Origin of the sequence: Qipengyuania algicida (assembly GCF_009828025.1) — a bacterium.
In the GTDB taxonomy this organism is placed as follows: Bacteria; Pseudomonadota; Alphaproteobacteria; order Sphingomonadales; family Sphingomonadaceae; genus Qipengyuania; species Qipengyuania algicida.
Genome location: NZ_WTYA01000008.1, coordinates 1 through 57,671, shown reverse-complemented (window position 1 = coordinate 57,671; position 57,671 = coordinate 1). Strand labels below are relative to the sequence as shown.

General features: G+C 60.6%; 50 protein-coding genes (1 of these 50 running past the window's edge). 23 read left to right on the top strand and 27 right to left on the bottom strand.

Translation table 11 applies throughout. The features are described from left to right. Both GRI58_RS10965 and GRI58_RS10960 read right to left on the bottom strand, forming a co-directional pair. Nucleotides 1-673, bottom strand: partial view of an acyl-CoA dehydrogenase family protein gene (locus GRI58_RS10965; protein WP_160753651.1) — the 5' portion only. Its footprint begins 503 nt before the window's first position; 673 of the gene's 1,176 nt are visible here — the first part of the coding sequence; the start codon lies at nt 671-673; its stop codon lies off the left edge, out of view. Between the two features lie 239 nt (nt 674-912). Next, nucleotides 913-1,248 carry a hypothetical protein gene (locus tag GRI58_RS10960; protein WP_160753650.1) on the bottom strand — a complete coding sequence of 112 codons (336 nt, stop codon included), beginning with the start codon at nt 1,246-1,248 and terminating at the stop codon, nt 913-915. 148 nt (nt 1,249-1,396) lie between these two features. Between GRI58_RS10960 and recQ the strand changes: the two genes are divergently transcribed. After that, nucleotides 1,397-3,175, top strand: coding sequence for a DNA helicase RecQ (gene recQ, locus GRI58_RS10955; protein ID WP_160753649.1), 1,779 nt, complete (start codon nt 1,397-1,399; stop codon nt 3,173-3,175). Here the strand turns inward: recQ and GRI58_RS10950 are convergent. Continuing rightward, nucleotides 3,162-4,151, bottom strand: coding sequence for a TerC family protein (locus GRI58_RS10950; protein WP_160753648.1), 990 nt, complete (start codon nt 4,149-4,151; stop codon nt 3,162-3,164). The two genes, recQ and GRI58_RS10950, sit on opposite strands and share 14 nt — an antisense overlap. Nucleotides 4,152-4,444: 293 nt before the next feature. Here GRI58_RS10950 and GRI58_RS10945 point away from each other — a divergent pair, with 293 nt between their 5' ends. Both GRI58_RS10945 and GRI58_RS10940 read left to right on the top strand, forming a co-directional pair. Beyond that, nucleotides 4,445-5,359, top strand: coding sequence for an SPFH domain-containing protein (locus tag GRI58_RS10945; RefSeq protein WP_237452260.1), 915 nt, complete (start codon nt 4,445-4,447; stop codon nt 5,357-5,359). A gap of 24 nt (nt 5,360-5,383) precedes the next feature. Further along, on the top strand, nt 5,384-5,578 hold the full coding sequence (locus GRI58_RS10940) for a type II toxin-antitoxin system antitoxin (RefSeq protein WP_160753647.1): 195 nt from the start codon (nt 5,384-5,386) through the stop codon (nt 5,576-5,578). Nucleotides 5,579-5,581: 3 nt separating this feature from the next. On the opposite strand, the gene GRI58_RS10935 is transcribed toward GRI58_RS10940, so the two are convergent. The 3 genes from GRI58_RS10935 to GRI58_RS10925 form a co-directional block, all read right to left on the bottom strand. Continuing rightward, nucleotides 5,582-6,187 (bottom strand): tetratricopeptide repeat protein, encoded by a 606-nt coding sequence (locus tag GRI58_RS10935; RefSeq protein WP_160753646.1) that lies wholly within the window; start codon nt 6,185-6,187, stop codon nt 5,582-5,584. Nucleotides 6,188-6,341: 154 nt separating this feature from the next. Beyond that, nucleotides 6,342-7,358 carry a GTP cyclohydrolase II gene (ribA, locus tag GRI58_RS10930; RefSeq protein ID WP_237452259.1) on the bottom strand — a complete coding sequence of 339 codons (1,017 nt, stop codon included), beginning with the start codon at nt 7,356-7,358 and terminating at the stop codon, nt 6,342-6,344. Between the two features lie 50 nt (nt 7,359-7,408). Next, the gene (locus GRI58_RS10925; protein WP_160753645.1) at nt 7,409-8,215 is read right to left on the bottom strand and encodes an exodeoxyribonuclease III; all 807 of its coding nucleotides are present in this window, start codon (nt 8,213-8,215) and stop codon (nt 7,409-7,411) included. Between the two features lie 132 nt (nt 8,216-8,347). Between GRI58_RS10925 and GRI58_RS10920 the strand changes: the two genes are divergently transcribed. After that, on the top strand, nt 8,348-9,772 hold the full coding sequence (locus tag GRI58_RS10920) for an alkaline phosphatase (protein WP_160753644.1): 1,425 nt from the start codon (nt 8,348-8,350) through the stop codon (nt 9,770-9,772). 221 nt (nt 9,773-9,993) lie between these two features. Here the strand turns inward: GRI58_RS10920 and GRI58_RS10915 are convergent, their stop codons facing one another. From GRI58_RS10915 to pabB, 5 genes are all read right to left on the bottom strand, one after another. Continuing rightward, nucleotides 9,994-10,653: a LolA family protein gene (locus GRI58_RS10915; RefSeq protein ID WP_160753643.1), complete on the bottom strand. Its 660-nt coding sequence runs from the start codon at nt 10,651-10,653 to the stop codon at nt 9,994-9,996. Between the two features lie 67 nt (nt 10,654-10,720). Then, complete coding sequence (gene rpmG / locus GRI58_RS10910) at nt 10,721-10,888, bottom strand: 50S ribosomal protein L33 (RefSeq protein ID WP_067682697.1); 168 nt, start codon at nt 10,886-10,888, stop codon at nt 10,721-10,723. A gap of 145 nt (nt 10,889-11,033) precedes the next feature. Then, nucleotides 11,034-11,441, bottom strand: a complete 408-nt coding sequence (gene arfB / locus GRI58_RS10905) for an alternative ribosome rescue aminoacyl-tRNA hydrolase ArfB (protein WP_202386939.1) — start codon at nt 11,439-11,441, stop codon at nt 11,034-11,036. Then, on the bottom strand, nt 11,434-12,108 hold the full coding sequence (locus GRI58_RS10900; RefSeq protein ID WP_160753641.1) for an RluA family pseudouridine synthase: 675 nt from the start codon (nt 12,106-12,108) through the stop codon (nt 11,434-11,436). The genes arfB and GRI58_RS10900 overlap by 8 nt, the downstream gene beginning before the upstream one ends. After that, nucleotides 12,105-13,916, bottom strand: a complete 1,812-nt coding sequence (pabB, locus tag GRI58_RS10895; RefSeq protein WP_160753640.1) for an aminodeoxychorismate synthase component I — start codon at nt 13,914-13,916, stop codon at nt 12,105-12,107. The genes GRI58_RS10900 and pabB overlap by 4 nt, the downstream gene beginning before the upstream one ends. A 112-nt stretch (nt 13,917-14,028) precedes the next feature. Between pabB and GRI58_RS10890 the strand changes: the two genes are divergently transcribed. Further along, a complete protein-coding gene (locus GRI58_RS10890; protein WP_160753639.1) occupies nt 14,029-15,606 on the top strand; it encodes a helicase HerA-like domain-containing protein in 1,578 nt (525 codons plus the stop codon). A gap of 37 nt (nt 15,607-15,643) precedes the next feature. On the opposite strand, the gene GRI58_RS10885 is transcribed toward GRI58_RS10890, so the two are convergent. The 7 genes from GRI58_RS10885 to GRI58_RS10855 all read right to left on the bottom strand — a co-directional run bounded on the left by GRI58_RS10885 (nt 15,644) and on the right by GRI58_RS10855 (nt 24,097). Next, a complete protein-coding gene (locus GRI58_RS10885) occupies nt 15,644-18,328 on the bottom strand; it encodes a M1 family metallopeptidase (RefSeq protein ID WP_160753638.1) in 2,685 nt (894 codons plus the stop codon). A gap of 64 nt (nt 18,329-18,392) precedes the next feature. Further along, complete coding sequence (locus GRI58_RS10880) at nt 18,393-19,820, bottom strand: sensor histidine kinase (RefSeq protein ID WP_160753637.1); 1,428 nt, start codon at nt 19,818-19,820, stop codon at nt 18,393-18,395. A 5-nt stretch (nt 19,821-19,825) separates the two neighbouring features. Beyond that, nucleotides 19,826-20,563, bottom strand: a complete 738-nt coding sequence (locus GRI58_RS10875; protein WP_160753636.1) for a response regulator — start codon at nt 20,561-20,563, stop codon at nt 19,826-19,828. Between the two features lie 49 nt (nt 20,564-20,612). Then, nucleotides 20,613-21,218, bottom strand: a complete 606-nt coding sequence (locus GRI58_RS10870) for an EF-hand domain-containing protein (protein WP_160753635.1) — start codon at nt 21,216-21,218, stop codon at nt 20,613-20,615. A gap of 201 nt (nt 21,219-21,419) precedes the next feature. Then, entirely contained in the window at nt 21,420-21,815 is a 396-nt protein-coding gene (locus GRI58_RS10865) for a cupin domain-containing protein (protein ID WP_160753634.1), read from the bottom strand. A 1-nt stretch (nt 21,816) separates the two neighbouring features. After that, complete coding sequence (locus GRI58_RS10860) at nt 21,817-22,212, bottom strand: VOC family protein (RefSeq protein WP_160753633.1); 396 nt, start codon at nt 22,210-22,212, stop codon at nt 21,817-21,819. 64 nt (nt 22,213-22,276) lie between these two features. Then, nucleotides 22,277-24,097, bottom strand: coding sequence for an aminopeptidase P family protein (locus GRI58_RS10855; protein ID WP_160753632.1), 1,821 nt, complete (start codon nt 24,095-24,097; stop codon nt 22,277-22,279). A gap of 37 nt (nt 24,098-24,134) precedes the next feature. On the opposite strand from GRI58_RS10855, the gene GRI58_RS10850 reads away from it, so the two are divergent. From GRI58_RS10850 to GRI58_RS10820, 7 genes are all read left to right on the top strand, one after another. Then, nucleotides 24,135-26,210: a S9 family peptidase gene (locus GRI58_RS10850; protein WP_160753631.1), complete on the top strand. Its 2,076-nt coding sequence runs from the start codon at nt 24,135-24,137 to the stop codon at nt 26,208-26,210. After that, nucleotides 26,207-26,608, top strand: coding sequence for an acyl-CoA thioesterase (locus tag GRI58_RS10845; RefSeq protein ID WP_160753630.1), 402 nt, complete (start codon nt 26,207-26,209; stop codon nt 26,606-26,608). The genes GRI58_RS10850 and GRI58_RS10845 overlap by 4 nt, the downstream gene beginning before the upstream one ends. A 145-nt stretch (nt 26,609-26,753) precedes the next feature. After that, nucleotides 26,754-27,629 carry a phosphorylase family protein gene (locus GRI58_RS10840; RefSeq protein ID WP_160753629.1) on the top strand — a complete coding sequence of 292 codons (876 nt, stop codon included), beginning with the start codon at nt 26,754-26,756 and terminating at the stop codon, nt 27,627-27,629. Then, a complete protein-coding gene (glpD, locus tag GRI58_RS10835) occupies nt 27,595-29,118 on the top strand; it encodes a glycerol-3-phosphate dehydrogenase (protein WP_160753628.1) in 1,524 nt (507 codons plus the stop codon). The genes GRI58_RS10840 and glpD overlap by 35 nt, the downstream gene beginning before the upstream one ends. Before the next feature lie 64 nt (nt 29,119-29,182). Further along, nucleotides 29,183-32,326, top strand: coding sequence for a bifunctional proline dehydrogenase/L-glutamate gamma-semialdehyde dehydrogenase PutA (gene putA / locus GRI58_RS10830; protein WP_160753627.1), 3,144 nt, complete (start codon nt 29,183-29,185; stop codon nt 32,324-32,326). Nucleotides 32,327-32,414: 88 nt separating this feature from the next. Then, nucleotides 32,415-32,969, top strand: coding sequence for a dCTP deaminase (gene dcd, locus GRI58_RS10825; protein WP_160753626.1), 555 nt, complete (start codon nt 32,415-32,417; stop codon nt 32,967-32,969). A gap of 63 nt (nt 32,970-33,032) precedes the next feature. Continuing rightward, the gene (locus GRI58_RS10820; protein WP_160753625.1) at nt 33,033-33,539 is read left to right on the top strand and encodes a DoxX family protein; all 507 of its coding nucleotides are present in this window, start codon (nt 33,033-33,035) and stop codon (nt 33,537-33,539) included. Between the two features lie 9 nt (nt 33,540-33,548). On the opposite strand, the gene GRI58_RS10815 is transcribed toward GRI58_RS10820, so the two are convergent. Further along, the gene (locus GRI58_RS10815; RefSeq protein ID WP_160753624.1) at nt 33,549-35,651 is read right to left on the bottom strand and encodes a malate synthase G; all 2,103 of its coding nucleotides are present in this window, start codon (nt 35,649-35,651) and stop codon (nt 33,549-33,551) included. A gap of 194 nt (nt 35,652-35,845) precedes the next feature. Between GRI58_RS10815 and GRI58_RS10810 the strand changes: the two genes are divergently transcribed. The 4 genes from GRI58_RS10810 to GRI58_RS10795 all read left to right on the top strand — a co-directional run bounded on the left by GRI58_RS10810 (nt 35,846) and on the right by GRI58_RS10795 (nt 42,146). After that, the gene (locus GRI58_RS10810) at nt 35,846-36,406 is read left to right on the top strand and encodes an NADPH-dependent FMN reductase (protein WP_160753623.1); all 561 of its coding nucleotides are present in this window, start codon (nt 35,846-35,848) and stop codon (nt 36,404-36,406) included. Nucleotides 36,407-36,693: 287 nt separating this feature from the next. Next, nucleotides 36,694-37,950 (top strand): site-specific integrase, encoded by a 1,257-nt coding sequence (locus GRI58_RS10805; RefSeq protein WP_237452257.1) that lies wholly within the window; start codon nt 36,694-36,696, stop codon nt 37,948-37,950. A 77-nt stretch (nt 37,951-38,027) separates the two neighbouring features. Then, nucleotides 38,028-39,962 (top strand): competence protein CoiA family protein, encoded by a 1,935-nt coding sequence (locus GRI58_RS10800; RefSeq protein ID WP_160753621.1) that lies wholly within the window; start codon nt 38,028-38,030, stop codon nt 39,960-39,962. Between the two features lie 213 nt (nt 39,963-40,175). After that, nucleotides 40,176-42,146: a tetratricopeptide repeat protein gene (locus tag GRI58_RS10795; RefSeq protein WP_160753620.1), complete on the top strand. Its 1,971-nt coding sequence runs from the start codon at nt 40,176-40,178 to the stop codon at nt 42,144-42,146. A gap of 177 nt (nt 42,147-42,323) precedes the next feature. Here GRI58_RS10795 and GRI58_RS10790 read toward each other — a convergent pair whose 3' ends face one another. Continuing rightward, nucleotides 42,324-42,767 (bottom strand): RrF2 family transcriptional regulator, encoded by a 444-nt coding sequence (locus GRI58_RS10790; protein ID WP_160753619.1) that lies wholly within the window; start codon nt 42,765-42,767, stop codon nt 42,324-42,326. An 89-nt stretch (nt 42,768-42,856) separates the two neighbouring features. Between GRI58_RS10790 and GRI58_RS10785 the strand changes: the two genes are divergently transcribed. From GRI58_RS10785 to GRI58_RS10770, 4 genes are all read left to right on the top strand, one after another. Continuing rightward, a complete protein-coding gene (locus GRI58_RS10785; RefSeq protein ID WP_160753618.1) occupies nt 42,857-43,282 on the top strand; it encodes a group III truncated hemoglobin in 426 nt (141 codons plus the stop codon). Further along, the gene (locus GRI58_RS10780) at nt 43,279-43,575 is read left to right on the top strand and encodes a TehB family protein (protein ID WP_160753617.1); all 297 of its coding nucleotides are present in this window, start codon (nt 43,279-43,281) and stop codon (nt 43,573-43,575) included. Before GRI58_RS10785 ends, GRI58_RS10780 begins: the two co-directional genes overlap by 4 nt. A gap of 72 nt (nt 43,576-43,647) precedes the next feature. Further along, the gene (hmpA, locus tag GRI58_RS10775) at nt 43,648-44,859 is read left to right on the top strand and encodes an NO-inducible flavohemoprotein (protein WP_160753616.1); all 1,212 of its coding nucleotides are present in this window, start codon (nt 43,648-43,650) and stop codon (nt 44,857-44,859) included. Between the two features lie 108 nt (nt 44,860-44,967). Next, a complete protein-coding gene (locus tag GRI58_RS10770; protein WP_160753615.1) occupies nt 44,968-45,687 on the top strand; it encodes an HPP family protein in 720 nt (239 codons plus the stop codon). A 288-nt stretch (nt 45,688-45,975) separates the two neighbouring features. Here the strand turns inward: GRI58_RS10770 and GRI58_RS10765 are convergent, their stop codons facing one another. The 7 genes from GRI58_RS10765 to GRI58_RS10735 all read right to left on the bottom strand — a co-directional run bounded on the left by GRI58_RS10765 (nt 45,976) and on the right by GRI58_RS10735 (nt 54,268). Continuing rightward, nucleotides 45,976-47,145: a patatin-like phospholipase family protein gene (locus tag GRI58_RS10765; RefSeq protein ID WP_237452256.1), complete on the bottom strand. Its 1,170-nt coding sequence runs from the start codon at nt 47,143-47,145 to the stop codon at nt 45,976-45,978. A gap of 11 nt (nt 47,146-47,156) precedes the next feature. Continuing rightward, complete coding sequence (locus GRI58_RS10760; protein ID WP_160753613.1) at nt 47,157-48,566, bottom strand: efflux transporter outer membrane subunit; 1,410 nt, start codon at nt 48,564-48,566, stop codon at nt 47,157-47,159. 4 nt (nt 48,567-48,570) lie between these two features. Beyond that, on the bottom strand, nt 48,571-49,665 hold the full coding sequence (locus GRI58_RS10755) for an ABC transporter permease (RefSeq protein ID WP_160753612.1): 1,095 nt from the start codon (nt 49,663-49,665) through the stop codon (nt 48,571-48,573). Then, complete coding sequence (locus GRI58_RS10750) at nt 49,665-50,801, bottom strand: ABC transporter permease (RefSeq protein ID WP_160753611.1); 1,137 nt, start codon at nt 50,799-50,801, stop codon at nt 49,665-49,667. The genes GRI58_RS10755 and GRI58_RS10750 overlap by 1 nt, the downstream gene beginning before the upstream one ends. Next, nucleotides 50,798-52,540: an ATP-binding cassette domain-containing protein gene (locus tag GRI58_RS10745; protein ID WP_160753610.1), complete on the bottom strand. Its 1,743-nt coding sequence runs from the start codon at nt 52,538-52,540 to the stop codon at nt 50,798-50,800. Before GRI58_RS10745 ends, GRI58_RS10750 begins: the two co-directional genes overlap by 4 nt. After that, on the bottom strand, nt 52,540-53,502 hold the full coding sequence (locus GRI58_RS10740; protein ID WP_237452255.1) for an HlyD family secretion protein: 963 nt from the start codon (nt 53,500-53,502) through the stop codon (nt 52,540-52,542). Before GRI58_RS10740 ends, GRI58_RS10745 begins: the two co-directional genes overlap by 1 nt. A 169-nt stretch (nt 53,503-53,671) precedes the next feature. After that, on the bottom strand, nt 53,672-54,268 hold the full coding sequence (locus tag GRI58_RS10735) for a TetR/AcrR family transcriptional regulator (protein WP_160753608.1): 597 nt from the start codon (nt 54,266-54,268) through the stop codon (nt 53,672-53,674). Between the two features lie 231 nt (nt 54,269-54,499). Here GRI58_RS10735 and GRI58_RS10730 point away from each other — a divergent pair, with 231 nt between their 5' ends. The 3 genes from GRI58_RS10730 to GRI58_RS10720 all read left to right on the top strand — a co-directional run bounded on the left by GRI58_RS10730 (nt 54,500) and on the right by GRI58_RS10720 (nt 57,601). Then, nucleotides 54,500-55,276: an LOG family protein gene (locus tag GRI58_RS10730; RefSeq protein WP_337190959.1), complete on the top strand. Its 777-nt coding sequence runs from the start codon at nt 54,500-54,502 to the stop codon at nt 55,274-55,276. 33 nt (nt 55,277-55,309) lie between these two features. Then, nucleotides 55,310-56,704, top strand: coding sequence for an MBL fold metallo-hydrolase (locus tag GRI58_RS10725; RefSeq protein ID WP_160753607.1), 1,395 nt, complete (start codon nt 55,310-55,312; stop codon nt 56,702-56,704). Between the two features lie 147 nt (nt 56,705-56,851). After that, entirely contained in the window at nt 56,852-57,601 is a 750-nt protein-coding gene (locus tag GRI58_RS10720; RefSeq protein ID WP_160753606.1) for a LysR family transcriptional regulator, read from the top strand. The last annotated feature ends 70 nt before the right edge of the window (nt 57,602-57,671 follow it).

Here is a 57,671-nt window from a genome sequence, read left to right as displayed (position 1 = left end):
GAACATGCACATCGTCGAGCATGATATCGGCGATATGGCTGCCCGACTGGCCCATCTTCTTGTCCGGGCTGCCGACCGAAACGCCCGGCGTGTCCATTGGCACGATGAAGGCGCTGACGTGGGCGTTCTTGGGCAGCGCATCCTTTTCGGTACGCGCCATGATCAGCCCGACCGAGGCGTGGGGCGCGTTGGTGATGTAACGCTTGGTCCCGTTGAGTATCCAGCCATTGCCATCCGGGTCGGGGCGAGCGGTGGTGGCCATCGCCGCGCTGTCGCTGCCCGAGCCGGGTTCGGTGAGGCCGAAGCACGCAATCTCGCCGGCGGCGATACGCGGCCACCATTCGGCCTTCTGTGCGTCCGTCCCGCCGTTCTTGATCGCCGAATTGAACATGCCGACATTGATCGAGAAGATCGAGCGATAGGCGGGCGCAGCATAGGCCATTGCCCTGACCGTGCGGGCATACTGGCTGGTGCTGAGCCCTGCGCCGCCGAATTCCTCCGGAACGGTCAGCCCGAACAGCCCCATCTCCTTCATCTCAGCGACGATTTCGTCGGGAATGCGGTCATTGGCGATCACGTCCGCTTCAGCCGGGATGAGGCGTTCACGCACATAGCGATCGAGCTGGTCGATGAACTGTTCGAAAAGCTCCGGGTCCATTCCCTGTTGTGTCATCCTGTCCTCTCCCAAAGCTTGTTTTTATGACGCCGATGGGTTCGGCGCAGATGATGGCGACGGATCCGGTGTCGGCTGTGCCCGCGGGTCGTTCAACATGCTCGCGGCATCGTTCAACGCCTTGCGTTCGCTGGGCTTGGGGGGAAGGTCGCCGGATCCATCCGACGACCCCGAACAGCTTGCAAGCGCAAGGCTCAGCAGAGCCAGGGCGACACCGCGTATCATCCGGCCCGTCGCCCTCAATCGGTCGTTTTCTGCCCGTCCGCTGTCGGCTTGGCAGTGGGCGAAGAAGCGGCCATGGCATCGGCGGCCATGGCGGCGGTCTGTGCCGCGTTATCGCCTGCTTCCTGGGCCTTTTGCTGCTCGGCAACGTCCTCGCCCGCAGTATCGGGATTTTCGGTGGCATTGGCGCTGGGGTCGGCGACCGGGGTTTCGGTGGTGGTCTGCAGCGCCTCGTTGGCGGGAATTTCAACCGTGTCGGGCTGGGCTTCTTCCGAAGCATTGTCCGAACGGCCGCAGGCCGCAAGGGCCAGCGCCAGAGGCAGGGCAAGCGCGAGCGAGTGACGGAATTTCATATCGGGTCTCCTTCGAGGATCGAATGGCGCATGACGGTGTGCGCCGCATGTCTCACCCGTCAGTAATCATAGCTAAGGGGACTGGCCAAGGGGAAAATCGGCAACCGGCCATTCCCTAGCGGCAGTCGATCTGGCAACGCGGCCCGCAATGACCCTCGCCACACTTTCCGATGCGCGTAGCGAATTGCACAGGATTTTCGGTTTCTCCGAATTTCGCGGCCGACAGGAAGACGTGGTCGAACGCGTGCTTGCCGGGCAATCGACGCTGGCGGTGATGCCGACCGGGGCGGGCAAGTCGCTGACCTACCAGCTGCCCGCCGCGATGCTGCCGGGGACTTGCGTGGTCATATCGCCGCTGATCGCGCTGATGCACGACCAGCTGCGCAGCGCGCGCGCCAACGGCATTCGCGCGGCCACCCTGACCAGTGCCGACGCCGACTGGCGCGAAACGCTCGATGCGTTCCGCTGCGGCAATCTCGACTTGCTCTATGTCGCGCCCGAGCGGGCCAGCCAGCCTGGGTTCCGGGACTTGCTGTCCACCGCATCGCTCAGCCTGTTCGCGATCGACGAGGCGCATTGCGTCAGCGAGTGGGGGCACGATTTCCGACCCGACTATCGCCGCCTGCGCGGATTGATGGACGATTTTCCCGATGTCCCGCGCCTTGCACTGACCGCGACCGCCGATCGCCAGACGCGTGCGGACATCCTCGCCCAGCTTGCCATCCCCGAGGACGGGCTGGTGCTGGCCGGGTTCGACCGGCCCAATATTCGCTATGCGATCCGCCCGCGCGATAATCCGGTGCAGCAACTGGCGCGGCTGATGGCGGAGGAGGCGGGGCCGGGCATCGTCTACGCGCCGACCCGCCGCAAGGTGGAGGAACTGGCCGACAAGCTGGGCGCGGCCACCGGGCGTCCGGTGTTGCCCTATCACGCCGGTCTCGATGCGGAAGTGCGTGCGGCGAACCAGCACGCCTTCGTCGCCAGCGAGGATATGGTGATCGTCGCCACCGTTGCCTTCGGCATGGGGATCGACAAGCCCGACGTGCGCTTCGTCGCGCATGTCGGCGTGCCCAAATCGATCGAAGGATATTATCAAGAGACCGGCCGTGCGGGTCGCGATGGCGATCCGGCGCGGGCGGTGATGTATTGGGGCGCGGGCGATTTCGCGCGGGCCCGGATGCGGCTTGAGGAAGTCGAGGAGGCGCGCCGCCAGTCGGAACGCGAACGGCTCGATGCGCTCGCCGCGCTTGTCGAAACGCCCGGTTGCCGCCGGGCATTGCTGCTGCGGCATTTTGGCGAGAGTCCGCCGAACGCTTGCGGCAATTGCGACAATTGTCTCGATCCGCCGCAGGTCAGCGATGCGACTGAGCTTGCGCGCAAGCTGCTTTCGGCGGCCTATCGCACCGGGCAGAGCTTCGGGATCGGCCATTTGCAGAAGGTGCTGACCGGCAGCATGGACGAACGCGTCATCCAGCGCGGGCACGACCGGTTAAGCGTGTTCGGCATCGTCGCGGCGGAGGAGGCGGCGCTGCTCCGCCCGGTCGCGCGGGCGTTGCAGGCGCGCGGCGATCTGATTGCCAACGAGCACGGCGGGCTGCAATTGGCAGGCAATGCGCGGGCGATCCTTAAAGGTGAGATGCCGCTGGCGGTGGTGATGCCGCCCAGACGCCGAAGCAAGCGCGGCGGCGCTGGCGGCGGCGCCAATCCGGTGGGCGACCCGCTGTTTGACGCGCTGCGTGCGCTTCGCCGCGAACTGGCAGAGGAAGCGGGCGTGCCCCCCTATGTCGTGTTCCATGACGCCACCTTGCGCGCGATGGCCGAGGCGCGCCCGGCCAGTCTGGGTGCAATGGGCGCACTACCCGGCATCGGCGCAAAGAAGCTGGAAGCTTACGGGCAGCAATTCCTCGACGTCATCAGCCGGAACTGACCTCCTCGCCGTCGTTCCGCGTGGCCCATAGTGAATAGCCGATGCCTGCTGCTATCAGTGCAAAAGTGACGCCAAGGCTGATCAGCGGCGGAAACTTCGCGCCGCCAAGCAGGAAGTCGGTGACGAAGATCTTGCTGCCGATGAACACCAGTACGCCGGCGAGCGCATATTTGAGATAATGGAAGCGGTGAACCATCGCGGCGAGCGCAAAATAGAGCGCGCGCAGGCCAAGGATAGCCATGATGTTGCTGGTGTAGACGATGAAAGTATCGGTGGTGATGGCGAAGATCGCCGGCACGCTGTCGACCGCGAACACCAGATCGGCAAGGTTGATGACCACCAACGCGAGCAGCAGCGGGGTCGCCGCGCGGACAGTCCTGCCGGTCTTTTCGTCCGGCACTTGAACGATGAAACGGTGCCCGTGCAGTTCCTTGGTCACGCGCATATGGCGCGAAATCCAGCGGATCGCGCGGTTCTGCGACAAATCCGCCTCGCTGTCGGAGGAGAACACCATCTTGATCCCGGTAAAGATCAGGAAAGCGGCGAAAATATACAGCACCCAATGCGCCTCCGCGACCAGCGCCGCGCCGCCCGCGATCATCAGGCCGCGCAGCACGATCACTGCGAGAATGCCCCAGAGCAGCGCGCGATACTGGTATTTCGGCGGAATCGCGAAATAGGTGAAGATCAGGCTGATGACGAAGACATTGTCGATCGAGAGCGCCTTCTCGATGAAATAGCCGGTGAAATATTCGCTCCCCGCCTGCGCGCCGAGCGCGAACCAGACCCAGCCGCCGAACAGCATGGCAATGGCAATGTAGAACGCCGACAGCTTGAGCGAGCGGGCGATGCCCATCGCTTCGTCCTTGCGGTTGAGGACGCCGAGGTCGAAGGCGGTGAGCGCCAGAACGATGACAGCGAACGCCAGCCAGAACCAGATCGGCGTACCGAGCCAGAGGGTGCCGAGAAATTCCATAAACCTACCCACTCCACATCTTGCGGCGCGCAAGGGCGCGCGTTCACTGGATCGGATGACGATCGACCGGAAAAAGGCTGTGGGAGGTCGCAATGCTCCGGGCCCGGCATGATCGGCATATCCGATGCGGTCCGACATCACGTGGCGGCTGCCATAGGGCAAATCCGCCGCGCCAGAGGGGCCCGGTCCCGCAGGGTTTAAATGCCCATAAAGAGGGCAAGTTTCAACCCTCTTGCTGGATCGCCCAAAATGATATAAATGTGATATCATAATCATATCGAAGGGGGTTATTCATGCAAATTGAACTCAAGGGAATGAACACCAGCAAGGAAAGCGCCGGCTCCAGCCTCAGCGGCTATCCGATACTGGCGTTGATCGCGGCGATGGTGGTGATCGGGATCTGGAACCTCACCGGCAATTTGCCGCCTGCAGGATCGCCGAAACTGGTTAAGTTGGCATTCGTGGGCATGTTGTTCGGTCCAGCCCTTATCATCCTGTTTGTGTCTGCCGGATTCTTCATGATCCAGCCCAATCAGGCGACGGTCATCACGCTGTTCGGCGAATATCGCGGTACCGAAAGGCGCGAAGGCCTGCGCTGGGTATGGCCGTGGATGGGACGCAAGAAACTGTCGGCGCGGGCGCACAACATCCATTCCGAAAAGGTCAAGATCAACGATCTGCGGGGTAATCCGATCGAGATCGCCTGCAATGTCGTTTGGCGGGTGCAGGATACGGCTCAGGCCTATTTCGATGTCGATGATTTCAAGGAATTCGTGAACATCCAGATTGAGGCCGGCCTGCGCACCGTGGGTTCGCGCCATCCTTATGACGACCTCGAAAACGAGGAAGTGACGCTGCGAGGCAGCGCGGATGTCGTCAATCGCGAACTGCTCGAAGAGCTGAACGACCGCCTGCGCGTGGCTGGCATCGTGGTCGACGAGGCTGGCCTCACCCACCTGGCCTATGCTGCCGAGATCGCCAGCGCGATGCTGCGCCGCCAACAGGCCGAAGCAGTGATCGCGGCGCGTTCCAAGCTGGTGATGGGCGCGGTCGGCATGGTCGAGGATGCGCTCAACAAACTGTCCGAAGACGGCGTCGTCGAACTCGACAGCGAACGTCGCGCGACGATGGTGTCGAACCTGATGGTGGTGCTATGCGGCGAACGCGAGGCGCAGCCGGTAGTCAACGCCGGGACGCTCTACCAGTAACGCGAGCTTACGGGTCCGAATTCGATGAGCAAGAAAGCCTTCGCCCTGCGCCTCGATCCAGCGGTTTATGCCGCTATCGAGCGCCTGGCGGCGGCCGAACTCAGGAGCAGCAATGCCGAGATCGAGATCCTGCTGCGCGAGGCATTGGAGCGGCGCGGCATCCGGGTGTCCGCCACTCCCGCTCCCCGGCGCGGACGTCCCTCGAAGCAGGATGATTGAGCGTCAGTTACCGAGCGCGGTCGGCGAAGAGGCGTTGCGCGGCAGGATGCCGTAAGCATCCGCTATCTGGTTCGCCCGGTCGTACAGCATCGCATTCGACTTGGGATCGATCGAGGTCAGCTTCTCGTTCAGCAAGCTCATCGCGCTGGAATCGCCCGCGGCGGCGGCGACCAACCAGTACGCGACCGCTTCCTTCTCGTCCGCTGGCACGCCCTGCCCATTGGCATAAAGCACGCCCAACCCTTCGAGGGCGTGCGCGTTACCCAGTCTTGCAGCGAGCTGGTAATAGCGCATTGCGGCGGCATAGTCCTGCGGAACGCCCCGGCCATTGGCATACATCACCGCCAGGCTGGCGATGGCATCGGTGTTCTTTTGCGCGGCGGATTTGCGGAACAGGTTGATCGCCTGATCGAGCGTGCCGGGATATTTGCCCTCGTCGATCAGCACGCCAAGCTGCCATTGCGCGTTGGCGTCGCCCGCTTGGGCGGCATCGACGACAGATGCATCGGCAGTTTTCGCGGAGTTGTGCGCTTGCGGAGCACCGGCCAGCAGGGGAGCCGCGTTCGTCAGGAGTGCGATAGCGACGAGGCCGCCAAAAAACTTACGCATGGTTCAGTCCAACCCTGTGACGAGCCGCCCTGTTACAAGCGGCCTTGTGCAAGCACCCTATTGTCTCGCGCTTCCAACGCCCCCGCAAGGCTGCGGTTTCCGCAAGTTTCATGCAGTCCCGCTATGGGCCACGGTTATTTCGTCGGGTTACCGGTTAAGGTAAAAAATGACCCGCACGGTCCCGCTTGGTGGCGAGATAGTGTTCGTTATGCGCGCCTGCGCCGAGGCTGTGTGCGACCCGTTCGACCACCTCGATACCCTCCGACCCGAGCGCATCGACCTTCGCAGGATTGTTGGTCATCAAGCGAATCCGCTCGATATTCATCAGCGCGAGCATCCTTGCCGCGACCGGGAAGTCGCGCGCTTCGTCCGGCAGGCCAAGCCGCGTGTTGGCATCGATCGTATCGTGGCCCTGGTCCTGCAGACGGTAGGCGCGCAGCTTGTTGACGAGGCCGATCCCGCGCCCTTCCTGCCGCAAATAGAGCAATACGCCCCAGCCGCCCTGCTTCGCTTCTTCCGCCATCGCTGCGAGCGCGCCGTCAAGCTGCGGCCCGCAATCGCATTTGAGGCTGGAGAGTACGTCGCCGGTCAGGCATTCGGAATGCAGGCGCACCAGCGGCAAATGCTCCGCGCTGCGCTGCCCGATCACCAGCGCTACGTGTTCGCGCGTGTCGTCGGCACTGCGGTAAGCGATGATTTCGGCATCTTCGGCCGCGGCAACCGGCAGGCGCGCGCGTGTCGCGAGTTTCAAATTGTGCGGATCGGTCAGCGCGACGACATCGCTCAGCGCGATTGGCTGGGCTTCCACGGCTTCGCGTGGATCGACCAGGAAAGCGGGAAGGATTCCTGCAATCCGCGCAAGGTCGAGCGCGCCCGCCGCGGCGCCGCGCCAGTCGAAGGTGAGCGCCTTGAACGGTCCCTGCAACGGATGGGCGAGATCCGCCGAAGGGTCGGCTACGGCCATTGCGGCGGCAAGGTCGAACAGCTCGGTTCCGCGCAAAAGCACCGGCTCGGACGGATTGGCCGCCTCGAGCTGGTTCGCCAGCTTGAGCGTCACCGCGCGGCTGGCGGAAATCAACATGGTGTCCGCAGTGAGCCCACCCACGAACGCCGTCTCGACCGGCTGGAGCAGCGGCGCGTCGGGAAAGCGCAGCGGCCAGCCATGGCGCAAAGCGTCGACCGCCTGTGCGCCGCGCCGCGAGGGGGAAGGGCCGGGAGCGCTCAGAGATCGAACTCCGTCACCAGCGGTACGTGGTCCGATGGCTTTTCCCAGTCGCGGCAATCCTCGTGCACATGATGCGCAACCGACTGCGCGGCCAGTTCGGGGCTTGCCCACATATGATCGAGCCGCCGACCGCGGTCGCCCGCCTTCCAGTCCTTCGAGCGATAGCTCCACCAGCTGTAATAGCGTTCGGGCGCGGAGCGATGCTGGCGGCCGATGTCCTGCCAGCCATGCGCGTCCATGAAGCCTTGCAGTGTCTCGACCTCGATCGGCGTGTGGCTGACCACCTTGAGCAGCGCCTTGTGGTTCCAGACATCGCTTTCGAGCGGCGCGACGTTGAAATCGCCAACGATCAGCGTCGGTCGATCTACGGTTTCTGCCCAGCGCGTCATGCGTCCGAGGAAATCCAGCTTCTGGCCGAATTTGGGATTGATCGCCCGGTCGGGCTCATCGCCGCCTGCGGGGATATAGACGTTCTCGATCACCGTGCCCTGGCCGGGGCCTTCGAGTTCGATCCCGACGTGGCGCGCTTCGCCATTGTCCTGCCAGTCGTGGCGCGAGAATTCGTGAAAGGGCACGCGCCCCACCGTCGCTACGCCGTGATAGCCCTTCTGCCCGTGGACTGCGAAATGCTCGTAGCCGAGCGCGCGGAAAGCCTCGTAGGGGAACTGGTGCTCCTGGCACTTGATCTCCTGCAGGCAGAGGATGTCGGGTGCCTGCTCGGTCAGGAAGCGCCCCACGATCGGCATGCGCAGCCGGACCGAGTTGATGTTCCACGTCGCGACGGAAAGATTGGAAGAAGCCATGGCCTGCCAGTTAGGCCGCGCTCGGCGGCTGCACAAGGTTACGGGGAGTTGTCGCGATGCTTTCCTTGTTTTGTCGCATTCCCATCGCATAGAATCGCTTTCGACCAGGCTTGTTGGAGGGGTTCAGAAGCAATGATGCGTTTTTGTCGTTCGCTCACGGTTCTCGTGGGCGTTTCATTGCTGGGTGCCTGTGCGAGCACCACTCCCGCCGAACTGGCGAGTGCCGCCCCCGCGCCTGAGCGGGCGCGGAACGTGATCCTGTTCATCGGCGATGGCATGGGCGTCTCGACCGTTACCGCGGCGCGCATCTATGCCGGGCAGAAGCAGGGCCACACGGGCGAGGAAAATCTGCTCTCCTTCGAGAAATTTCCGCAGACTGCTCTGGTGAAGACCTACAACACCAATGCGCAGGTGCCCGACAGCGCGGGCACTGCTACTGCCATCAACAGCGGCGAGAAGACGCGCATGGGTGTGATCGGGATCGGGCCGGCGGCACGGCGCGGACAATGCCGAGAAGCGCTCGCCCACCCGCTCTCGCTCGTGGCCGAGGAGGCGCACAGGGGTGGTAGGGCGATCGGCATCGTCACCACCACCCGGCTGACCCATGCGACACCGGCGGCGGTCTTTGCGCATAGCAGCGACCGCGACTGGGAGGCCGATGGCGATATCCTCGCCGCCCAGCGCGCGCAGGGGTGCCGTGACATCGCCGCGCAGCTCGTGGACTTCCCTTTCGCTGTCGCGCTTGGCGGAGGGCATGAGAAATTCGTCGCGAAATCGCGGGGCGGCGATCGGCTCGACGGGGCAGCTGACCTGCCCGAGCGCTGGGTTGCGGATCATGGGGGGAGCTATGTCGAAAGCGCCGACGCACTGGCACGCGCGCCGCACGATCGCCCGGTGCTCGGCATCTTCAGTCCCAGTCACATGACCTATATGGCCGAGCGTACTCCGGAGTCCGCCGAACCGACGCTGACGCAGATGACCGCGGAGGCGATCGACCGACTCAACCAGAACCCGCAAGGTTATTACCTGATGGTCGAGGGCGGGCGGATCGATCATGCGCATCATGAAAATCGCGCCGGTTACGCACTGGAAGAAACGGTCGAGTTCGCCCGCGCGGTGCAATATGCGGTCGAGCATACCGATCCGGCCAAGACGTTGATCCTCGTAACGGCTGACCACAGCCATGTCTTCACCATGGCGGGCTATCCGAGGCGCGGAAATCCGATCCTCGGCCTGGTCGTCCCGCCGAGCGGCGACGACGATGAGCATGGCGGCGCTGAAACAGATGGCGCGCCCGTCATGGCCAAGGATGGCCAGCCCTATACGACGCTGGGGTATGCCAATGGCCCGGCCGCAGTGAAGGGACCACGGAGCAGGCCGGAAACCGGCGTGCAAGCGCATCAGCAGTCGCTCGTGCCGCTCGGCTCGGAAACTCATGGCGGTGAAGATGTGGCGCTCTATGCCACCGGTCCGGGTTCGGATAATGTGCATGGCGTCATCGAACAGAACCAAATCGGGGCGATCATGCGCGCAGCGCTGGGACTGTCCGGTGAATAGCGTCCGAACATAGAAAAACCCTCGTGCCGGGGGCATTGGCACGAGGGTCCTTCTTGCGTTCGTCACGCTTTACAGAGCGGGGTACCGAAGGAATGGGCAACAGGGGGGAAACCCACCTTCATCCGGTCTGTGAGAGATGTTCTACGCGCCTCTGGCTTTCTACCCAATGAATAGAGCGTATCGGATTGTCGCAGAGGGGCCACGTCTGGCCCGCCGAACGATCAGCGCGGACGACCACCCGAGCGGCGTGGATCGACGAAAGTGAATTCCTTGTCAGAGATCGCCATGCCGTAGCGCTGGTTCGACAGCCGCACCGTGGTGCGATGGTTCTGGGCATCGAGCGCGACCCAATTGGTCAGCTCCAGTCCGCCCGGAGCGGAGGCGTCGCGCACGAAGATCAGCGTGATCACGCCATATTCGGGCCGCTTGGGATCGCGCACTTCGATGCCGACGACATTGGCATTGCTCGTGGGCACGAGCTTGCCAAAGGCCTTCACATCGCGATTGGGATCAAGCAGTGCGCCGAGCGGCGAGTTCTTGATCGGCCAGCGCTGGACCTGCTTGACCTCGTAATCGATGAAATAGAGTGACTTGCCGGTCGAGACGAGCAGCATATTCGCGCCCTTCTCGTATTCGAAGCGGATCTTGCCCGGGCGCTTCAGGTAAAGCTTACCCGAAACCGTCTGGCCATTGCGATCGGTCTGGGTGAAATCGGCGGTCATTGTGCCGATGTCGCGCAGGGCCGATACCGCCTGATCGAGCTCGCTGGTCGCGGCATGGGCCGGGACGGACGAAGCCAAGGCGGCAGGCAATACAGTGCACAGCGACAGCGCAAAGGCGCCGCGCAAAGCTTTAATCGGAGAACTGGTCAAGATCGTCATGCTCCTGCGATTGGCATCGGAGCATTGAACACCGCGTGAATTGAACAAGTTCCGCGCGTTCACGCGATTACTTGATCTTCGCTTCCTTGAACTCGACGTGCTTCCTGGCGACCGGGTCGTATTTGCGGAACGTCATCTTCTCGGTGATGTTGCGCGGGTTCTTCTTGGTCACATAGTAAAAGCCCGTGTCGGCGGTCGAGACGAGCTTGATCTTGACGGTTGCGGGCTTCGCCATTGCGTGTTCCTAGATCGCGAGACAGGGCGCGTGCGCCCCGAAGATTACGGTTGAAAAAACAAGGGCGGCGCATTGTCAGCACCGCCGTCAGGCCGCGCCATTGCGCGATTCACCGGTGAAAGTCAAGCCGCGTCAGGTTGAACGGCTACCAATCGACCTTGCCGCGCGAGGCCTTTACCGCCCCGCGCGCTTTCTTCGATTTGAGCCGCTGGGTCTTGCCGACGCGGTTGAGGCGGCTCTTCTTGCGTTTGGGCGGCGGGGTCAGCGCCTGTTCGAGCATCGCCGTCAGCCGTTCGCGCGCAGCTTCCCGGTTCTGGTCCTGGGTTCGGTATTCGTTGGCGGTCAGGACAATCTCGCCCGCCTTGGTCATCCGGCTTCCGGCAAGCTCCCGCAAGCGATTGAACACCGCAGGTGTCAGACGAAGCGCGAAGACGTCGATTCGTAACTGGACTGCGGTGGCAACCTTGTTGACGTTCTGGCCGCCCGGACCGGAGGCAGCGATGAACTTTTCCTCGGCCAGTGCCAGAGCGCGTTCGACGACTTCGTCATCCATCGTCAAAGCCAAGAGAGGCGAAATCGGCGGGCAGTGGGGCGATTGCCGAGATGGAGAGCTTGCCTTGGCGCGGCACTTCGAGCGCTGCGGCATGGAGCATCGTGCGCGGCGCGCCCTTCGCCCGATCGCTTTGGCCGCTGCCATAAACCGGGTCGCCGAGCAGCGGCAGGCCGAGCCCGGCGAGCGCATGGATGCGAATCTGGTGGGTGCGCCCGGTTTCGGGCCTGAACTCTATCAGCGCATGTCCGTCGATCTCGCCAAGCATGCGCCAATGGGTGATCGCCGGCTTGCCTTTCCTTGCAGCTATCATGCGCCAGCCACGCTCGGCACTGCTCTGCTTGGTGAGCGACAATTCGATCGTGCCTTCGCTCTGCTGGGGCACGCCTGCGAGAATGCCGAGATAGCGCTTGGCGACCAGCCGTTCCTCGAAAGCGCGCGAAAAGCGCACCAGAGCCTTGGGGTTGCGCGCCAGCAGCAGGCATCCGCTGGTGTCGGTGTCGAGCCGGTGGACCGGCACCGGCGCACGCTGGAAGCCTAACTTGAGTGCCTCTTGATGGCTTTCGAGCGAAGGTCCACCGCGCCGCGGCCGTTCGACCGGCAGGCCCGCAGGCTTGTCGATCACCAGCGCTTCGCCATCTTCGAACAGGATAGTGGGGGTGTCGGTCATATCAGCCGCGCCGGTACCAGCCCGCGCAAAGCATTTCCAAGCAGGAAGCCGTTTTCGATGTCGGCTGGCGTCAACTCTGCTTCACGCGCGCGACCGTCCTCGATCAGCGACCGGCGCAGTGTGCCGGGCAGCAGGCCGAGGCTGGCAGGCGGGGTCAGCAGCGTGCCATCGTCATGTTGAACGAAGACATTGCCGATTGCGCCTTCGGTTACCAAGCCGTCATCGCGCACGAATACGGCCTCCTGTGCGCCGTGTTCGGCGGCGATGCGGCGCGCGGTCTCGTAAAAGCCGCGATCGCTGGTCTTGTGGCGCAACCGCCAGTCGCCCGGGTCGACCGGCAGTGGCAGCAGCACGACGCGCGCCGGATCGGGCCAGGGTGCCGGAAGCGGAGCGACCTCGAGCGCGATCGCGCCGCTGCGGGAGGACAGCAGTCTGACCGCGCCGGGCATTTCAAGGTCGAAGCACAGCGCATGGATCTGGTTGCGCACCGCATGACGGTCAAAGGTGAAGCCCAGCTCGGCAGCGCTCGCCTTCATCCTTTCGAGATGCAATTCCAGATGCTCGATGCCGGTTTCAGTGGCGAACCGCATGGTTTCGATCAGGTCGAATGCCGGAGCGGTAGCGTCCGATGACGAGGCGCGAAAGGCCGCGCCTTTGACCAGCGCCTCGCGCCATTCGGCCATCGGTTCGCTGCCCGCGACGATGGCCCCGCCGACGCCGAGCACGGCCTTGCCGCGCTCATTCTCGATCTCGGTAAGCCGCAGGGTGCGGATCGCGACGTTGAAGGCTGCATCGCCATCGGGTCCGATCCGTCCGATCGCGCCGCAATAGGGGCCACGCGCGTCGCGTTCTATTCCGGCGAGCAGTTCTTCGGCGCGGATCTTCGGCGCACCGGTGATCGACCCACAGGGGAACAGCGCCCGCACGAGATCCATCGCGCCCTTGCCATCGGCGAGGCGGGCGGTGACGCTGGTGACCATCTGGTGGACGGTGGGATAGCTTTCGACCTTGAACGCGTCGCGCACCTCGACACTGCCGGCCTCGGCCACGCGGGCCAGATCGTTGCGCATCAAATCGACGATCATCAAATTCTCGGCGCGATCCTTCTCGGATGTCTCGAGGTCCTCGCGCAGCGCCTTGTCGCTTGTCGCATTCGCGCCGCGCGGACGCGTGCCTTTCATCGGCTTGACCTTGGCTGTTCGTCCTTTCAGCGAGAAAAACAGCTCGGGTGAAAGGCTCAGCAGCCAGTGATCGCCATCGAACACCAGCCCGCCATAGCCCGCCTCGCTGGCCGGGATCAGCGCGCGGTACAACGCCAGCGGATCGCCGGTAAAGCCGCCCGCCATCGGGAAGGTGAGATTGGCCTGATAGGTATCGCCCGCAGCGATGGCGTCCTGCAATTGTGCGAATGCCGCGAGATACCCGCCCATCGAAACCTGCGGCTCCAGCGGGCCGAGGTGGGCCGCGCCGGGAGACTTTTCGGTCAGGAAGTCGGTAACGTCACCAGCGGGAATGGTTCTGACCGTCTCGAACCGACCCAACCAGACCAGCGGACCCGCGGCTCCGCTGCGCGATTCGGCCAGCGCGATCGTGCGGTCTTCGAGCGCCAGTCCGGCTTCATAGGCGATATAGCCTGCCAGCGTCCCGCCCCGCTCGCGCCGTGCATTATCGGCGGCGGCAAGCGTGTCTGCCACCTCGTCCGGGCGGCGCGCCACGAAGGTTTCCGCCGGGTCTTCGAACCATTGCGCATCTGCCGCGCCCTCGCTCCGGGCGTCGTTCAGCAAAACCAGTGGCGTACGCTTCCCCATTGCCTTGTGTCTTTAGACGCTTGCTCTGCTCTGTCGAGATGCTTGACCGATACTGCGCGGTTGAGCCACACGGCAATGCAGTAAATTACGCAATTGGCGAAAGGTCGAAAGCATGGACGGCGATATCTTTCTGGGTCTTGCGGCCAATGGCGAAAAGCAATTCCTTCATCTGGGGCAGGCCAACCGTCACGGTTTGGTCGCCGGGGCGACGGGGACCGGCAAGACCGTCACCTTGCAGGATCTGGCGGAAAACTTCTCCGCGCGCGGAGTGCCGGTGTTCATGGCCGACGTAAAGGGCGATCTGGCCGGAATCGCTATGCCGGGTTCGTCGACCGCGAAAAACTCTGACAAGCTGGAGGCCCGCGCGAAAGAGCTGGGCATGGACGACTATGCCTACAGCGATAATCCGGTGGTTTTCTGGGACCTGTTCGGGGAGCAGGGCCACCCGATCCGCACGACGATATCGGAAATGGGTCCGCAACTGCTCGCCCGCCTGCTCGATCTCAACGAAACGCAGTCGGGTGTGCTCGACATCGTGTTTCGCTATGCCGACGAACAGGGCTTGCTGCTGCTCGACCTCGCCGACCTGCAATCGATGCTCGCCTTCACCGCCGAAAATGCCAGCGAGCTGACGACCAAATACGGCAATGTCACCAAGGCATCCGTAGGCACGATCCAGCGCCAGCTGCTCAGCCTCGATTCGCAGGGCGGGGCGCAGTTCTTCGGGGAACCCGCGCTGGAGATCGCCGACTTTATCGGTACCGACGAGAAGGGGCGCGGCTACATCAATGTGCTGGCAGCCGACAAGCTGATGCGCAGCCCCAAGCTTTATGCCACCTTCCTGTTGTGGTTGCTCGCCGATCTGTTCGAGGCATTGCCGGAGGTCGGAGACCCGGAAAAACCGAAGCTGGTGTTTTTCTTCGATGAGGCGCACCTGCTGTTCGATGACGTTCCCGACGCGCTGGAGGACAAGATCGAACAGGTCGTGCGGCTGATCCGTTCGAAGGGTGTCGGCGTCTATTTCGTCACCCAAAACCCGATCGACGTGCCCGAAAAGGTCGCGGGCCAGCTGGGCAACCGCGTCCAGCACGCTCTGCGCGCATTCACTCCGCGCGACCAGCGGGCGATCAAGGCGGCGGCGGAAACCTTCCGCATCAATCCCGATCTCGACGTCGCCCAGGCGATTACCGAGCTCAAAGTGGGTGAGGCGCTGGTGTCCACCCTGCAGGACGACGGCGCGCCATCGGTGGTGCAGCGAACGCTGATCGTCCCGCCGCGCAGCCGTCTCGGCCCACTGACCGCTCAGGAGCGCGCAATCATCATGGGGGCGAGCCCGTTTCAGGGCAAATACGATACCCGCGTCAACCGCGAGAGCGCCGAGGAAGTGCTGGCGCAAAAGGCGCAGGATGCGGCCGCCACCGCGCAGGAGGTCGAGGAAAAAGGCCGCGAGGAAGTCGCCAAGCAGCCGCGCAAGAGCACCAGCATCTGGGAAAAGGCAATGAAGCGCGCGGTCAGCGCCGCTGCCGGATCGGGCGCTGCGATTGCCGCTGGTGCGATCACCGGGCGCAAATCGCGCGCCAATCCGATGAAGACCGCGACCTCATCAGCGTTGGGTTCGCTCGCGACTGATCTTGCCGGACCGCTAGCCGGGCGCTTCGTGCGCAATATTATCGGCGGGTTGATGCGCTGACGGTGCTCCAAGGCACCGCCAGCATCATCATTTGCACCTACTGAGCGTCGACCCAGGCGGTAACCTGCGACACTGCGCGCGGGCGGGTCTTTTCACGCTGCTTGAGGAAGCCGATCACGGTATTGAGCGGCTTGGCCTGGTCGGGCGACATTTTCGCCGCATAGCTTTCCAGCTTTGCGACCATCGCCGGGTCTTTCGATCCGTCCGCAAGCCGTGAGATGTAACGCGCGCGGGCCGAATCGTCGATCAGCTCGGACACCTTGGCTTCGTTGTCGAAGTAGAAGTTGACCGCCATGTCGGGATTCTCGCCCGAGACTGCACTGATGATCGACGCGCTGGTGGTCGCCCCCGGTTCGGAGGTCAGCGCAAGGTCGAGCGCCTTTTGCGCCAACGCCTTGTCCGTAGTCCGACCGAGCAGCGCATAATACGTCGCTTTCCCGACCGCGCTCTTCGAACCGCGGGCGAGGGCAAGCAGCTCGTCCCATTGCCGGGGCGTTGCATTGCGCGCGATGATCGAGAGCCAGGTGGTCTTGAGCGGACCGTCAAGCGCGTGCGGATCCTGCTGCAGACTGTCGAACAGTCGGCTGGCTTCGGCGGCAACGCGCTTGTCGCCCATCGCACCCAGCGCGGAAATCAGCGTGGAGCGCAGGCTGTCCTCGACCAACGGTTCACCCTTCTTTGGCGTAAAGCCGAGCTGGGCGAGACGTGGCTCGAATTTGGCCGAAGCAAGTGCTGCCAGTTTCGCTTGTGCAGCGTCATTGCCGCTGAGCAGGTCGTAATAACCGGCATACATCGATGCGGCCTGTCCTGCCACAACCGGATTGGCATCCTGCGGGATGGCCGCCAGCAGATCGAGCGCGGGCGCGTAATCCTGATAGTCGGCACCGGAGAGTGCCAGCTGATCTCGCACCAGGCCGAGCTGGTCGATCGGCTTCATGCCCGGCAGCGCAGCTTTCAGCTTGGCGAGCATGGCTGGCGTGTAGAGCGTGCGGTAATAGCCCAACTGCCCGGAATTGACGAGCACCGGACCGCAGCCATCGGTGGTGACCTTGGCGGTGTTGCCGGTCATCACCTGACGGGCCGCTGCGCCGCCCGCCGAAACGAACAGCGGAATGCGCCAATGTTCGGGCTTGGCGGCAACGGCATCCTTCTGGTCCTGGCTGAACTGGCTCTGCGTCAGGGTGACGGTCGTCTTGCCACCTGTGCACTGCGCCCCGGTCACCTTGACCAGCGGCACGCCCGGCTGGGTCGTGAAATCCTCGGCAATGCCGGTCAGCCCCTTGGCTCCGGCAGCCTCGACCGCCTGCCACAACTGGGTGGTCCGGGCGTTGCCGAACTTGTGCGCGGCCATGTAGCGGCGCAGGCCTGCACGCCAGACGTCGGGCGTGGCATAGGCTTCGAGCATGGCGATCACCGCTTCACCCTTCTGATAGGTGATCGTGTCGAAGGCCTGGTTGGTCTGTTCGACGGTGCGGATATGCTGGACGATCGGATGCGTCGTGGCGAAACTGTCGAGCCCCATTGCTGCTTCGCGGCCATTCACCCGGCCAAGCAGCGGATACCATTCGGGATGGAAATGCTCGGTCGCCTTGGTTTCCATCCAGCTGGCGAACCCTTCGTTCAGCCACAGATCGTCCCACCACGCCATGGTGACGAGGTCGCCGAACCACTGGTGCGCGACCTCGTGCGCCTGGGTTTCGTAGATCGCGCGGCGGGTGCGGGCGCTGGTGATTGCCGGGTCGTCCAGCAGGATGCGTTCGAAGGTGAACACCGCGCCCCAGTTTTCCATCGCGCCGAAGAATTGCGACTGGCCGGGACCGGCGATATTGTCGATCTTGGGCAGCGGATATTTCTGCCCGAAGTAATCCGAATAATAGGGGATCAACGGCGCGAGCGATTTGAGCGCGAAGTCCTTTTGCGATCCGCTGCCGACTGGCGCGACGATTCCGGCGGTAACGCCCGGCATGGCGGGCATCGTACCGCGCTCGAAATGGCCAAGACCGAAGAACAGCAGATAGCTGCTCATTTTTGCGGAGGTTTCGAAGCGCACGCGCTTCAATCCGTTGCCCAGGTCGGTGGTCTCGGCGATCGGCATATTGCCCAGCGCCATCTGGTCGGCAGGGACGACGGCGCTGAGGTCGAAGGTCGCCTTGTAGCTCGGCTCGTCATACATCGGGGCAAAGCGACGCGCGTCGGGCGCTTCGAACTGGGTGAACAGCGCGCGTGTCGTCTTGCCGGTGACCTTGTCGGGATAGTCGAGCGCGAACAGGCCGTTGGCCTGAGTGTTGATCGTCCCGGTGTAGTCTGTGGTGAGGCGATAATTGCCCGGTGTGATCGGCTTGGTGGCGGTGAAGCTGACGGTCTGTGTCTTTGCGTCGAGCGTAATCTTCACCGGGATCGCCGCGCGGCCGGTTGCTGCGGGAACGAGCGTTGCCTTGGAGATCTTCAGGCCGCGCGCATTGAGCACGATGGTGTCGGTTGGCTTGAACACGGTCAGGTCGACCGTGGAATGGCCGGTAAAGGTCAGCGCCTTTTCGTCCGGGGTGACGGAAATCGAGTAATGCATAGGAGCTGAAGTGCGTGGTAGTTGGGTCGGCACGTTTGCTGGCAACGGGGTCGCGGTAGCAACCGGGCCGGGGGTTGTCGGCGCGGCAGTGGCAACGGTGGCGCTACCTGCAAGCAGCAGGCCAGTAATGAGCGCGATGCCCGGTCGAAATGTCATGATTGCTCCCCGAAAATTGAAGGTTCTGCTGTCTCATGAGGCAGCCCCTCAAGAGACAGATTGTCTATTGATTTGAAGCGGTATGTCCGGTGCGGGCTTGAGGCAAGCGGATTTCTGCGCGCAATCCTCCGCTTGCGCGATTGGCCAAAACCAGCGTGCCGCCGTGCTGCTCGGCAATGGCACGTGCCAGCGACAGCCCAAGCCCGCTCCCGCCGGTGCTGCGGCTGCGGCTGGCTTCGCCGCGCACGAAAGGCTCGGTCATAGCGACGAGCCGGTCGTCGGGGATGCCCGGTCCGCAATCCTCTACTTGCAGCACCACCGCGTCATCCTGACGATGCAGGCTGACCTTTGCGGAACCGCCATAGCGCAGGGCATTGCCGACCAGGTTGCGCAGCGCCCGCTTGAGCCAGGTAATGTGGACCGGGGCGCTGACCTTTTCGCTGTCTACGAGTTCGACCGGTTCGCCCAGATCCTCGAATTCCTCGACCACAGAAGCGGCCAGCGCGAACAGGTCGGCGCGCTCGGGCGGATTGCTCGCCCGGCCAATGCGGGCGAGCTCGAGGATTTCGTCGAGCGTCCGGGTGATGTCTTCGATGGTGGCGGCCATGATCGCGCGCTGACGCTCGTCGTCCACGCTCTCGATCCGCACCCGTAATGCGGCGAGCGGGGTTTTCAGGTCGTGCCCGATGGCGCCCAGCATCACGTCCTTTTCATCGAGCATGGCGCCGATGCGCGCTTCCATGGCGTTGTGCGCAGCGATCAGCGCGCGGATATCGCGCGGGCCGGACGGAGTGAGGGGCAAGCTCTCGCCCCCGGGAACGGCGATTTGCGCTGTGCGGCTAGTCAGCGCCGCCAGAGGGCGGGTAATCCGCCGCAGTGCCAGATAAAGCAGGCTCATCAAAATCGCGAACAGGATCGCGGTTTGCAGCAGGAGTCCCCAGATCACCCGCCCGTCCATGGGTGGGATGGCGATCCTGACCACGTCCCAGCGGCTTGCCCCCTGCTGCCTCAGCCCCACCACCAGCAAATCGCCGCGATAGTGCCGAGCTCTTTCGGCGAGATGCGGGCGGCGCTGAAATGCGGACTGAAGCAGCGGATCGGCTGCCAGCGGCCTTTTGACCACCACCAGCTCGGCAGGGGTGATGCCTTCACGGGCGAGAATATCGGTCAGTGTTTCGGCCAGCCCCGGTTCGCGCCTGTCGCCTGCCTGCAACGGCGAACGATCACTCATCGTCAGCCGCAAGGGCCTCGGCAACCGGCGCATGGGGCGCGGCTCGTCGGAAGTGGTGCGGCGAAAACCGCGCTTGAACCGGTCCGGACGATCGGCCGGGCGGATCACCAGCTGGAACGCCGCGGCATTCATCAGCGCGGTATCGCGCCGCTCGCTTGCCGCGCGATACAGCAAACCTGCGGAGATCGCCTGCGCAATGAACAGCGCAATCGCCAGCGCCATCAGCGTCTGTCCGAGCAGGTCGCGAGGCCAAGGGCGCATGGCCGTCAGTCCGGTTGCCGAGCGGCGCGGGCAACGTCGGCAGCGAGGCGGTAGCCGCCCCCGCGGACGGTCTGGATCAGCTGTGGCTCGCGGCTGTCGGCTTCGATCTTGCGACGCAGGCGGCTGACCTGGTTATCGACCGCGCGGTCGAACAGATGCGCTTCGCGTCCCTGCACCAAGTCCAGCAGCCGGTCGCGGTCGACCACTTGCCGGGGATGGTCGCAGAACGCGCGCAGGAGGCGGAATTCGGCTGTCGAGATCGCCACGATCGATCCTTCGGGATCGCTCAGGCGGCGTTTGAGCGGATCGAGCTCCCACCCCTCGAAACGGTAGAGCAGGTCCTCGCTTTCCGGCTCACCACCGCTTTTTGTGGAACGTCTGAGCACCGAGCGGATGCGCGCGACCAGTTCGCGGGGCTCGAACGGTTTGGCGACGTAATCGTCCGCGCCGATTTCCAGTCCGATGATGCGATCCATTGCCTCGCCCTTGGCGGTCAGCAGGATCACGGGAATGCCGCGCGTTTCGACCAGATGCCGACACAGCGACAAGCCATCTTCCCCAGGCATCATGATGTCGAGCAGGACGAGATCGGGCACGGCCTCGAGCAGTCTGCTGCGGGCTGCGGCCGCGCTGTCCGCCTCGTGCACGACAAACCCCTGGCGAGTCAGATACTCCGCCAGAGGTTCGCGCAGGCTGCTTTCGTCATCGACGAGCAGGACGGTGGGCTGATCTTCGATCGTCATATCGTGGCCATGCCCACCGCGTTCCCGTCGCGCAAGTAAGCCAGAGCGATCAGCCTTGCGGCTGGGCCTTCTGCTGGGCACGCCACTGCTTCGCCCGATCCTGCCACTTGGCCTTCATCGTGGCGCGTGCGGCCTTGCGTTCGGCAGGCGTTACCGTGCCGTCGTGGTTGAGGTCGGCCTTGTCGAACATGGTCAGTGCCGCATTGACGAAGGCCTGCTTGGTCACGGTGCCGGTATGGTTTGGATCGGCCATCCGCATCAGCATCCTGCCACCCATATGGCCGTGATGCTTGCCGCCGCGGTGCATCCGCTTTCCGGCCCATTTGCTCTGCTTCTGTTGCCCATCGGCGCCCATGCGGTGCTTGCCGCGGTGGCCCATATTCTGATGCGCGGCCATGAACTCCTCACGGCTGATCGAGCCATCGTGGTTGATATCGATCTTGTCGAAACGTTCGGCCATCTTGGCCTCGCGGTCGGCCTGGTTGAGGACACCGTCATGGTTGACGTCCATCCTGTCGAACATCTTTTCTGCCCTTGCCTGCGCCTCGGCGCGGGTGACATCGCCCCGCGGGCTGCGTTCCTGGCCAGTTTGGGCGTAGGCAATACCGCCAAATGCAAGGGCGGCGGTGGATATACTCAGTGCAATCTTACGCATGATAATCTCTCTCTCTCCAATTTCGAAAAAAGGGGAGAGCTGCGGCTGCCCCGGCTTCGGTGGGGGAGGGGGTGCCGGGTACCAGCCGCAGCTCATGAGACCCGTTATAGGGCGCGTTTGTCGCAGGATTATGCCGGATGGCGGCATTTTTGTCGCGAATTGTAACGCAATTGCCGGTGCGTTCATGCAGGCGCAAACCCGTCAACGGGGGCGGTGCTGTGTGCCTTCCCCGGCAGTGATGAAAAGTGCAGTTGCGCTATTCTGGACATCAGCGGTGTGCCAGCAGCCGGGCGGGTTGATTGCATATTCGCCCGGCCCGAGGGCAATTGTGTCGCGAGTGCCCTCGGAATGTTCCTGATGCAGGGTGATGTCACCCGATATGCACACCACGACCTCGTCGCCCTTCGGGTGCATTTCCCAGCTTTCCCAGGATTCATCGAAGCTATGGAGTGAAACCAGCCGCCCTTCTGCGCCGTCGTCGCCATGACGAGCGCCATAGGCTTCGTACCACTCCACGCCATTAAACTCGGGCTGGGGTACGGCTTTGGCCCCCAGCCCAAGATGGATCGGAAAGCGGGCGAGCGATTTTCTGCTCACCTCAGGAAACTTTATCCATGAGAAATGCGTTGAGCTTGTTGCCGTCCGGGTCGCGGAAGTAGGCAGCAAAGAAAACCAGTCCGTTCTCGTCCGGCTCGCCGCGCTGGCCGGGTGCCCCTTCGTCGCTGCCGCCATGGGCGAGCGCGATACCGTAAAGCCGCTGGACCTGATCGCGATCCTTCGCTTCGAGCGCCACCATCGTGCCATTGCCGACTGTCGCGGGATTGCCGTCGAAGGGCTTGGTCGCGGCGATGCCAGGGGCGCCGCCTGGCTGGCCCCACGCGATGAAGCTGTCGAAATCCATCATCCGCCCGACGCCCATCTCAGCCGCGATCGCGTCATAAAAGCGCGCCGCGCGCTCCAGATCGTTGGTTCCTACAGTCACATATCCCAACATTGTACTTCCCCTGATAACAAAACGACTCGCGACCGAGGAGAACATTAAGTGAACAAATGTAATCCTACAAGGGCGCGCACTCCGCTTCGAGCCAAGCGAGATCATCACCCTCGAGGCGCGGCGCAATCGTTTCCCGAACCTGCGCATGATAATCGTTCCACCAGGCGATTTCCGCCGGGGACAGCATCGCCTTGTCGACCAGTCGGCGGTCGAGCGGGACGAAGGTCAGAGTTTCGAAGCCGAGCCAATCGCCTTCCGCTCCGTCGATCTTCGCGGGTACGGTCAGCACGAGGTTCTCGATCCGGATGCCGAAAGCGCCCTGCTTGTAATAGCCCGGCTCGTTAGAAAGGATCATGCCTGCCTCGATCGGCGTGTCGGTACCGGGGAACGCGCCGCCCGATTTGGAAATCCGCTGCGGCCCTTCGTGGACCGAGAGATAGCTTCCCACGCCATGCCCGGTGCCGTGGCCGTAATCGACGCCTGCGGCCCACAGATGCATCCGCGCCAGCGTATCGAGCTGGCCGCCATTGGTGCCCTTGGGGAAGGTGGCGCGGGCGAGTTCGATATGGCCCTTCAACACGCGCGTGTTGCGATCGATCATCTCTGCGCTCGGTTCGCCCGGCCCCACCCACACGGTGCGCGTGATGTCGGTCGTGCCGCCCAAATACTGCCCGCCAGAATCGACCAGATAGATGCTCGACGGCGGGATCGGGATATTGCTGTCCTCGTCCACCTTGTAGTGCGGCAGGGCGGCATGGCCGGCCGCGGCGCTGATGGTGTCGAAGCTGGAATCCTTCATCGCCGGGTCCAGTCCGCGGAATTCGCGCAGCTTGGCCGCTGCGGTCAGCTCGTCGATACCACCCTTGGGCGCTTCGATGCTGAGCCAGCGCAGGAAGCGCGAGACCGCGGCGCCGTCGCGCGCTTGCGCCTCGCGATGGCCCTGCTGCTCGGCGGCGTTTTTGATCGCCTTGGCGAGCACGGTCGGATCGCTTTCGCGCACCAGCGTTGCGCCTGCTGCCTCCAGCGTCTGGAAGATGCCCGCGACCGCATGATTGGGATCAAGCGCCACCGTCTTGCCCTTGAGGTCCGCAAGCGCGCCCTGGAATTCATCGCGCGGGCGGATCGTCACCGCATTGCCCAGATGCTGGGACAGTTCAGGCGTCACCTTTTCCGGCGCGATAAAGAAATCCGCCGTGCCGTCCGCGCGGGCCAGCACATAGGACAGCGCAACCGGCGTGTTGGCGACATCGGCACCGCGCACGTTCAGCAGCCAGGCAACCGAATCGAGCGCGCTGATGACGGTCGCATCATAGCCTTCCGATTTCAGCCAGTCGGCGATTGCCGCGCGCTTGTCCGCGCTCGACCGGCCGGCATGGCTGTCGTCATAAGGGACCGCCGGGGCATCCGATGGTGCAGGACGGTCTGCCCACACCGCATCGATCGGATTGTCGTCCAGCGGCACCAGCTCCACGCCTTTTTTGGCCAGCAGCTTCTGCGCAGCTTCCGCCCATTCGATTCCGTGGAGCCATGCGTCATAGCCGATCTTTGCGCCCTTGGGCGCATTGGCGGCCAGCCATTTGGCCGGGCTGGTTTCGGGGACAGGTTCGTAATCGAACAAATTGCCGTCGACCTGCTCGCGCACCTGTACGGTATAGCGCCCGTCGGTGAAGACCGCCGCGCCCTTGCCTTGATAGCCGTCCGCGAGGACGGCGGCACTGCCCGCCGAACCGCCGAAACCGGTCAGCCAGTTCAGGCGCTGGGCATACTCGCCGACATATTCGCTCATGTGCTCATCGGAGATCGGAATGACGAAACCATCGAGTCCGCGTTTCGACAATTCCTCGCGCAGCGCGGCGAGGCGGGCTTCGTAAGTAAGCATGAGCATTGTTGTAGTCCTTTCGCATCCCACATAGGGCCGCGTCATGAATGATTCCACCGTCAAGGCGCCGCCGATCGCGGCGAAGAAACCGCACAGCTTCTCTTACCACGGAATTACCGTGGAGGACGACTACGCCTGGCTACGCGATCCCGGCTACCCCAAGGTCGATGACAAGGAGGTGCTCGCCCATCTGGAGGCCGAGAACGCATGGTTCAAGGCACAGATGGACCCGCATCAGGACGCCGTGGACGCGCTTTTCACCGAAATGCGCGGGCGGATCAAGGAAGCCGACAAATCGGTTCCGCAGAAGGACGGCGATTGGCTCTACTGGATCGAGTATGAGGAAGGTGCCGAATACAAGAAATGGTGGCGCAAGCCGGTAGCGGGCGGTGATGACGGAAGCGGGGACGAGCTGATCCTCGACGAAGTCGCGCTGGCGGAGGGTAAGGAGTATTTCCGCCTCGGCGCGATTTCCGTCTCGAGCGACGGCATGAAGCTGGCCTATTCTGTCGATGACAATGGTTCGGAACGGTTCACCGCGCGGATCAAGGATCTGGCGACGGACGAGCTGCTCACGGACGAGATACCGGGCACATTGTCCTCGCTGGTATGGGTCGCGGGCGATCGGGGGCTCGTCTATTCGCTCGCCAACGATCAATGGCGCACCGATAACGCGCGGCTGCACTGGCTGGGCCAGCCGCTGAGCGAGGATGTCGAGCTTTATCACGAGGATGACGAGGGATTTCGCGTCGGATCGGGCTTATCCGCCAATGAGCAATGGCTGATCATCTCGACCAGCGACCATGAAACTAGCGAAGTGCGCCTCATCCCAGCGCGCGATCCGCTGACCGAACCGATTCTAGTCAAGCCGCGCGCCCGCGGTGTGGAGTATGAAGTGGACGAGCGCGAGGGGGTTCTGTTCATCCTCGCCAACGACACGCATGAGAACTTCCGCCTCGCCACAGCGCCGCTGTCTGCACCGGGCGATTGGTCGACGCTGATTGAAGGCTCGGACGAATTCTATCTTACCGGGTTCGACCTGTTCCGCGATTTCTTCGCGGTCGAGGGACGGCAGGCCGGGCTCGATACGATCGAGATTCGCTATTACGACGATCCGGCGCGGATCGAGCCGATCGCCTTTCCCGAAGCGAGCTATTCCGCCGGGCTGGGCGACAACCCCGAATGGGCGATGGATCGCTTGCGGGTCAGCTATGAATCGATGGTCAGCCCGGCGACGACCTTTGACTATCACGTCGGCGAGCGGCGCCTCGAAGTGCTCAAGGTGCAGGAAATCCCCTCGGGCTACGATGCCGGACTGTACGCGACCGAGCGTCTGGAGATTGCCGCACGCGACGGGACCATGGTGCCGGTATCGATTATGTACCGAAAAGACCGTAAAGAGACATATAATCTTCACCTATATGGTTACGGTGCGTATGGTATCGCTATCCCACCGGGTTTTTCCACTACACGCCTCAGTCTTGTCGATCGCGGCTTTGCCTATGCCATTGCGCATATCCGGGGCGGCGATGATCTGGGGAGGGCGTGGTACAAGGCGGGCAAGCTGGAGCGGCGAATCAACGCGTTCACCGACTTCGTCGATGTCGCCAGGGGTCTGATCGAGCGCGGTCTGACCGCACCGGGCAAGATCAGCATTTCAGGCGGATCGGCGGGTGGCGAACTGATGGGCGCAGTGGTCAATTCCGATCCCCAGCTGTGGGGCGCGGCGGTCGCACATGTGCCATTCGTCGATGTGCTGGCAACGATGCTCGATGCCTCGCTACCGCTGACACCGGGCGAATGGCCTGAATGGGGCAATCCGATCGAGGACCGCGCAGCATTCGAGCTGATCCGCAGTTATAGCCCCTATGACAATGTCACCGCGCAAGCCTATCCGCCGATGATGGTCACCGCTGGATTGAACGATCCGCGCGTCACCTATTGGGAACCGGCCAAATGGGTGGCGAAGCTGCGCGAGCTGAAGACCGACGACAATCTGCTGATCTTCAAGACCAATATGGGCGCTGGCCACGGTGGCAAATCGGGCCGGTTCGAAAGCCTGCATGAAACGGCGGAAGAGTTTGCTTTCATCCTCTGGCAGATGGACGCTCACCCATGAGTAATTCCTATACCAAGGTCTTCACCGCGACCGCCGATCACATCGACGAACTGGGCCATGTCAACAACGCCGAATGGATTCGCTGGGTGCAGGACATTGCCACCGAGCATTGGAGCACAGTCGCCGATCCGGCCCATGTCGAGGCCTTCATCTGGGTCGTGACCCGGCATGAGATCGATTATCGCGGCAACATCGGCCCCGGCGAAAGCGTGACCGCGACCACCTATGTTCCCGACCCGCCGCGCGGCGCGCGTTTCGATCGCTGCGTCGATTTCCATGACGATGCGGGCAAGCTGCTCGTCGCGGTGCGCTCGACGTGGGCGATGATCGAACGCGAGAGCGGCAGGCTGCACCGCATCCGCCCGGAAATCGCCGAGCCGTTCCTGCCCAAAGTCTGATCGGCTGATTGCGCGTTCGACCGAGCGTTACCGGGCTGGACACGCGCGGCCACTGCTTTAACTCAGATTATCAACCGGTTTAAGACACCTGCCTGCCAGAGCGGTGGTTTCGGGGGCCACCGGCGCATTGTTTAAGGAGAGTCGCATGAGCGACGAATGGGTGCTGGGCATTATCGGTGGATCGGGGCTGTATGCCATCGATGCGCTGGAAGATGCCCAGTGGATTGCGGTCAAATCGCCCTGGGGCGAACCCTCGGACGAGATTCTGTGCGGGCGGATCGGCAATGTGAAACTGCGCTTCCTGCCGCGCCACGGCCGTGGCCATCGGATCGCGCCCGAAGCGATCGATGCGCGCGCCAATATCGATGCGCTCAAGCGCGCGGGCTGCACGGATATCCTCGCTATTTCCTCGGTCGGTTCGCTCAACGACAAGTTCGCTCCGGGCACCTTCGTTACGGTCGATCAGTTCATCGATTTCACCCGCGGTCGTGCATCCAGTTTCTTCGGTAGCGGCTTCGTCGGCCATGTCTCGATGGCCGATCCGGTGTGCCCGCGCCTCTCCGCCAAGGCCGCAGAGGCCGTGGCCGAAGCCGGCGGCAATATTGCGCTCAAGGCGACCTATCTCGCGATGGAAGGCCCGCAATTCTCGACCCGTGCGGAAAGCAGGCTCTATCGACAGTGGGGCGCCGATCTGGTCGGCATGACCGCAATGCCCGAGGCCAAGCTCGCCCGCGAGGCCGAATTGCCCTATGCCCTGCTCGCCATGGTAACCGACTGGGACAGCTGGCGCGAGGACGAGGCGGCGGTCAACGTCGATGCCATCGTCGCGCAGATGCAGGACAACTCCGAACTGGCGCGCAAGACGATAGAAAAGCTGGTCGCACTGCTGCCCGCCGAGCGGCCTGCATCGCCGATCGACTTCGCACTCGACGATGCGGTCATTACCAATCCGGAAAAGTTCGATTCCGACCTCATTACCAAGCTCGATGCCGTCGCGGGGAGACTGTTTGGCCACAGATGACCTTCTGGACCTGCTCGTCATCGGAGGGGGCGTCAACGGCACCGCAATCGCGCGCGATGCCGCAGGACGCGGCCTGTCCGTCATGCTTTGCGAAAAGGATGATCTGGCCGGGCATACCTCCTCGGCCAGTACCAAGCTGATCCACGGCGGATTGCGCTATCTTGAGCAGTTCGAATTTCGGCTGGTGTCCGAAGCCCTGCACGAGCGGGAGGTGCTGCTGAAGGCCGCACCGCACATCATCTGGCCGCTGCGGTTCGTTCTGCCTTACGATCGGGGTATGCGCCCGCGCTGGATGCTGCGGCTGGGGCTGTTTCTCTACGATCACATCGGCGGGCATCGCTCTCTTCCGGGGAGCGACGCGGTCAAGCTGACCGAGCCGCCGCATCGCACGGTCTTGCAGGACCGCTTTACGCGCGGTTTCGCCTATTCTGACTGCTGGGTCGAAGATGCGCGGCTGGTGGTGCTGAATGCGCTCGATGCGCAGGAACGCGGCGCGGAAATCGCCACGCGTTGCGAATGTGTTGCGCTTGAGCGCCTGCCGGACCGCTGGCGCGCGCAATTGCGTGACGGCGATGGGCATGAACGAACAGTCGAAGCAAGGGTGCTGGTCAACGCCAGCGGGCCATGGGTCGACGGGGTGGCGCAGATGGCGCTCGGCCGCGGCACCAAGGCGCATCTACGGCTGGTCAAAGGCAGTCATATCGTCGTCCCGCGCAAATACCCCGGCGATCATGCCTACATCCTGCAACAACCCGACAAGCGGATCGTCTTCGCCATCCCCTATGAGCGCGACTACACGCTGATCGGTACGACCGACCTGCTGTACGAGGATAACCTCGACACAGTCGAAATCAGCGAAGCGGAAATGGATTATCTCATCGCCGCAGCAGGGCGGGCGTTTCGCAGCGGCATCGCGCGCGATGAAATCATCTGGAGCTACGCCGGAGTGCGCCCGCTCTATGAGGACAAGGCCGCGCGCGATTCCACCGTTACGCGTGACTATGTGTTCGAACTGGACGAGCGCAAGGGCGCGCCAGTATTGTCGATCTATGGCGGCAAGCTCACCACCCATCGGCGGCTGGCCGAACATGCGCTCAAGAAGCTGAAGCGGCACCTTCCCGGCAAACCGTGGACAGCTCAATCCCGCCTTCCGGGAGGCGAGATGGACGATTTTGCGCAATTCCTGTGGCAGGCCAGCGAGCGGTTCGACTGGGTGCCGCCCGAAATGCTGCAGAGACTCGCCCGCGCCTATGGCACGCGGATAGATGAGGTGATCGGCAAGGCGCGATCGCTGGCCGATCTGGGCGCGCATTTCGGCGGCGATCTCTACGAGGCGGAACTCGCCTATCTGCGCGACGTTGAATTTGCACGTAGCGCCGAGGACGTGCTGTGGCGGAGGAGCAAGCTGGGCCTGCATCTACCCGCCGAAAGCACCACGCGTATCTCGGCGTGGTTCGCGAAGCAGCCGGAGCGATCCGACTTCGCTTGATCGCCCGTTGCGGGCGGTCCAAGGGGCGCGGACGATTCGATCACTCCTGCCGACCGGACCATTTATGCTGCAAAACACATCTCTCGCCGCTGTCGATCGCCTTGCCATGCGTCAGGCCTATCGCATGGAAGAGGAGGCGTGTGTCGCCCAACGGATGCAGGAAGCAGCGGCGGCAAGCGCTCTACACGACAAGGCCCAGGCGCTGGCGATCCAGCTGATCGAAGGCGCGCGGCGACGCAAGGCAAGCGGCATCGACGCGTTCCTGCAGCAGTTCGGGCTCGGCACCGAGGAGGGCATCGCATTGATGTGCCTCGCCGAAGCGCTGCTGCGAGTACCCGATGCGCGGACCGCCGATGCGCTGATCCGCGACAAGATCGGCGAGATCGACTGGGCTGAACACCTCGGGGAAAGCAGCTCTACCTTCGTCAACGCGGCGACCTTCTCGCTGATGCTGACGGGCGAAGTGCTGGAGCGCCCACATGAGGCGCAGCGCGGGATGCGCAGCACGCTCAAGCGCGCGGTCGGTCGGCTGGGCGAGCCAGTGATCCGCAAGGCCACCTTGCAGGCGATGCGCATTCTGGGCGGCCAATTTGTGTTCGGACGGACGATGGACGAGGCGTTGAAGCGTGCCGCCCCCAACCGTGCGAAAGGGCTGACGCACAGCTACGACATGCTCGGCGAAGCGGCGATGACCTTCCCCCATGCCGAAAAATATCGGCAAGCCTATGAACGCGCGATCGAGCGCCTCGCCGCTGAATGTCGCGGCGGCATTACGACTTCACCCGGCGTTTCGGTGAAGCTGTCGGCGCTTTACCCCAAATACGATTACCTCCATCACGATGCCGCCGTGGCTGCGCTGGTCCCCGTCATTCGCGAGCTGGCGATCAAGGCGCGCGATGCCGACATGCATTTCACCGTGGATGCCGAAGAGGCCGAACGGCTCGAAATCTCGCTCGACATCATCGAACAGCTGGTTGCCGACGATGCGCTGTTCGATAATGGCACCGAAACGGGCTGGACCGGCTTCGGCCTTGCGATCCAGGCCTACCAGAAGCGCGCCGTGCCGCTGTGCCGCTGGACTGCGGAACTGGCAGAAAGGCATGGTCGCAGGTTGTTCGTGCGGCTGGTCAAGGGCGCTTATTGGGACACCGAGATCAAGCTGAGCCAGGTGGGCGGCCACACGGATTTCCCGGTGTTCACTCGCAAGGTCGCGACCGACGTTTCCTATCTCGCCTGCGCCAATATCCTGCTCGAAGCTGGCGATCATCTTTATCCGGCCTTTGCCACGCACAACGCCTATACCATCGGCTCGGTCAAGGCGCTGGCTGCCGAGCATGACCGGGAGGGCCGGTTCGAATTCCAGCGCCTGCATGGCATGGGCGAAGATGTTTACGAAACGCTCGCGAAGCTGGAAGGCAATGCCCGCACGCCGGTGCGCGTCTATGCCCCGGTCGGCTCGCACAAGGAACTGCTGGCATATCTGGTGCGCCGCCTGCTCGAAAACGGGGCCAATAGTTCCTTCGTCAACCGTATGGCCGATGCCGATGTCCCGGCGGTCGACCTCGCGGGCGACCCGGTGGCCGAGCTGGCCGCGCTCGAACCACGGCGCAATCCCACGATCCCGCTGCCCGCCGATATCTTCCCCGGACGGCGCAACAGTGCCGGGGTCGACCTGGCCGACCCGCTGGTACGCGAGCCGCTGCTCGAACGGCTGCGCAAGCTCGACGATCGCCAATGGCACGCCGAACCGACCTTCCGCCATCCGCATGAAGGCGAAACCGCGCCGATCACCATGCCGCAGGACCTGAGCCACGAAGTCGGCACGCGGCGCGATACGCTGCAGGCCGAAGTGGGCGAGGCGATTGCGCGTGCGAAGGAAGCGCAGCCTGCGTGGAACGCGCTGGGCGGGTCTCAGCGAGCGGTGTTGCTTGAACGCGCCGCCGATGCTTTCGAGGCGCACACTGACGAACTCATCAGCCTGTGCCAGCGTGAGGCGGGCAAGTCGCTCGTCGATGGCGTGCTGGAAGTGCGCGAGGCGGTCGATTTCCTGCGCTATTACGCCAACGAAGCGCGCGCGATGTTCGACCGTCCGCTGCTGCTGCCCGGGCCGACGGGTGAGGAGAACCGGCTGACGCTGGCTGGGCGCGGCGTCTTCGCGACGATCAGTCCGTGGAACTTTCCGCTGGCGATCTTCACCGGCCCGGCCGCGGCGGCGCTTGCAGCGGGCAATACGGTGGTTGCCAAGCCTGCCGAACAGACTCCGCTGATCGCCTCGCTGGCGGTCAAGCTGTGCCATGATGCGGGCATTCCGCGCGAAGTGTTCCAACTTCTGCCCGGAGCGGGTGACGTCGGCGGCTGGATCACTTCCGATCCGGGCCTTTCCGGGGTTGCCTTTACCGGCTCGACGGACACCGCCCACGCCATCAATCGCGCACTGGCCGCTCGCGATGGCGCGATAGCCACATTCATCGCCGAAACCGGCGGTCAGAACGCGATGATCGTCGACAGCTCCGCGTTGCCCGAGCAGGTAACGCGCGACGTCATCGCCTCCGCATTCCAGAGCGCGGGACAGCGCTGTTCGGCTTTGCGCGTACTGTACCTTCAGGACGACGTTGCCGACGAGATGCTGGAAATGATCCGTGGCGCCTTCGAGGCATTGACGATCGGCGATCCGGAAGACCTTGCGACCGATGTTGGCCCGGTGATCGACCCCGATGCCAAGGCCGCGCTCGAACGCCATATCGCGCGGCGCAAGCGTGGTGGCTCGACGGTCTGGCGGCGCAAGCTGGATGGATCGCTGGCGCATGGATGCTTTGTCGCGCCGACGATTATCGAGGTCGATTCGATCCTCGATTTGAAGCGCGAGAATTTCGGACCGGTGCTGCACGTCGCGCGTTTCCCGGCGAGCGGCCTCGAACAGGTCGTCGATGACATCAACACCGTCGGTTACGGGCTGACGCTGGGGCTTCACAGCCGGATCGAGGCGACCCGTCGGACGGTTGAGGCGCGCGCACGGGTCGGGAACTTCTATGTGAACCGCAACCAGATCGGCGCGGTCGTCGAAAGTCAGCCGTTCGGCGGCGAAGGGCTTTCGGGCACCGGACCCAAGGCAGGCGGCCCTCATTACGTTGCGCGCTTTGCCACCGAACGGGTCGTATGCATCGACACGACCGCAGCGGGAGGCAACGCCACGCTTCTGGCGGGCTAGATCTCGCGCTTACCGAATGTGCAAGTGTCGGCGGATAAGCGCATTGGTGCGCTTGCCCGCGCGACGCTGCTCGGCAATCACAGCGGACATGGCGATACTCAACGACCGATGGATTCGCGAAGCGGCTGAGAGCCGCGGCATGATCGAACCTTTCGTCGAGGCGCAGCGCCGCGACGGCTGCATCTCCTATGGCCTGTCGAGCTATGGCTATGACGCACGCGTCGCCGACGAGTTCAAGATATTCACCAACGTCGACAATGCGGTGGTCGACCCGAAGAATTTCGCCGACACCAGTTTCGTCGATCGCAAGACCGATGTCTGCGTAATCCCACCCAACAGTTTCGCGCTGGCGCGCACGGTCGAATATTTTCGCGTGCCGGAAGATGTGCTGGTGATCTGCCTTGGCAAGAGCACATATGCTCGCTGCGGAATCATCGTCAACGTCACCCCGCTTGAACCGGGTTGGGAAGGCCATGTGACGCTGGAGTTCTCCAACACCACCCCGCTGCCGGCGAAAATCTACGCCAATGAAGGCGCGTGCCAATTCCTGTTCCTGCAAGGCAATGAACGGCCAGAGGTCACTTATGCCGACCGGGCGGGCAAATATATGGGACAGCGGGGGGTGACGCTACCGCGTCTTTAAGCGGCATCGCGGAACCCGCCGCGAGGTTGCGGATTGCGTTAGGCAATAAGGGGAGAGTGCGTGATGGCGACTTTGGCGGCAATTATCGGGCGTATCTGCATTGCGGTGCTGTTTGTGCTCGCGGGCATCGGCAAGCTGATGGATCCGGCGGGAACGGCGCAATACATCAGCGCACATACCACTTTCTCAGGACAGCTCGCCGTGCCTGCCGGGGTGTTCGAGATCGTTGCCGGCCTGGTCCTGGCAAGCGGCTTCATGACGAGGCTGGCAGCCGTGGTGCTGATCGGCTTCACTGCCTTCGTCACCGTGCTGTTCCACAATCAGATCACCGACCCGCAGGTTGCGCAGCAGGCGCTCAAGAACCTTGCGATCATCGGTGGCCTGCTGATGGTCTTCGCCTATGGGCAGGTGCGCGGAACGCTCGGCAGCTGGCGCGAACGCGACCGGGCGCATGATGCCGAAGTCCGTGCCGCGCGCGCCGAGGGACGGGCGGAAGGCGCAGAGCACGTCGCCACGCACGACACGGCCGTTGTGCATGAGGAGCGACCGGTGGATCGGCCGCGCCTCTAACGCAGGGTTCTAGTGCCGCGCTTTCACCTTGAGGCGATATTGGTGGAGTAGCGGTTCGGTATAGCCATTGGGCTGCATCAAACCTTCAAACACCAAGGCGCGCGCTGCCTGATAGGCAAGGCTGCCCGCCGGATCGGCTGCCATCGGACGGTAGGCCGGATCGCCCGCGTTCTGCGCATCGACCTTGGCTGCCATGCGCAGCATCACTGCGTCGACTTCTTCTGGTATGGTGACGCCGTGCAGCAGCCAGTTGGCGATGTGTTGCGATGAAATGCGCAAGGTCGCGCGGTCCTCCATCAGACCGACGTCATGGATGTCGGGCACCTTCGAACATCCGACACCCTGATCGACCCAGCGCACGACATAGCCCAGGATGCCCTGCGCGTTGTTCTCCAGCTCGGCGACCACTTCATCTTCCGACCAGTTGATACCGCCTGCGACCGGGATTGTCAGCAAGTCGGCGAGCGGCGCGATGCCTTCGCCGCGCCGTTCGTCCTGCCGCGCAAAGACATCGACCGTGTGATAATGCGTTGAGTGGAGCGTTGCCGCGGTGGGCGAAGGCACCCAGGCGCAGTTCGCCCCGGTCTTGGGGTGGCCAATCTTCTGGTCGAGCATATCGGCCATGCGGTCAGGCATCGCCCACATGCCCTTACCGATCTGTGCCTTGCCCGAAAGCCCGCAGGCGAGCCCGATCTGGACGTTGCGATCCTCGTAGGCGGCGATCCATGGGGTATTCTTTATTGCCCCCTTGCGCAGCATCGGGCCGGCCTGCATCGCCGTGTGCATCTCATCACCGGTACGATCGAGAAAGCCGGTGTTGATGAACATGATGCGGTCCTTCACCGCATGGATGCAGGCGGCCAGGTTGGCGCTGGTACGGCGTTCCTCGTCCATCACGCCGACCTTGATCGTATGGCGTTCCAGCCCCAGCAGATCCTCCACCGCATCGAACAGGTCGTTGGTGAAGGCGCATTCCTCCGGCCCATGCATCTTGGGCTTCACGATATACACCGAACCTGTCCGGCTGTTGCCGACGCCGCCATTACGCTTGAGATCGTGCAGCGCGATCAGGCTGGTGAAGATCGCATCCATGATCCCCTCGGGTGCCTCGCTGCCATCGGGCAGCAGGATCGCGGGATTGGTCATGAGATGCCCGACATTACGGACCAGCAATAGGCTGCGGCCATGAAGGGTGACAGGCGATCCGTCGGGCCCGGTATAGGCCCGGTCGGGATTGAGTTTCCGCGTTACCGACTTGCCGCTCTTCTCGAATGTATCCTCGAGATCGCCCTTCATCAGGCCGAGCCAGTTGCGATAGGCGAGGACCTTGTCCTCTGCATCGACCGCGGCGACCGAATCCTCGCAATCGCAGATCGTGGAGACCGCGCTTTCGAGAATCACATCGGCCACGCCCGCCGGATCGTCCTTGCCGATGGGATGCGACCGATCGATCACGACTTCGATATGCAGGCCATTGTTGACCAGCAGCAGATTGTCGCTTGCATGACCGACGAGCTGGTCGGGGTTCCTCAGCTTGGGCGAGCTGCCATCCCAGTCGGCCCACGAGCCCCCGGCGAGCGGCACGGCATCGTCGAGGAATTGGCGCGCCCATGCGATCACCTTGGCTCCGCGCTCGGGATCGTAGCCGCCGCCAGCGGCCTCACCCGGGATCGCATCGGTGCCATACAGCGCATCATACAGGCTCCCCCAGCGCGCATTGGCCGCGTTGAGCAGGAAGCGTGCATTGAGGATCGGGACCACCAGCTGCGGCCCGGCAATCGTTGCCAGTTCCGCATCGACATTGCGCGGGTCGACCGAGAAAGGCTCTGGCTCGGGCACCAGATAGCCCAGTTCGGTCAAAAACCCGCGATAGGCGTTCATATCGGCGATGGGGCCGGGGTTCTGCTTGTGCCACGCATCCAGTGCCGCCTGAATGCCATCGCGCTTTGCCAGCAATTCGCGATTGCGCGGGGCGAAGCGGGCGAAGATATCCGCTGCACCTGCCCAGAATGCGTCCGACGCAATTCCCGTTCCGGGGAGCGCCTCATCCTCGATAAAGCGCAGCAGCTCGGGCGCAATTGTCAGCTTGGTGGCAACGGTATTGGCGGTCACGTCATTCGGCTCCGTTCAGATTCAGTCACGTACCAGATGCTGCTAGCATCATCTCGGCGAATCCCCGGGGGAGGAGGAGCGGTGTCCGGACATAGCCGAGATCGCGCCTTTGTCGACCCTTTCGACCGGCACACGCCTTGAAATGGGATGGCAAAGCGTGTCAGCGGGGAAGCCATGCATAAGGACAGCTTCGCATGAGCCTGATTGTCGGAATTGGCGGAACCACGCGCCCGGGCAGCAGCACCGAGGCCGCATTACGGCTCGCCTGCAATGCCGCCTCGACCGGCGGTGAAGAGGTGCGCATTTTCGATGGCGCCTATATGTGCAGCCTGCCGTTCTATCGCGGACCCGGCTGGACGCCTGACTCGGGCAGGGAGATGATCGACGCGATCCGCCAGAGCGACGCGCTCATCATCGCTTCGCCCGGCTATCACGGCACAGTGTCGGGTGTGCTGAAAAACGCGCTCGACTACATCGAGGATCTTGCACAGGACGAGCGCGTGTACCTCCACGACCGCCCGGTCGGCCTGATCGTCACCGCCTTCGGTCATCAGGCAGCAACCAGCGCGATGATCACCCTGCGCACCATCGTCCACTCGCTGCGCGGCTGGCCGACACCTTTCGGCGCGGCTTTAAAGGTGGACGGTTCGACCTTCGCTCAGGATGGCACCTGCTACGATTCCGACGTGTGCAGCCAGCTCGAACTGGTGGGTTCGCAACTGCGCCATATCTTTACGGGCAGTTTGTCGGGCTGAGGCAAGCGACCTCGCCGCAATGCGGCCGCCAAGGCTAAATTTATCTGGAAACAATGGAGCGGGCGAAGGGATTCGAACCCTCGACCCCAACCTTGGCAATCTTGTCAATGCACCTTTCCGGTGCTACGCTACAGAACGCCAGAATGCTCCATAATAGATTGATCTTATTATAGATTATTAGCGCCACCTACGCTATAGATATCCCAGAACCAGCCGCCAGTTTTCACTCATGGTGTTGACCATGTGTTGACCGAGGCCAACCGGATATCGCGCCAATGCCCGCAAATTTGAGAGTTCGACTGACAAAGACAATTGTCGATTCTTCGGCACCCGGAGCCAAGCGCTATACAGTCTGGGATAGCGATCTGGCAGGCTTTGCTGTCCGTATTGAACCGAGCGGAACAAAGAGCTTTGTAGTCCGATACCGTGCTGATGGTGGCGGTCGTACTGCGCCGCAGCGCTTTGTAACAATTGGTCGTTTCGGAAATCTGACTGTCGAGGAAGCCCGCAAGAAGGCCAAGAAGGTCCTCGGACAAATTGCTGTCGGCGAAGATCCGGCAGCTGAACGAAATTCCAAGCGACGGGAAATGAAAATCGCCGCGCTGGTTGACCTCTATGAGGAGGAAGGCTGCTACATCCAGCGCGGCATTCGCCAGGGTGAGCCAATGAAGCCCCTGACCAAGCAATATACGATTGGCCGTCTGCGCCACCATGTGGTCCGGCTGATCGGGCACAAGCGCATTACCGAGCTGAATGCTGGCGATGTCGAGCGCTTCTTCAGAGACGTTGAAACGGGAAAGTCCCGCAAAGACGAGAAGGTCGGGCACCGCAAGCGCATCGTCGTGCGCGGCGGCCCCGGGGCCGCTCGCAAGGTCTTCCGTGATCTGTCAGCCATGTACAGTTTCGCCGTGCGTCGCGGGCTGGTTGATGCCAACCCTTGTGACAAGGCAGTGGTCAAAAAGACCGACGGTCGCCGGACCCGCTTCCTGTCGCTCGCCGAAGTGCGGAAGCTGGGTGAAGCTTGCGATGCGCTGGAAGAAGAGGGTTTGAATGTCAAAGCGCTCAACATCACTCGCCTCTGGATCCTGACCGGCTGTCGCCGGCAGGAAATCGTCGAGCTCAAATGGGACGAAGTCGATTTTGAGCGTGGCCTTATGAGACTTGCTGACACAAAAACCGGACAATCAGTTCGCCCTCTGTCCGGCGCAACAGCAGCCATGCTGCGCTCTATCGCGCGAACTGACGGAAGTGACTACGTTTTCCCGGCCGATAGTGGCGAAGGCTATTTCCAGGGAACGAAGAAACTCTGGCCCAAGATCGTCGCCAAGGCCGGACTGAAAGACGTAACGCCGCACACATTGCGCCACACAATTGGTGCGATCGCCACATCGAGCGGTGAAGCGCTTGCCATGACCGGCGCTATCCTCGGCCATGCCAACATGCGCTCGACCATGATCTATGCCCACATCGACTATGATCCCATGAAACAGGCTGCGGATCGGGTCGGAGACAAGATTGCATTGGCGCTTGGCAAGGCAGCCTGACCCATGAGTGAATATAGCTTCCAGAGCGGAATTAAGCCTAAAAGAAGTGCCGCAAGATCAAGCGATGAACCAACTTCATGTCCAAGCCGAACCCACTAGGATTCAAGGATCATAGCCCGTTTTCGGGATTCAGTGACGAACTGATCTATGGCGTCGGCGCAGATGGCCAGACGATACACATCTCCGAGGTAGATCGCGGCCTTGCCTGCAAATGCCAGTGTCCTGCATGCGATCATGTTCTGATTGCGAAGAAGGGCAAGAAACAGGCGCATCACTTCGCGCACTACAATGCGGGAGGGAGCTGCAAGCACGTCGCCGAAACCAACGCACATATCTGGGCAAAGGACGTTCTTGAGCGAGAAAAGCGATTGGTAATTCCGGCGGTCATTGCCGAACACAATGGGAATACACACGAGGTAAGCCCTGCAAAAATCCATGAATTTGCACACACACGGCTCGAAAAGCGGCTTGGCACAATCGTGCCTGACGTAATTCTTGAAACCGCAAGTGGAGCACAACTGATTGTCGAGGTTCGCGTCACACATGCCAGCGAGGAAGCCAAACTCGAAACTCTTCACCGGGACAATCTGTCTGCAATCGAGATTGATCTTCGCCGCTTTCGAACATCATCCGACCGCCAAGCGGTCGAAGAAGCACTTCTGACAGATGCGCCAAGGGAGTGGCTTAGCAATGCCAAACAGGCCAAATTTGACGAGCGCCTGCGCAACCGGATCGAGGCTGCCGAGGCCAGAAAGGCAAAGGAAGCAGAAGCGCGCGCCAAACGGCTGGAATTGGCCGAGCAGGAGAAAGAACGCCGCGCAAAAGAGCAACTGGAGCGATCAGTGCGCACGCTCACACAAGCCATTCGCAATCAGTCAGAATTTGACCAAGAGCTGCCCGACTTTGTCGACGGGATCATGCAAGAGTTCGGTGGGATTAACTGGTCTGATGCGCAGGCTCTCGGCTTCTGCGTCGACCAGCGGGTTTGGCAGGCTGAGCTCATCCTGAAATATCTCACCTATCCCAATGCACTTGAATATCACGGCTTCGACGAAATCACTGTCAGAGACGCAATGAGGGCCATTGATCACTGTCTCATTCCGGCATTCCGGCAAGCGATCCCGTCGCCAGTTCGCACACGGCTCCGCGAGACTTGGCCTCGCGCCCGGGTGCCTGAAGAAGCGATTGAGACATTCTTCGACTGGCTCGTTGCGGACGGCTACCTCACGCCGACGCGGGAGGGAGCTTACAGCCTAAACGAGGACTATGCTGACGCACTCCATGAGCGAGAAAGACACAGACAGGCGTATGAACGTCGCCTCGAAAATCTCCGCGGCCAAATTGGATCGATAATGAGCAAACTTCCTGCTCCAGAACAGGCCGGTTTCAATCAGGAGCTTTGGGAAAAAGCACCGCTGGGCGAATTTCGCGATTGTCCGGAGGCCCTGTGCCAGAAAGGTGACGAAATCTATCGCGAGTTCGAGCGGGCCATCAGGCAAATTGAACTCATGTTCGACGGTGGCGCGGCCGTAATCCGATTGCTTGGGCTGCCGCTCTCTGGCGAAGTCGAACGTGCCCATATTCGCGAACGAGATCGGAAGCTACGCGCTGCTGCTAACCGGCGGCAAAGCCTGACCGAGGCAGCACAATTGCAGTTGGAAGATGAGGCCCATGCTTGGCTGTCGGCACCATCAGAAGATGACGAAGAACTGAGCCGTATCGACCAAGCCGGACTTGATGATCTGTCCTATCAGCACGCGCGAGGGGAACTCGAGCGAGCAACAAAGGCAAGGCACGCAAGAATTCGCGCACAAAACGAAGCACTGTCATGCCAGGCTGAACTTCGAGAAGCTGCAGCAAAAGTCTATGATAAGGAGCGTCTGGAACTGTTCCTATCTGCATCCGACCCACGCATCGGCAAATCGCCGATCCAGCATTGCACAAACCAGCGCACACTCAGGGAATGTCTGGCCCTACTGCCCAAAAAACGTCGGGCCGAACGATCAAGGTAGCCATGTCTGGATTATCGCCCTCGCAGCGGCCCTTCTGGTTCTCAAGAATCAGCGCCAGCTGCGGGTACAAGAAAAGAGGAAAACCTTATCCGCACTAGTATAAAATGCTGCCCCAGCGGTCTGATCGCCTGACTTTTCCCAGTCATTCAAGAAACCTGATTCAGCACCTATATAGCAGGCATTCGCGCGCACCGACTAATTTGGACTTCCAGAATGTCTCACTTCGACGACCTCCCGAAACGCAGCACAAGCCATATCACAGAAGACAAGGCCGAAGCCGCATTCGGCAAATTCCTGTCTGTTTCTGAAGATTGTATTCTGCAGAAAGCTGTTCGGAAGGACTACGGAACAGATTGTGAAATCGAAGTCGTCGATCTGGGAAGAGCGACTAACGTCAAAATTCATGTCCAATTGAAGGGCACCGAAAAAGAATCCAACTCCGATGGCTCAATCAGCGTCGCTATTGACCGAGCGAACCTGAACTACCTGCTCATGCATCCCTATTCGCTGTTCGTTTGCTATCACGTAGCGACGGAAACGCTTTGGGCGCGCACAACCGAAAGCGTGCTGCGACAGTATGAACATGCAAACCCAGACTGGGCGACGCAACAAACACTGACGGTCAATTTTACCGAGAAGCTTACCTCTGAACGCCTGCGCAAATTTACCGAGCTAGCCAAATCGGTCGCGTTTTCATCACGCGACAAAAGGGTCGAGCAAATGGCCGCTATGGCCGACGAGATTCCTGACGTGATTAGGCGCGCATTGCCCGACCTGCACATTGGGGATCACGCGCAAGAGACGGCGGATGTGTTGGCGCAACTCTACGAGAGCGGTGACGATGAACTTGTCAGCGCCAGTTTTGGCCGGTTTGCAGCGGTGCTTAACGCCGATCACGATGCGATGGGTTATGCTTATATGGCCGAGATCAATCTTGGCATGGCTGGCAGGGAACCCAATTCCGAACGGATCACTGCAGGTATGGCTCACTTCGCGTCTCGGATCGGACTGGGTCGCTATCACGACGCAAGCCTGCATTACACTGTCGGAAACGGGCTTGCCGCACTGGGAAGGGATAAGGAGGCTGCAGCCGAATACAAAAAGGCTCTGGAAAATCCCGGCGCCTCTCCCGATGCACAGCTTCTTGCTCAGACGCATAAAAACCTCGGATCAAGCTTGGAAATACTGGGAGAAGAGGAACAGGCCGCCGATCATTACCGCGAAGCGCTCAGATTAAGCCCAAACCTTGCCGAGGCGCATCATGCGCTGGCGAACTATCACCACCGACATGGAAACTACCAAGAGGCGCTTGACCATTTCGACAAGGTCGTTTTTCTCAACGATAGTCTAGGAAAGCAGGCATCTGTTGCAGGTTGGAGAATCAACGTTCTGTTCCAGCTAGGGGACGCAAAAGGCGCGTTCCGTGAAATCAACAGGCTGATAGTTGATGCTAACGCCCACAAATGGATCTGGCCGTGGTGCGCCAGGCAGCTGGCAATCTTTGGACGCGCATCGGACGAAAATGCCCGACTTGCCCTCACATTCTGGGATCGGTTCCTTACTGCGCATCCGCATCATCCGATTGGCAAGCGAGAGCAGTTGCTAGCCAAATTCTATCTGCGGGCGGCAGGCGAAGATCCCAGATCGACATATTCCGAAATCAAAGTCGAGCTCGAAACCGGAATGCAAGACATTGAAACAGAAGCGTGCGCTTTCTTGTGGGACCGGCTTGGACATTGGGCACAAGATGAGGAAAACTGGAGCGAGGCGGAATACTGTTACCGCCAAGCTTATGATCTTGCAGGCGGGCACTATGGCTACTGCCTAGGGACTGCCCTTAATTTTCTCGGACGGTGCGAGGAAAGCCTTCCGATCCTGCAAGAGCAAGCCGACGCGCTTCAGCCAGATGCCATGAGCTGGTTCCAGGTCGCCGCGGCCAATGAAAAGCTGGGTCAAACAGAGGAATCCATTGAGGCCTACCGAAAAGCGCTCTCGCTCGACCCGGAATATGCACTTGCATGGTTCAACCTGGGAGGAGTTTATTGGAACAGCGGCGACATGGAGACTGCGAGCGAAATCTGGCAAGCAGCGGTCGAACAGTTCCCCGAGCATGAACTTGTTCATCGGCTGAGATCAGAGAACCCGTTTGGACTTGTACCGGTTTCCTCAAAATTGGGATCGTAAGCGTCCAGAAAAACGAGAGGCTATTCAGCGCTCGTTTTTTGAGGGTGTGACCTGACCCCCAGCTTCCCCCAGCTGGGATCAGAGCCGAGCCGCTTTGTTGCGCATGAGGCAGTTGAAGCAATGGGCTGCGTAGCGGAGCCCCTGAATGGCCATTAAGAAAGTAACAGCGAGATCGGGTTAACCATCATTAGACCGTCGCTTCCCCGCGACATGCAGCAGGTGGGTAAAGTCGCCTTTTCTCGCCAGCACATCGGCTAATGAATATTGGCCAAGTACGCCAAGGAATGCCGCCAGCGCTTCGTCCAGCACGCTGGTGAGGCCGCAGGCAGGGGCGATAATGCACGATCCACATTCAACCAGATCGAAATCATCTTCGGTGTGCTGGATCAGCTCGCCCACGTTGATCTGGGCCGCTGGCCTTGCCAGCCTAACCCCACCCGATCGGCCTCTTACGCTTTCAAGATAGCCAGAATTGACCAAGTCGTTGACCACTTTCATCAGATGATTATGCGAGATTGCATAGGCCCGCGCGATCTCTGAAATCGGCGTCAGGCGATCGGGCCGGGCTGCCAGATAGAGCAGCACGCGCATGGCAAAATCGCTGTAACGGGTCAGCCGCAAAGCTCGTCACTCCAATTGATGTATTCTCGTTGCATGTTTTTGCCTGCCCGGATAGATGTATTACCAGTACATGATTTGGAGTCGCGGCGATGCAGCTTGCAAAACTGGATGATGATGGCCTCGCCAGTCTGGTCGAGGCGTTTTATGCCCGCGTTCGGGCCGACGAGATGCTCGGCCCGATTTTCAACGACACGATCAGGGACTGGCCGGAGCATTTGCACAAGCTGACTGACTTCTGGTCTTCGGTGATGCTGACAAGCGGCCGTTACAAGGGCCAGCCGGTGCCTGCGCACTTAAAGCACAAATCGCGCATTACGCCTGAACTGTTCGAACATTGGCTGGCGCTGTGGGCCGAAACAACCAATGCCATGATGGATCCGGAAGCCGCGCATGCCTTGCAGAAAAAGGCCGCACGGATCGCGCAAAGCCTGCAACTTGCGATGTTCTTCCGCATTGATGGTCCGATGCGCCAAGACGCCAACACCAGCGCGGTTGAATCGGTCAACGCCCGATGACCAGTGTAGGCAAAGCCTCTGGCGGGCCGCAGCCCTATCGTTCGACCCCGGTGTTCGATTCTGATTCGCTTCCCAAGGCCTTGCGCGCACGGCACGATACCAAGGCCGGCGTCTGGGGCCATATCTGCGTGCTGGAAGGCAGGCTGAAACTGACGGTTCTGGACCCGCCGGGCGAAAGCATTCTGGAACCGGGACGCCCCGGCATCGTGCTTCCACAGCAGCCACATTTCGTCACTCCGCTGGGAGAAATGCGGATGCAGGTCCATTTCTACACCGAGCCACCTCCCGCCTGATCGCGGCCGCCCACCTGAACCCATTTCGGCCAGCCATTCTTACTTCCACAATTCAAATCAACAGGAGTTATCATGTCACAAACGCTCAGCGAGCAGACAATCGCGCTGGTCAAGGCCACAGTTCCCGCGCTTGAGGCCCACGGTCTTGCCATCGTCAACGAAATGTATGCGCGGATGTTTGAAAACCCCGATATTCGCGATCTGTTCAACCAGTCGCATCACGGCGATGCAGGCTCTCAGCCAAGGGCGCTGACCAGCGCGATCCTTGCCTATGCCAGCAATATCGAAAATCTCGCGGCGCTGGCGCCAGCGGTGGAGCGGATCGCGCAAAAGCATGTAGGCCTGCAAATTCTGCCAGAACATTATCCGCATGTCGGCGCGGCCCTGCTCGGCGCGATCAAAACTGTGCTGGGCGATGCCGCCACGCCCGAAATCATGGCCGCCTGGGAAGAGGCTTATGGATTTCTCGCAGGAATCCTGATCGCCCGCGAAAGCGCCGTCTATTCCGAACAGCGGGAGGCCGACGGTGGCTGGAACGGCTGGCGCGATTTTGCCGTGGACGAGGTGATCGAGGAAAGCAGTGTTATCAAATCGTTCGTTTTGCACCCGGCGGATGGAAAATCCGTGATGCGCCATCTGCCCGGCCAGTATCTGACATTCTGGCTGGAAATCCCCGGCCATCCCCCGGTCAAGCGCAATTATTCGATATCCAGCGCGGCCAATGGCGAAACTTACCGCATTTCGGTGAAGCGGGAACCGCACGGGCTCGCATCGGGCTGGCTGCATGACGCAGCAAAGCCGGGAACAATCCTCAAGGTTGCACCGCCCGCTGGCGAATTCTTCCTTGAAGGTCGCCCGATGCGCCCGGTGGTGCTGCTGTCTGGTGGTGTCGGCCTGACGCCGATGGTCGCTATGCTCGAAACGCTCGCCGCGCAGGATGGCATGGTGCCTGTCCAGTACATCCACGGAACGCATGACCGTGAAACCCATGCGATGCGCGGCCATGTGCGTGCGCTGGCGGCTGCCAATCCGTCGATCACAATCACGGATTTCCATCAGACTCCGCTAGCCGATGAAACTCGCGGACAGGATTATGACCATGCGGGCATCATCACCGATGAATGGCTGATTGCGAATACTCCGGTCAGTCAGGCGGACTTTTTCATCTGCGGTCCGCGTCCGTTTCTGAGAGCGGCTGTTTCTGCCCTCTCTCTGGCCGGGGTTGCAGCGCAGCATATCCACTATGAATTCTTTGGGCCAGCTGACGAAATGCTGGCCGCCTAGTTCGATCCGGCATACCGGCCCCAACAAAGGGCTGCGTCCTTGTGGTGCAGCCCTTTGTCGTGCGTCATTCTTGCGTTGTGGTGCTGGGTAAATTCTTGAAAGTCCGCTGTGATTGAATTTCTGACTTCGCGTTCGGCAGCGCTATTGCCGCAGAAAGTAACCGGGCATTTGGGCTGGCTGCGCGGTGCAATTGGTGCAGCGCTGGGGATTGCCTGTGCAGGCGCGATAACGGCACTGGTGCTGAAGACAGGGTCGGTGGGATCGGGCAATCTCGCCTTTGCATGGCTGGTCGCACCGATGGGCGCGAGCGCGGTTTTGGTGTTTGCGGTTCCGGCAAGTCCGCTGGCGCAGCCCTGGCCATTGATTGGCGGCAATCTTCTCTCCACCGCAATAGGGCTCGGTTTTGGGCAATATCTGGGCTCCCCCTTGCTGGCGACCTCATTCGGCGTGGGGACCGCTATCGCGGTGATGTCGCTCGCCCGCTGCCTACATCCGCCGGGCGGTGCTTGTGCGTTGCTGTGCGCCTTGGGAGCGACGGGAAGCGAGGCCTGGGGATGGGACCATATGCTGCCAATCGTCTTCAATGTGATCGTAATCGCGTTGGCAGGCTGGCTGTACAACAATCTCACCGGTCATTCATGGCCGCATAAGGCCAAACTTTCCCCTGCTGTCCGCACATCGCCCGATATACCATCTACGCACGAGGCGCTTGAAGAGGTGCTGGCCGAATGGAACGAAGTGCTCGACGTGGATGTTGATGATCTCGATGCCCTGTTCCAGGCGCTTCGCCGCCGGATAAACTTACGGAATTCAAAGAAAGCTGAATGACTGACCGACCGCCGCCAACAGATTCATCGCGTGGGGCTGAAGCCATCACTATAGGTATGTCGGTGGAGATGGCTCGTGATGATGTTGTCTGCGATGTTGACCGACATAGCCAAGAAGCAACCTCGCTGTCAGAAGCGCTACCACCAGTAGCGCTGGCGTATGGGTTTGAACCCCTGCTGGACCTTGCGTGATGACCGGCCTGCGGCACCGGCACGACCGACTTCGTGTCATCGCAATAACGTACATAGGTATGCGTCGCGATCTCACGGGTTCTATTCATCAGCGCGACTACTCAAGTCCCCTTTCGTATCCGTAGTAGAACAAGTTGATCATATATCCTTGATCGAACAAAGGATGATCTTCATCAGGAAAATCAGCTCCGATAGTCCAAGTTGAAAGACGAGCATTGTGTTGTTGGGAAAATTGGCGGTATCCGGCGATAATTTGCTGATCGGCCATCAATAACACTGTTGCCAATGCACGCTCCATAATCGTGAATGTTCGTGGCTCAACCACATCATACCTGGATTGCAGCGTCCCATTATAAATGAGGTCAATCGAGCGTGGCGCCTCGATTGAGGTGTCGTCAGCGTTGGACCAAATCAGTGCTGTCGGAACAACGAACATGCTCGCTGTTGTCCCGCCGTCGACATGCATCTCGCTAAGGTTCTGGCCATTGTTCTCGACGTCGATCAACACAGGCTGGAACAGGCCAGGAATGCTTGCGGAAGCAAGCAATAATTGCCGGATGAAAACAGCTCTCCTCGGGTTTCCACTGCTGGCAATTGCGCCGATATCCCAGACCACGCCGCGTTGCGCATCAAGGTTCGTAGTTGTGACGAGCAATCGGCGCCCCTTGCGGTGCTCGACGGCAATTTCATCGACGATCTGATCGGTAAGATAACGCTCGATCAAGTGGGTAAGTGGTGCAGAATCAGCCAGACTCACGCCGCCCAGAACGCCTTCGACAGGCCGTTTGCGAAAAATGTCCCTGGCCGAAATAGTCGTATACATCGTGCGAAGCGTGCCATCATACTGACCACCGAGAAACGCAAACGGTGCGATGAGCGCGCCCGTGCTGGTTCCGGTGACGAGCGTGAAATCCGGCCGATTTCCGCTATCGCTCCACCCATTGAGCAGTCCTGCAGCGAATGCGCCTTTGTCCGAGCCGCTTGAGATTGCCAGCATCCGGATAGGTGTTATCGTGCCGGCCCGCTCACGGTCATCCCGCCACTGTTGCCTCCATTGCAACCAATGCCCGTTATCGGCATCGGCATAAATTCGAATATCGTCAAACCCTTCAACTGATGCAGTGGCGGCTATGCTCGCCGCAACGGCAGGCCGATCTGGCCAGGAAGCGCAAGCCGAGAGCGAAAACGACAGGCCAATGGCCAACAAAATTCTCAGCGAATATTGCGCAGACTGACTGCATCTATTCCTTGGAATAAAAATGAGCATCAGCCCTCGCTTCATTGCCAGCCGCCGCCGAGGGATTTGTACAGTGCCGCCGCAGCGCGCCCTTCATTCGCGCTTGCCGCGTCATATGCGGTAGATGCCAGGCAGAGCGACAGTCGTGCGCGCTCCAGGGCCAAATGGTCATCTTCGCCCGCGCTTACGCGCCGCTGAACAAGCCTGAAGCTCGCTTGCTCGCTGTTCAGAGCGGCCCTCGCTTCATTGGCCGCCTCTCTTGCTCTGGCGAAGCGATTGATAGCGCTTTCGCTATCTGAGAGAGATGTGTTGACGGCTTTTTCATATGCGCCGACCGCCGCATCATAGCGCGCATCACTGGCCGCAATCTGCGCGCGAGTTTGCCCACCGGAGAATATTGGCCAGGAGAAGCTGGGACCAATGGCAAGCCGGGTGCTGTTTGGAGAGGCCAGATCACCGACGCTTCGCGCTTGCTGGCCAAGCGAACCAAACAGGCTGAAGCGCGGGAACAGATCGGCTGTGGCCACACCGATGTCTGCGCTGGCTGCTGCCATATTGCGCTCTGCCCGCCGAATGTCGGGCCTACGCTGCAACAGATCGGTTCGAATACCAACCAGGATCGTATCGGGGCTGGCCGGAATTGCGCGCAGCACGCGCAATTCGGGCACGATCGATTCGGGTGCTACACCCATCAGACTGGCGATCTGATATGCGAAGCTGCTGGCATGTGCCTCGGCCTGTTGAAGCGCACCCGCGCTGTTGCTGCTGGCAACGTCGGCCCGTTGTGCCTCGATACGGTTCGCCTCGCCCGCCGTGAAGCGCAGATGGGTAAGCCGCGCCAGTGCCTGATTGCTGGCAAGTTGTTGCCGCGCTACCTGCACGCGTGCCTGCGCTTCACGCAGATCGAAATAAGCGCGGGCAATTTCCCCTGCCAGCATGAGTTGCACGTCACGCTTTGCCTCCAGCGCGGCATCTGCCCGGGCATTGGCACCTTCCAGGCTCCGGCGGTTGCGCCCCCACAGATCAATTTCCCAACTTGCATCGAAGCCAAGATCGAACAGGCTATATTCACGCGACAAGCCGGGAAGACTGCCGACGGGCAGCGTACCATTCTCGCTCAGCACATTCTCACTGGCCCTGCCACTGGTGGTCACGTTTGGTAGCTGTCGGCCTGCAATGGCATCACGGTTGGCACGTGCTTCGGCAAGCCGAGCTTCGGCAATTCGGACATCGGGACTGTCGGCAATGGTTTGTTCGACCAGCTGCGTGAGCAGCGGGTCGCCAAATTGCCGCCACCAAACCAGGTCGACCTCGCCCAGCGGGGCAGGTTCGTTCCAGGCCGGGCTAGCCATTTCTCCGGCCACGGGCGCTTGATAGTCAGGCCCGACCGTAGTGCAGGACGCCAACAGTGCGACGAGCGCCAGCGCGGCTGTTGCTTGATGTCTCGCCATGATTCTACTCCATTCTGGCGCGGAAAAGCCACGCCGATATGGACAGCGTGGCAATGGCAATCAGGCACAGCGGCCACAATTGCTCCAATACGAGATCGAGCGGCATTGCCTTGAGAAACAGACCCTGCACGATGACCACAAAATAGCGCGCCGGATTGATCAGCGTCACCATCTGTAGCCAGTCCGGCATATTCTCGATCGGACTGGCATAACCAGACAGCAATATCAGCGGGACCATGGCAAGGAAGGAGCCGAGGAAGGCCTGTTGCTGCGTGGTCGAGGCCGCTGAGACGAACATGCCGACGCCGATCAGCGCGAACATGTATACCGCGAGCGAGAGATAAAACAGGAGCAACGATCCAGTGAACGGAACGTGAAAGAAGAGAGTAGCGACGGCTAAGAAAATCGTGCCATTGAGCATGCCGACCAGCCAGGGCGGTATCATCTTTCCGATCAAAATCTCGTGCATGCGCAACGGGCTGACCATCAACTGATCGAAAGTTCCCAATTCGCGCTCTCGCGCTACGCTTTGCGCAGTCACCGATAGGCCTGCCACCGCTGATACTATGGCAATGAGCGAGGGCAGCGTGAACCAGATATAATCCAGACTGGGGTTGTACCAGTTTGTGACAATACCGCTGACGGGGCCGCTGCCGCCGCTCCTCTGTGCCGCCGCGTCGCTGGCAATATTGCTGATGTAACCTGCAACAATCTGCGCTGCATTGGATCGGCGGCCATCAAGGATGATGCCTAGAGTTGCAGGCTTGCCTGCGGCCAGAGCGCGATCAAAACCTGGCTCGAATACAACGGCGGCGATGATCTCCTGCCTGTCTATCGCTCGCGCCAAACCATCATGCGAAGAGAGACGCTGGATTTCCCCGAAATTGCTGCTGGCGGCGATTCGCTGGACAAGCTCTTGAGCTTGCGCCCCGCCCGATTGATCGAGAATGCCGATGCGTGCATTATTCACGTCGAGCGTCGTGGCAAATGAGAATATCATGAGCTGCAATAGCGGCGGAGCAAACAGGATTATGCGCCCCTTGGGGTCACGCAGCAGCGCCCAGATTTCCTTCAGTATGATGGCACGCAGGCGCTCCATTAGTCCAAGCTCCGTTTCGTCATGCGGAAGGAGAGCAGGAAAAAGCCGAAACCGAAGCCGAGCATGATGGCAATATTGGGCCAGAACAGCCCCCAAAAATCACCGGCCAGAAACACCGTTTGCAGCGAGGGAATAAGGTAGCGCGCGGGAACCAGATACGTGATGATCTGGATCGGCTTTGGCATTGAGGAGATTTCAAACAGGAAGCCCGACAGGAGAAAACTCGGCAGGAAGGAGCTCAGCAGGGCAATCTGGCTGGCAACGAACTGGTTTTTGGTTGCTGCCGAAATGAACAGCCCCATGCCCAGCGCGGGCATCAGATAGGCGGCCGACATCGCAATCAAAGCAATCACGCTTCCGCGAAATGGCACGCCGAACAGGAACACTGCGGTCAGGCTGCATAGTACCATCGAGCCAAGCCCGAGCAGGAAATAAGGTACGACCTTGCTGGCAATAAATTCGGTCATCCGCATCGGTGTGGCCATCAGCGATTCCATCGTTCCGCGCTCCCATTCGCGCGCGACGACAAGTGCGGTGAGCAAGGTTCCAATCATCGCCATGACAATCGCGATTGAGCCGGGAACGAGGAAAAAGCGGCTCTTGAGCGCGGGGTTGTACCAATAGCGCGGCGCAATCTGCAGCGGTGACATTGGCGCGCCAGCTACAGGCGCTTCAAGCTGACGCAAGGCTGTCCAATTGGTGAGCACGCCATTGCTGTAAGCGGCAACGAAATTGGCGGTATTAGGCTGTGATCCATCGGTGATGATCTGGATGGCGGCCCGGCCCGTTTGTATCTGGCGCCCGAACCCTTGCGGAATGACGATGATCCCGCGCGCTTTGCCATCTACCATCAAATCGCGCACCGGCTCAACCGTGCGCGCCATGGTGACTTCAAAATAGCGAGAATTCTGGTAGGCTAAGGCCAGACTGAGCGCAGGCTCGCTGCTGTCCTCCAATACTACGGCAACCCGCGTTCGCGAGGCATCGAGCGAGACGGCATAACCGAACAAAAACAGCAGGATCAATGGCAGAACGAGAACAATCAAGATGGTCGCGGGATCGCGCACCACTTGCGTCAACTCCTTGCCCACCAGCGCAGTGAGTCTTCGCAGATTAAAGGAAAAACGTGCGCTCACGCCGCCAGACCTGGGGCGTTGCTCTGCTCGGATCGCTCAATCAGCGCGATAAAGGCATCTTCCATCGTCGGGTCACCCGCGCCGGTGATCCGCGCTGCCTCGGCTTTCAGATCATCGGGGCTACCGCTGGCGATCTGCCGCGCACGATAAATCAGCGTTACCGAATCGCAATATTCTGCCTCATCCATGAAATGGGTGGTGACGAGCACCGTGACACCCTTTTCCACCAGGCCATTGATATGGGTCCAGAATTCGCGCCGCGCAACCGGATCAACACCGGAAGTCGGCTCATCAAGAAACAAGACAGGCGGCTGATGCATCACGGCGCAGGCGAGCGCCAGACGCTGCTTGAAGCCCAGCGGCAGTGTACCAGCATTGACATTAAGCCGGTCGCCAAGATTGAACAGTTCGGTCATTTGACCGATGGCCGCCTTCGCGGCTGCACCGCCCAGATTATAGACGCCTGCAAAAAAAGCGAGGTTCTGCGCCACACTCAGATCACCATAGAGCGAGAATTTTTGTGCCATATAGCCCAGCGAGGATCGCGCATGGGCAGCGGCGCGGCGAATGTCCTTGCCGGCAACCGCGCCTGTGCCCGATGTCGGCGTGAGCAGGCCGCAGAGCATTTTGAAGCATGTTGATTTGCCTGCCCCATTGGGGCCAAGTAGTCCGAATATCTGCCCGCGGCCGACAGTGAAATTCATATCCTCAGCGGCAGTAAAATCACCAAATTTTTTGGTCAGCCCGTTGGCTGAAATGGCAGGCGCATCGCTTACAGGGATTTCGCGATAATTTTGCGCAAGCTGGCTGGTTCCTGTCGGTCCGCCACCCAATATATCGATAAAACCGTCCTCAAAACGCGCCGACGCCTGCGAAACGCGCGTTTGCTCGCCTTCGTTCAGCACCGTTCTGTCTGGCGGGGCGCAGCCCTCTTTCACGAGCAGCCGCACCGCACGGCCCTGCAATGTGCCGTCGATGACATCGCTCCTATCGAGAGCGCGGGTAAGCACATGCCGCCGATTATCATCGAAGTCTGTAACCTTGATGACGCGGCCTTCAATACCATCTGTCAGCGCTTCTGGCGGACCTTCAAACAACAGCTTTCCGTCATTGAGCAAATAGACGATATCGCAGTTTTCAGCCTCATCAAGATAGGCTGTGGACCAGAGAACGCCGATGCCTTCTTCGGTCAGATCGCTAACCATCGACCACAATTCACGCCGAGAGATCGGATCAACGCCGACGCCCGGCTCATCAAGCAACAGCAGCTTGGGGGTGCGCACCAACGCACATGCAAGACCCAGTTTCTGCTTCATCCCGCCCGACAGCTTGCCTGCGGGGCGCGACTGGAAGCGTTTCAAGTCAGTGAAGGTCAGCAGCCGGTCAAAGGTCGCATCATGCTCGGCTTTGGGCAGCGCACGCAGCTCGGCATAGAGCGTGAGATTTTCCAGCACGCTCAAATCTTCGTAAAGGCCAAAGCGCTGCGGCATATAGCCAATATCTTCCAGCGCATCGATGGGCGCGCCGCCCAATATGTCGAGCGTGCCTGCATCTGCTGTCATCAGTCCCGCCAATATGCGGATCAAGGTTGTCTTGCCCGCACCATCGGGACCAACAAGTCCGGTCATCTGCCACGGCCTGATGGCGATGCTGACCTGATCGAGCGCAGCTGGTCCAGCGCCAAAACGCTTCACCAGCCCCTCGGCCGATGCAACAGGCAAAGGCTGACGCGCAGTCATCAGCGCGCCTGCGTGGCTCGCGCAGTTGGGATTTTCACAGTGACCGGCTGACCCTGCCGCAGCGCATCATCAGGATTGGTCACGATGATACGCAGCCTATAAACTAGATCTGTACGCAAATCCTGAGTCTCTACTGATTTAGGCGTAAATTCGGCTTGTGGCGAGATGTAACCAATTGTGCCGTTGTAAGTGCGCGGATTGCCATCCACGCTGACCTCTACTGCCATTCCTGGGTTGATGCGCGTGAGGTCAGGTTCGCCGATATAGGCGCGAACGCGCATCGGGGCGTTGATGGCCAGCGTGAGAATGGTGGCGCCGGGCTGCACAATTGCGCCCGGCTCATTGACGCGGGTCACGACGATGCCATCCGTTTGTGAGAACAGCTGCGTGTCGGTCAGATCAACCTGAGTGCCGCTGCGCTGTGCTATTGCTGCGTCCACCTGCGCTGCCGCTGCAGCGACATCCTCACGCCGCGCGCCCGCCTGTAGGAGTGAGAGCGCAGCGCGCGCCTCCGCTGCCTGCGCCCGCGCACGGTCTCGTGTGGCGACAGTTTGGTCCCAGATATCGCGGCTGATCGCACCAGGACCAACAAGTGGTTCGCGGCGTCGATAATCTCTATCGGCTTCGGCAACAGCTATTTGGCTAGCTGCATAGCGTGCGCGAGCCTGCTCGATTTCTTGTGCGCGGTTACCATTGCGTAGTTTTGTCAAATTTGCCTCAGCAGCGGCGATCTGGGCATCCGCCTGGCGGGCGCGGCTTTCGAGGCTGGATCTGTCAAGGGTTGCCAGCAATTGTCCTGCCGTCACCGCGGCACCCTCCTCGACTTCGATGGAATTGATCCGACCGCCAACACGAAAGCCCAAATCCACCTCACGAATATCGACATTTCCATAGAGCGTAAGCGGTCCTTCATCAGCTTTAGCGATCAGGCCGAAGCCGCGCGTGATGAAGGCCGCGATCAACAGAACCGCTATTGCAACAATGATAAGGACACGTTTCCTGTTCACTGGACATTCTCCGTTAACGGCGCGGGTTTCTGCATGTGAAGTGCCGCCCAGATGAATGGTAAAAGCAATGGCGTGATAGCGGCTAAATGCGTCAGCTCGCGGCGGTTTAGGGCGACAGGCCGCTTCACATTTTGGCCCCTATTCCACCTAAATATATATTGAAAAGCCGCGTCGACATTTCGCGCATCATGCTCGAATTACCGGTCATCATGCTCTGCATCACTAGACCCTGTATGATGCCAAGAAACATGATCGCCGCAGCCGGTATGTCGGTATCACATGCAATAAGTCCTGCCGACTTCGCCCTAGTGAGCTTCGTCGATAGCCGGACGCCATATTCTGCCATCAATTTCTGCAGCAGCGCCTTCGCAGGAGTCTTACCCCTGCGTTGCAATTCACCGAAGAGGATCGGTGGAATACCCGGGTGAGTGACGACAAAATCGACATGCGCCACGAACATCGCCTCCAGTTCATCAAGCGGATTGTCGCTCTCAACCTTGTCAATTCGCGCCAGAAGTTGGTTCGCCGTCCAGTCCATCACAGCCGTCCAGATTTCCTGCTTGCTGGGAAAATGGCGGAACAACGCGCCTTGGGTCACATCCATGTAGGAGCCAATCTGCGCTGTAGTTATGTCGGCAGGGTTTGACGATGCTGCGAGCGCAATCACTGCCTCCACGGTTGCCGCTTTGCGCTCATCGGAGGTCAGGTTTTTGCGTTTCATATTGCGCGCCTACACAAAAGATAGTACTTAGTCACTATCTTTTGTGTAGGCGGAGTCGTTTCCTCGTCGCTGCAAAGGTCTTGGAGGAACGCATGCCGGAGCAGCACCACGATAGATACGGGAGAGGAAAACTATGGCCGAAGGTAAGCCCAACATCGATTTTTGGTCTGCTATTCATGCTATGCGGTTTCCCGCTTTACACGAGCGTTTTGACGGCAAGACCAGCGAGTAGTGCCTGACGGCCCCGAAAGTGATGCCCGGTCGAGGCAGGCAATGGTGCAGGCGTTGCTCGAAAGTAAGGCCTACAGGCCGGCAACCGATGATCCCGAGTTCATGAACCTCGATGACCTGCGCTCGGCGCGGCTGCAATTGGAATTTTTGAAGCCAGACATTGTCCTGAAGAAGGAGGGAATCAACTCGACCGTTGTCGTTTTTGGAAGCGCGCGGGTCTCCCCTGATGGTTCTCACGAAGTGACCCGATATTATGATGAAGCGCGGAAATTTTCAGCCATAGTTTCTGAGCGATTCCAACAGAAAGGACGTGCTGACTTTCTAGTTGTAACAGGCGGCGGTCCCGGCATCATGGAAGCGGCAAATCGGGGTGCCTACGAGGCAGGCGCGCGCTCGATCGGACTTAATATCGACCTGCCAAAAGAACAAACCCCCAATCCCTACATCACGCCGGAATTGTGCTTCCGGTTTCGCTACTTTGGCTTGCGCAAAATGCATTTTCTAATGCGAGCCAAAGCGTTGGTAGCTTTCCCGGGCGGGTTTGGCACGATGGATGAGGTTTTCGACGTTCTCACGCTTGTTCAGACCCGGAAAATCCCTCCAATACCGATAGTTCTTCTTGGCCGAGAGTATTGGAACAAGGTCGTCAACTTCAGCTACCTCGCCGAAGAAGGATATATCGATCAAAGTGATCTGAACCTCTACCAGATTGTCGATACGGCCCGTGAAGCCGTGCATGTGATCTGCGAGTTCTATGGCGAGATACCACCTGAATGACGCTAAGAATTTGGATGGTAACAGGATGATAGTATGAAAATCACATTCTTGGGTGCCGCTGGGGAAGTCACTGGCTCATGTTATCTGGTGGAGGCCGGAGGCGCCCGGTTTCTTGTCGATTGCGGCATGTTTCAGGGTGGGAGCGACGCGGACTCGAAAAACCGAAGAAGCTTCTCATTTTCGCCATCGTCGCTTGACTTTGTTATACTGTCGCACGCGCATATCGATCACAGCGGCCTGCTCCCCAAATTATGCCGGGATGGATTTGAAGGCCCGATCTATACCAGCAAGGCAACCGCAGAATTGCTGGAAATCATGCTTCGTGACAGCGCTCATATCCATGAAGCGGCGGCTGAACGCGCGGCGAGAAGACGCTCTCATGTTAAAGAAGAGCTCGAACCACTCTACCGGATGGAGGATGCTGAAACGGCGCTTTCCCAAGTGGATGGGCACGACTATGATCGAACCATATCGCTCCACCCTGAAGTGCAATTGCGATTGCGCGATGCCGGACACATTTTGGGGTCGGCAATTCTCGAAATATGGATTGGCAAAGGCAGCGAAAAAAGAAAGCTGGTTTTTTCAGGTGACCTTGGTCAGCCGCATCGCCCAATACTTCGCGATCCTGTTTTCATTGATGAGGCCGATTATCTCATCGTGGAATCCACTTACGGGAACCGTGATCATGAACAATTAGGCCCATCGCTTGATAGGCTGGTAGAGGTTGCAGACCACGCCTTGAACCAGAAAAAAGGCAACCTCAACATACCTGCCTTCGCCGTTGGGCGGACACAAGAACTGATCTATTATTTTCATCACCTAACTTGTGAGGGTCGCCTCAAGAACCTTAATATCTTTCTCGATTCCCCCATGGCGCAGCGAGCGACTGAACTCACAAAACGACATATCAGGCTGTTTGATGAAGAAGCAAAAAAGCTTGAAACATGGAAACGGCAAACTCAGCCTTCAATTCTTCTGAAATATACTGAGAGCGTGCAGGAATCGATTGCTCTGAACACGATAAAATCAGGCGCGATCATAATTTCCGCCAGCGGAATGTGCACTGAGGGTAGAATTTTGCATCATCTCCGCCACGGGTTGCCGAACCGGAACAACACCGTTTTATTTGCGGGATATCAGGCAGAGGGAACGCGTGGACGAAAGCTGGTAGATGGAGCGGCCAGTGTAAGGATCTTTGGTCAAAATATTGCTGTGCGAGCAGATGTCCGCTCGATAGGCGGCTTTTCAGCCCATGCGGACCGAACGGCGCTACTTGCCTGGATTTCAGCATTTAAGAAAGCTCCCAAACAGATCTTCGTCACTCACGGTGAAGAAGATGCGTCATCCGCATTACAAGAAGAACTCAATCGTCGGATCCCTGGAAAAGCCAAGCGGCCAAAGCCGAACGAAACGGCAGTTCTATCATGATCGACGCAGGCAATTCTCGACGTTGCACAATGCGCGCAAGCGGCTCTCGGCCTCAATAATATCACCCAGATAGGTACGGGTGGTTCTTGATTATGGGAAAGGGGGGCAGGCTCTTGATTTCAGTATTATATAGGGCTGCTCGATCACATGTCGATTGAGGTGCAACAATTACGCTTTGCCGTGATGACGGCCGACGCCCAGAGTTTTTCGCGCGCCGCAGCGTCCTTTAACGTCAAGCAATCGACCCTCAGCCGCAGGGTGCGGCTGCTTGAAGACCGGCTCGGCATCAAGCTGTTCGATCGAACGACCCGAGGTGCGGAAGTCACCGAAAATGGCAAGGTTTTCATTGAGCAAGCGCGGCGGATCGTTACAGATATTGACAACCTTCGGACGACAGCACGCAACGTCAGCTATGGACTTGAGGGTCGATTGGGGGTTGGCTATTGCACCCCCTTGATGGCGGGGAACCTGAAGCTCGCTTTCACAGACTATCTTACCCGGTTCCCAGACGTTCAATTCGATGGCGTCGAGGCCGGTCCCGAGAAGTTGTTTCAAAGCATCCAGTCACGATCTATTGACGTCGCTGTCGCACCGGTAGGATTGGCGGAAACCGGCATCAGATCCCGTCCGCTCTGGTCAGAACGGCTTATGATTGCCCTGCTCGAAGGGCACCGATTGTCCGAGCACGAGCGCATCTATTGGCCTGAGTTGCGCCGCGAAGTGTTCGTCCTCCCGAGTGACGGCCTGGGACCAATCCTCGGCAATCTGCTGTCGGCGAGACTGACCGAGCAAGGCTTTCGCCCTAATGTTATTTATCAGGAAACAAGCCTCGCAAGCCTGTTAGCGATGATTTCTGTCAACCGTTTTGTGTCGATCGCAACCGAAGCCGTTGAATAGCCCCGAGTTTTCTAGACGCCCTCGGTGCTCATCATCTGCTGCCGTTCGAACTCTACGGGTGACAGCATCC

Excerpts from the sequence above, each read along its gene's own strand:
- putA (WP_160753627.1), top strand. The coding sequence starts at position 29,183 with ATGCTGCAAAACACATCTCTCGCCGCTGTCGATCGCCTTGCCATGCGT.
- GRI58_RS10935 (WP_160753646.1), bottom strand. The coding sequence starts at position 6,187 with ATGCGTAAGTTTTTTGGCGGCCTCGTCGCTATCGCACTCCTGACGAAC.
- GRI58_RS10745 (WP_160753610.1), bottom strand. The coding sequence starts at position 52,540 with ATGACTGCGCGTCAGCCTTTGCCTGTTGCATCGGCCGAGGGGCTGGTG.
- GRI58_RS10940 (WP_160753647.1), top strand. The coding sequence starts at position 5,384 with ATGAGCAAGAAAGCCTTCGCCCTGCGCCTCGATCCAGCGGTTTATGCC.
- GRI58_RS10860 (WP_160753633.1), bottom strand. The coding sequence starts at position 22,212 with ATGTTGGGATATGTGACTGTAGGAACCAACGATCTGGAGCGCGCGGCG.
- GRI58_RS10810 (WP_160753623.1), top strand. The coding sequence starts at position 35,846 with ATGAGCCTGATTGTCGGAATTGGCGGAACCACGCGCCCGGGCAGCAGC.
- GRI58_RS10875 (WP_160753636.1), bottom strand. The coding sequence starts at position 20,563 with ATGACGATCGAAGATCAGCCCACCGTCCTGCTCGTCGATGACGAAAGC.
- GRI58_RS10760 (WP_160753613.1), bottom strand. The coding sequence starts at position 48,566 with ATGGCGAGACATCAAGCAACAGCCGCGCTGGCGCTCGTCGCACTGTTG.
- GRI58_RS10885 (WP_160753638.1), bottom strand. The coding sequence starts at position 18,328 with ATGACATTTCGACCGGGCATCGCGCTCATTACTGGCCTGCTGCTTGCA.
- GRI58_RS10870 (WP_160753635.1), bottom strand. The coding sequence starts at position 21,218 with ATGCGTAAGATTGCACTGAGTATATCCACCGCCGCCCTTGCATTTGGC.
- GRI58_RS10890 (WP_160753639.1), top strand. The coding sequence starts at position 14,029 with ATGGACGGCGATATCTTTCTGGGTCTTGCGGCCAATGGCGAAAAGCAA.
- GRI58_RS10725 (WP_160753607.1), top strand. The coding sequence starts at position 55,310 with ATGAAAATCACATTCTTGGGTGCCGCTGGGGAAGTCACTGGCTCATGT.
- GRI58_RS10920 (WP_160753644.1), top strand. The coding sequence starts at position 8,348 with ATGATGCGTTTTTGTCGTTCGCTCACGGTTCTCGTGGGCGTTTCATTG.
- GRI58_RS10880 (WP_160753637.1), bottom strand. The coding sequence starts at position 19,820 with ATGCGCCCTTGGCCTCGCGACCTGCTCGGACAGACGCTGATGGCGCTG.
- GRI58_RS10855 (WP_160753632.1), bottom strand. The coding sequence starts at position 24,097 with ATGCTCATGCTTACTTACGAAGCCCGCCTCGCCGCGCTGCGCGAGGAA.
- GRI58_RS10785 (WP_160753618.1), top strand. The coding sequence starts at position 42,857 with ATGCAGCTTGCAAAACTGGATGATGATGGCCTCGCCAGTCTGGTCGAG.
- GRI58_RS10900 (WP_160753641.1), bottom strand. The coding sequence starts at position 12,108 with ATGACCGACACCCCCACTATCCTGTTCGAAGATGGCGAAGCGCTGGTG.
- glpD (WP_160753628.1), top strand. The coding sequence starts at position 27,595 with ATGCCGTCGCGGGGAGACTGTTTGGCCACAGATGACCTTCTGGACCTG.
- arfB (WP_202386939.1), bottom strand. The coding sequence starts at position 11,441 with ATGGATGACGAAGTCGTCGAACGCGCTCTGGCACTGGCCGAGGAAAAG.
- GRI58_RS10850 (WP_160753631.1), top strand. The coding sequence starts at position 24,135 with ATGAATGATTCCACCGTCAAGGCGCCGCCGATCGCGGCGAAGAAACCG.
- hmpA (WP_160753616.1), top strand. The coding sequence starts at position 43,648 with ATGTCACAAACGCTCAGCGAGCAGACAATCGCGCTGGTCAAGGCCACA.
- GRI58_RS10755 (WP_160753612.1), bottom strand. The coding sequence starts at position 49,665 with ATGGAGCGCCTGCGTGCCATCATACTGAAGGAAATCTGGGCGCTGCTG.
- GRI58_RS10945 (WP_237452260.1), top strand. The coding sequence starts at position 4,445 with ATGCAAATTGAACTCAAGGGAATGAACACCAGCAAGGAAAGCGCCGGC.
- pabB (WP_160753640.1), bottom strand. The coding sequence starts at position 13,916 with ATGGGGAAGCGTACGCCACTGGTTTTGCTGAACGACGCCCGGAGCGAG.
- GRI58_RS10735 (WP_160753608.1), bottom strand. The coding sequence starts at position 54,268 with ATGAAACGCAAAAACCTGACCTCCGATGAGCGCAAAGCGGCAACCGTG.
- rpmG (WP_067682697.1), bottom strand. The coding sequence starts at position 10,888 with ATGGCGAAGCCCGCAACCGTCAAGATCAAGCTCGTCTCGACCGCCGAC.
- GRI58_RS10845 (WP_160753630.1), top strand. The coding sequence starts at position 26,207 with ATGAGTAATTCCTATACCAAGGTCTTCACCGCGACCGCCGATCACATC.
- GRI58_RS10800 (WP_160753621.1), top strand. The coding sequence starts at position 38,028 with ATGTCCAAGCCGAACCCACTAGGATTCAAGGATCATAGCCCGTTTTCG.
- GRI58_RS10840 (WP_160753629.1), top strand. The coding sequence starts at position 26,754 with ATGAGCGACGAATGGGTGCTGGGCATTATCGGTGGATCGGGGCTGTAT.
- GRI58_RS10915 (WP_160753643.1), bottom strand. The coding sequence starts at position 10,653 with ATGACGATCTTGACCAGTTCTCCGATTAAAGCTTTGCGCGGCGCCTTT.
- GRI58_RS10765 (WP_237452256.1), bottom strand. The coding sequence starts at position 47,145 with ATGCTCATTTTTATTCCAAGGAATAGATGCAGTCAGTCTGCGCAATAT.
- GRI58_RS10820 (WP_160753625.1), top strand. The coding sequence starts at position 33,033 with ATGGCGACTTTGGCGGCAATTATCGGGCGTATCTGCATTGCGGTGCTG.
- GRI58_RS10795 (WP_160753620.1), top strand. The coding sequence starts at position 40,176 with ATGTCTCACTTCGACGACCTCCCGAAACGCAGCACAAGCCATATCACA.
- dcd (WP_160753626.1), top strand. The coding sequence starts at position 32,415 with ATGGCGATACTCAACGACCGATGGATTCGCGAAGCGGCTGAGAGCCGC.
- GRI58_RS10720 (WP_160753606.1), top strand. The coding sequence starts at position 56,852 with ATGTCGATTGAGGTGCAACAATTACGCTTTGCCGTGATGACGGCCGAC.
- recQ (WP_160753649.1), top strand. The coding sequence starts at position 1,397 with ATGACCCTCGCCACACTTTCCGATGCGCGTAGCGAATTGCACAGGATT.
- GRI58_RS10950 (WP_160753648.1), bottom strand. The coding sequence starts at position 4,151 with ATGGAATTTCTCGGCACCCTCTGGCTCGGTACGCCGATCTGGTTCTGG.
- GRI58_RS10960 (WP_160753650.1), bottom strand. The coding sequence starts at position 1,248 with ATGAAATTCCGTCACTCGCTCGCGCTTGCCCTGCCTCTGGCGCTGGCC.
- GRI58_RS10925 (WP_160753645.1), bottom strand. The coding sequence starts at position 8,215 with ATGGCTTCTTCCAATCTTTCCGTCGCGACGTGGAACATCAACTCGGTC.
- GRI58_RS10780 (WP_160753617.1), top strand. The coding sequence starts at position 43,279 with ATGACCAGTGTAGGCAAAGCCTCTGGCGGGCCGCAGCCCTATCGTTCG.